This window comes from Vibrio sp. 10N.222.49.A3 (assembly GCF_041475145.1).
Lineage (GTDB): Bacteria > Pseudomonadota > Gammaproteobacteria > Enterobacterales > Vibrionaceae > Vibrio > Vibrio tasmaniensis_A.
On record NZ_JBFRVM010000123.1, the window covers coordinates 1 to 57,440 of the forward strand.

The 57,440-nt window shown below is 44.1% G+C and carries 55 protein-coding genes, 2 pseudogenes and 1 riboswitch (1 of these 58 running past the window's edge); of the genes and pseudogenes, 38 read left to right on the forward strand and 19 right to left on the reverse strand.

Annotated elements, in window-relative coordinates; translation table 11 throughout:
* The first annotated feature begins 267 nt into the window (after window positions 1–267).
* From AB4589_RS19015 to AB4589_RS19050, 8 genes and pseudogenes are all read left to right on the forward strand, one after another.
* The gene (locus AB4589_RS19015; RefSeq protein WP_372048982.1) at window positions 268–1,461 is read left to right on the forward strand and encodes an acetate/propionate family kinase; all 1,194 of its coding nucleotides are present in this window, start codon (window positions 268–270) and stop codon (window positions 1,459–1,461) included.
* 640 nt (window positions 1,462–2,101) lie between these two features.
* Window positions 2,102–4,146: pseudogene (locus tag AB4589_RS19020) on the forward strand (TonB-dependent receptor).
* Window positions 4,147–4,371: 225 nt separating this feature from the next.
* Entirely contained in the window at window positions 4,372–6,495 is a 2,124-nt protein-coding gene (locus AB4589_RS19025; RefSeq protein WP_372101504.1) for a TonB-dependent receptor family protein, read from the forward strand.
* An 87-nt stretch (window positions 6,496–6,582) separates the two neighbouring features.
* Window positions 6,583–7,560, forward strand: a complete 978-nt coding sequence (locus AB4589_RS19030; protein ID WP_009844802.1) for a Fe(3+) dicitrate ABC transporter substrate-binding protein — start codon at window positions 6,583–6,585, stop codon at window positions 7,558–7,560.
* Entirely contained in the window at window positions 7,557–8,612 is a 1,056-nt protein-coding gene (locus AB4589_RS19035) for an iron ABC transporter permease (protein WP_029225348.1), read from the forward strand. The genes AB4589_RS19030 and AB4589_RS19035 overlap by 4 nt, the downstream gene beginning before the upstream one ends.
* A complete protein-coding gene (locus AB4589_RS19040) occupies window positions 8,612–9,583 on the forward strand; it encodes an iron chelate uptake ABC transporter family permease subunit (RefSeq protein WP_372101505.1) in 972 nt (323 codons plus the stop codon). Before AB4589_RS19035 ends, AB4589_RS19040 begins: the two co-directional genes overlap by 1 nt.
* A gap of 2 nt (window positions 9,584–9,585) precedes the next feature.
* The gene (gene fecE / locus AB4589_RS19045) at window positions 9,586–10,350 is read left to right on the forward strand and encodes a Fe(3+) dicitrate ABC transporter ATP-binding protein FecE (RefSeq protein WP_020477206.1); all 765 of its coding nucleotides are present in this window, start codon (window positions 9,586–9,588) and stop codon (window positions 10,348–10,350) included.
* A 152-nt stretch (window positions 10,351–10,502) separates the two neighbouring features.
* A complete protein-coding gene (locus AB4589_RS19050) occupies window positions 10,503–10,889 on the forward strand; it encodes a hypothetical protein (RefSeq protein WP_009844806.1) in 387 nt (128 codons plus the stop codon).
* A 137-nt stretch (window positions 10,890–11,026) separates the two neighbouring features.
* On the opposite strand, the gene AB4589_RS19055 is transcribed toward AB4589_RS19050, so the two are convergent.
* On the reverse strand, window positions 11,027–11,965 hold the full coding sequence (locus AB4589_RS19055) for a LysR family transcriptional regulator (protein WP_372101506.1): 939 nt from the start codon (window positions 11,963–11,965) through the stop codon (window positions 11,027–11,029).
* 206 nt (window positions 11,966–12,171) lie between these two features.
* On the opposite strand from AB4589_RS19055, the gene AB4589_RS19060 reads away from it, so the two are divergent.
* Complete coding sequence (locus AB4589_RS19060; RefSeq protein ID WP_372101507.1) at window positions 12,172–13,197, forward strand: zinc-binding alcohol dehydrogenase family protein; 1,026 nt, start codon at window positions 12,172–12,174, stop codon at window positions 13,195–13,197.
* Window positions 13,198–13,348: 151 nt separating this feature from the next.
* On the opposite strand, the gene AB4589_RS19065 is transcribed toward AB4589_RS19060, so the two are convergent.
* Together AB4589_RS19065 and AB4589_RS19070 are read right to left on the reverse strand one after the other, a co-directional pair.
* Window positions 13,349–13,969, reverse strand: coding sequence for a CIA30 family protein (locus AB4589_RS19065; RefSeq protein ID WP_372101508.1), 621 nt, complete (start codon window positions 13,967–13,969; stop codon window positions 13,349–13,351).
* A gap of 30 nt (window positions 13,970–13,999) precedes the next feature.
* Window positions 14,000–14,266 carry a DUF3081 domain-containing protein gene (locus AB4589_RS19070; RefSeq protein ID WP_086051208.1) on the reverse strand — a complete coding sequence of 89 codons (267 nt, stop codon included), beginning with the start codon at window positions 14,264–14,266 and terminating at the stop codon, window positions 14,000–14,002.
* Between the two features lie 379 nt (window positions 14,267–14,645).
* Between AB4589_RS19070 and AB4589_RS19075 the strand changes: the two genes are divergently transcribed.
* Window positions 14,646–15,062, forward strand: coding sequence for a VOC family protein (locus tag AB4589_RS19075; protein ID WP_009844811.1), 417 nt, complete (start codon window positions 14,646–14,648; stop codon window positions 15,060–15,062).
* Window positions 15,063–15,244: 182 nt separating this feature from the next.
* Here the strand turns inward: AB4589_RS19075 and AB4589_RS19080 are convergent, their stop codons facing one another.
* Window positions 15,245–16,144, reverse strand: coding sequence for a DMT family transporter (locus tag AB4589_RS19080; RefSeq protein ID WP_371727491.1), 900 nt, complete (start codon window positions 16,142–16,144; stop codon window positions 15,245–15,247).
* A 42-nt stretch (window positions 16,145–16,186) separates the two neighbouring features.
* Window positions 16,187–17,197 carry a LysR family transcriptional regulator gene (locus AB4589_RS19085; RefSeq protein ID WP_372101509.1) on the reverse strand — a complete coding sequence of 337 codons (1,011 nt, stop codon included), beginning with the start codon at window positions 17,195–17,197 and terminating at the stop codon, window positions 16,187–16,189.
* A 100-nt stretch (window positions 17,198–17,297) separates the two neighbouring features.
* On the opposite strand from AB4589_RS19085, the gene AB4589_RS19090 reads away from it, so the two are divergent.
* Together AB4589_RS19090 and AB4589_RS19095 are read left to right on the forward strand one after the other, a co-directional pair.
* A complete protein-coding gene (locus AB4589_RS19090) occupies window positions 17,298–18,650 on the forward strand; it encodes an MATE family efflux transporter (RefSeq protein WP_135385761.1) in 1,353 nt (450 codons plus the stop codon).
* 249 nt (window positions 18,651–18,899) lie between these two features.
* Window positions 18,900–19,145: a hypothetical protein gene (locus AB4589_RS19095; RefSeq protein WP_004731665.1), complete on the forward strand. Its 246-nt coding sequence runs from the start codon at window positions 18,900–18,902 to the stop codon at window positions 19,143–19,145.
* Between the two features lie 27 nt (window positions 19,146–19,172).
* Here AB4589_RS19095 and AB4589_RS19100 read toward each other — a convergent pair whose 3' ends face one another.
* The gene (locus AB4589_RS19100) at window positions 19,173–19,370 is read right to left on the reverse strand and encodes a hypothetical protein (protein ID WP_065677727.1); all 198 of its coding nucleotides are present in this window, start codon (window positions 19,368–19,370) and stop codon (window positions 19,173–19,175) included.
* A 102-nt stretch (window positions 19,371–19,472) separates the two neighbouring features.
* On the opposite strand from AB4589_RS19100, the gene AB4589_RS19105 reads away from it, so the two are divergent.
* From AB4589_RS19105 to AB4589_RS19120, 4 genes are all read left to right on the forward strand, one after another.
* Window positions 19,473–20,477: a response regulator gene (locus AB4589_RS19105; protein WP_102457406.1), complete on the forward strand. Its 1,005-nt coding sequence runs from the start codon at window positions 19,473–19,475 to the stop codon at window positions 20,475–20,477.
* 1 nt (window position 20,478) lies between these two features.
* A complete protein-coding gene (locus tag AB4589_RS19110) occupies window positions 20,479–20,916 on the forward strand; it encodes a PAS domain-containing protein (protein ID WP_004731659.1) in 438 nt (145 codons plus the stop codon).
* An 866-nt stretch (window positions 20,917–21,782) separates the two neighbouring features.
* Window positions 21,783–22,826, forward strand: coding sequence for a GMP reductase (locus AB4589_RS19115; protein WP_372101510.1), 1,044 nt, complete (start codon window positions 21,783–21,785; stop codon window positions 22,824–22,826).
* A gap of 250 nt (window positions 22,827–23,076) precedes the next feature.
* On the forward strand, window positions 23,077–23,790 hold the full coding sequence (locus tag AB4589_RS19120; RefSeq protein ID WP_280611675.1) for a spondin domain-containing protein: 714 nt from the start codon (window positions 23,077–23,079) through the stop codon (window positions 23,788–23,790).
* Between the two features lie 151 nt (window positions 23,791–23,941).
* Here AB4589_RS19120 and AB4589_RS19125 read toward each other — a convergent pair whose 3' ends face one another.
* Entirely contained in the window at window positions 23,942–24,616 is a 675-nt protein-coding gene (locus AB4589_RS19125; protein WP_372101511.1) for a glutathione S-transferase family protein, read from the reverse strand.
* A gap of 481 nt (window positions 24,617–25,097) precedes the next feature.
* Between AB4589_RS19125 and AB4589_RS19130 the strand changes: the two genes are divergently transcribed.
* The 11 genes from AB4589_RS19130 to thiM all read left to right on the forward strand — a co-directional run bounded on the left by AB4589_RS19130 (window position 25,098) and on the right by thiM (window position 35,265).
* A complete protein-coding gene (locus AB4589_RS19130) occupies window positions 25,098–26,195 on the forward strand; it encodes a YdcF family protein (RefSeq protein WP_017077471.1) in 1,098 nt (365 codons plus the stop codon).
* A gap of 130 nt (window positions 26,196–26,325) precedes the next feature.
* Complete coding sequence (locus AB4589_RS19135) at window positions 26,326–26,577, forward strand: DUF2999 family protein (protein WP_009844829.1); 252 nt, start codon at window positions 26,326–26,328, stop codon at window positions 26,575–26,577.
* 421 nt (window positions 26,578–26,998) lie between these two features.
* Window positions 26,999–28,027: a DUF4382 domain-containing protein gene (locus AB4589_RS19140; protein WP_372101512.1), complete on the forward strand. Its 1,029-nt coding sequence runs from the start codon at window positions 26,999–27,001 to the stop codon at window positions 28,025–28,027.
* Window positions 28,028–28,202: 175 nt separating this feature from the next.
* On the forward strand, window positions 28,203–28,931 hold the full coding sequence (locus AB4589_RS19145; protein WP_372101513.1) for a helix-turn-helix domain-containing protein: 729 nt from the start codon (window positions 28,203–28,205) through the stop codon (window positions 28,929–28,931).
* Window positions 28,932–29,016: 85 nt separating this feature from the next.
* Window positions 29,017–29,934 (forward strand): DMT family transporter, encoded by a 918-nt coding sequence (locus AB4589_RS19150; protein ID WP_372101514.1) that lies wholly within the window; start codon window positions 29,017–29,019, stop codon window positions 29,932–29,934.
* Window positions 29,935–30,032: 98 nt separating this feature from the next.
* A riboswitch (TPP riboswitch) is annotated at window positions 30,033–30,144 on the forward strand.
* A gap of 96 nt (window positions 30,145–30,240) precedes the next feature.
* Complete coding sequence (gene thiD / locus AB4589_RS19155; RefSeq protein ID WP_198594787.1) at window positions 30,241–31,134, forward strand: bifunctional hydroxymethylpyrimidine kinase/phosphomethylpyrimidine kinase; 894 nt, start codon at window positions 30,241–30,243, stop codon at window positions 31,132–31,134.
* Window positions 31,124–31,882 carry an ABC transporter ATP-binding protein gene (locus tag AB4589_RS19160; RefSeq protein WP_372101515.1) on the forward strand — a complete coding sequence of 253 codons (759 nt, stop codon included), beginning with the start codon at window positions 31,124–31,126 and terminating at the stop codon, window positions 31,880–31,882. The genes thiD and AB4589_RS19160 overlap by 11 nt, the downstream gene beginning before the upstream one ends.
* Window positions 31,875–32,690, forward strand: coding sequence for an ABC transporter permease (locus AB4589_RS19165; RefSeq protein ID WP_372101516.1), 816 nt, complete (start codon window positions 31,875–31,877; stop codon window positions 32,688–32,690). Before AB4589_RS19160 ends, AB4589_RS19165 begins: the two co-directional genes overlap by 8 nt.
* 114 nt (window positions 32,691–32,804) lie before the next feature.
* On the forward strand, window positions 32,805–33,761 hold the full coding sequence (locus tag AB4589_RS19170; protein WP_017068449.1) for an ABC transporter substrate-binding protein: 957 nt from the start codon (window positions 32,805–32,807) through the stop codon (window positions 33,759–33,761).
* 8 nt (window positions 33,762–33,769) lie between these two features.
* Complete coding sequence (gene tenA, locus AB4589_RS19175) at window positions 33,770–34,450, forward strand: thiaminase II (RefSeq protein WP_017077477.1); 681 nt, start codon at window positions 33,770–33,772, stop codon at window positions 34,448–34,450.
* Window positions 34,451–34,479: 29 nt separating this feature from the next.
* Entirely contained in the window at window positions 34,480–35,265 is a 786-nt protein-coding gene (gene thiM / locus AB4589_RS19180) for a hydroxyethylthiazole kinase (protein WP_102497306.1), read from the forward strand.
* A 135-nt stretch (window positions 35,266–35,400) separates the two neighbouring features.
* Here the strand turns inward: thiM and AB4589_RS19185 are convergent, their stop codons facing one another.
* A complete protein-coding gene (locus AB4589_RS19185) occupies window positions 35,401–37,344 on the reverse strand; it encodes a methyl-accepting chemotaxis protein (protein WP_102456570.1) in 1,944 nt (647 codons plus the stop codon).
* 262 nt (window positions 37,345–37,606) lie between these two features.
* On the opposite strand from AB4589_RS19185, the gene thiE reads away from it, so the two are divergent.
* Window positions 37,607–38,224 carry a thiamine phosphate synthase gene (gene thiE / locus AB4589_RS19190; RefSeq protein ID WP_102534997.1) on the forward strand — a complete coding sequence of 206 codons (618 nt, stop codon included), beginning with the start codon at window positions 37,607–37,609 and terminating at the stop codon, window positions 38,222–38,224.
* A gap of 128 nt (window positions 38,225–38,352) precedes the next feature.
* Here the strand turns inward: thiE and AB4589_RS19195 are convergent, their stop codons facing one another.
* Both AB4589_RS19195 and AB4589_RS19200 read right to left on the reverse strand, forming a co-directional pair.
* Window positions 38,353–38,697, reverse strand: coding sequence for a thiamine-phosphate diphosphorylase (locus AB4589_RS19195; RefSeq protein ID WP_372101527.1), 345 nt, complete (start codon window positions 38,695–38,697; stop codon window positions 38,353–38,355).
* A 419-nt stretch (window positions 38,698–39,116) separates the two neighbouring features.
* Window positions 39,117–40,019: a LysR family transcriptional regulator gene (locus AB4589_RS19200; protein WP_372101517.1), complete on the reverse strand. Its 903-nt coding sequence runs from the start codon at window positions 40,017–40,019 to the stop codon at window positions 39,117–39,119.
* A gap of 138 nt (window positions 40,020–40,157) precedes the next feature.
* Between AB4589_RS19200 and AB4589_RS19205 the strand changes: the two genes are divergently transcribed.
* Window positions 40,158–40,595 (forward strand): PACE efflux transporter, encoded by a 438-nt coding sequence (locus tag AB4589_RS19205; RefSeq protein ID WP_372101518.1) that lies wholly within the window; start codon window positions 40,158–40,160, stop codon window positions 40,593–40,595.
* Between the two features lie 195 nt (window positions 40,596–40,790).
* Here the strand turns inward: AB4589_RS19205 and AB4589_RS19210 are convergent, their stop codons facing one another.
* The gene (locus AB4589_RS19210) at window positions 40,791–41,258 is read right to left on the reverse strand and encodes a hypothetical protein (protein ID WP_012600934.1); all 468 of its coding nucleotides are present in this window, start codon (window positions 41,256–41,258) and stop codon (window positions 40,791–40,793) included.
* Window positions 41,259–41,564: 306 nt separating this feature from the next.
* Complete coding sequence (locus AB4589_RS19215) at window positions 41,565–42,560, reverse strand: helix-turn-helix domain-containing protein (protein ID WP_372101519.1); 996 nt, start codon at window positions 42,558–42,560, stop codon at window positions 41,565–41,567.
* A 159-nt stretch (window positions 42,561–42,719) separates the two neighbouring features.
* On the opposite strand from AB4589_RS19215, the gene AB4589_RS19220 reads away from it, so the two are divergent.
* The 4 genes from AB4589_RS19220 to AB4589_RS19235 are packed head-to-tail and all read left to right on the forward strand — an operon-like array spanning window position 42,720 to window position 46,633.
* Complete coding sequence (locus AB4589_RS19220; protein WP_372101520.1) at window positions 42,720–43,841, forward strand: HlyD family secretion protein; 1,122 nt, start codon at window positions 42,720–42,722, stop codon at window positions 43,839–43,841.
* Entirely contained in the window at window positions 43,831–44,850 is a 1,020-nt protein-coding gene (locus AB4589_RS19225; RefSeq protein ID WP_372101521.1) for a DUF2955 domain-containing protein, read from the forward strand. The genes AB4589_RS19220 and AB4589_RS19225 overlap by 11 nt, the downstream gene beginning before the upstream one ends.
* 22 nt (window positions 44,851–44,872) lie before the next feature.
* Window positions 44,873–45,973, forward strand: a complete 1,101-nt coding sequence (locus AB4589_RS19230) for an AI-2E family transporter (RefSeq protein WP_017096361.1) — start codon at window positions 44,873–44,875, stop codon at window positions 45,971–45,973.
* The gene (locus tag AB4589_RS19235; RefSeq protein ID WP_017101524.1) at window positions 45,974–46,633 is read left to right on the forward strand and encodes a potassium channel family protein; all 660 of its coding nucleotides are present in this window, start codon (window positions 45,974–45,976) and stop codon (window positions 46,631–46,633) included. It begins immediately after the preceding gene.
* 121 nt (window positions 46,634–46,754) lie between these two features.
* Here AB4589_RS19235 and AB4589_RS19240 read toward each other — a convergent pair whose 3' ends face one another.
* The gene (locus AB4589_RS19240; RefSeq protein ID WP_371726598.1) at window positions 46,755–47,294 is read right to left on the reverse strand and encodes a DUF3332 family protein; all 540 of its coding nucleotides are present in this window, start codon (window positions 47,292–47,294) and stop codon (window positions 46,755–46,757) included.
* A gap of 237 nt (window positions 47,295–47,531) precedes the next feature.
* On the opposite strand from AB4589_RS19240, the gene AB4589_RS19245 reads away from it, so the two are divergent.
* The gene (locus AB4589_RS19245) at window positions 47,532–48,125 is read left to right on the forward strand and encodes a hypothetical protein (RefSeq protein ID WP_371710522.1); all 594 of its coding nucleotides are present in this window, start codon (window positions 47,532–47,534) and stop codon (window positions 48,123–48,125) included.
* A 239-nt stretch (window positions 48,126–48,364) separates the two neighbouring features.
* Here AB4589_RS19245 and AB4589_RS19250 read toward each other — a convergent pair whose 3' ends face one another.
* Window positions 48,365–48,574: a hypothetical protein gene (locus AB4589_RS19250; RefSeq protein ID WP_004731601.1), complete on the reverse strand. Its 210-nt coding sequence runs from the start codon at window positions 48,572–48,574 to the stop codon at window positions 48,365–48,367.
* A 947-nt stretch (window positions 48,575–49,521) separates the two neighbouring features.
* Here AB4589_RS19250 and AB4589_RS19255 point away from each other — a divergent pair.
* The 4 genes and pseudogenes from AB4589_RS19255 to AB4589_RS19270 all read left to right on the forward strand — a co-directional run bounded on the left by AB4589_RS19255 (window position 49,522) and on the right by AB4589_RS19270 (window position 53,225).
* Window positions 49,522–50,452 (forward strand): annotated as a pseudogene (locus AB4589_RS19255) (siderophore ABC transporter substrate-binding protein).
* 99 nt (window positions 50,453–50,551) lie between these two features.
* A complete protein-coding gene (locus AB4589_RS19260) occupies window positions 50,552–51,505 on the forward strand; it encodes an ABC transporter permease (RefSeq protein WP_269335065.1) in 954 nt (317 codons plus the stop codon).
* Window positions 51,498–52,448 carry an iron chelate uptake ABC transporter family permease subunit gene (locus AB4589_RS19265; protein WP_371703862.1) on the forward strand — a complete coding sequence of 317 codons (951 nt, stop codon included), beginning with the start codon at window positions 51,498–51,500 and terminating at the stop codon, window positions 52,446–52,448. The genes AB4589_RS19260 and AB4589_RS19265 overlap by 8 nt, the downstream gene beginning before the upstream one ends.
* Window positions 52,449–52,460: 12 nt before the next feature.
* Window positions 52,461–53,225: an ABC transporter ATP-binding protein gene (locus tag AB4589_RS19270; protein ID WP_102257601.1), complete on the forward strand. Its 765-nt coding sequence runs from the start codon at window positions 52,461–52,463 to the stop codon at window positions 53,223–53,225.
* A 209-nt stretch (window positions 53,226–53,434) separates the two neighbouring features.
* Here the strand turns inward: AB4589_RS19270 and AB4589_RS19275 are convergent, their stop codons facing one another.
* The 5 genes in view from AB4589_RS19275 to AB4589_RS19295 are tightly spaced (at most 21 nt apart) and all read right to left on the reverse strand, a layout consistent with a single transcriptional unit that may run on beyond the window.
* Entirely contained in the window at window positions 53,435–54,253 is an 819-nt protein-coding gene (locus AB4589_RS19275; protein ID WP_371710524.1) for an ETEC_3214 domain-containing protein, read from the reverse strand.
* 9 nt (window positions 54,254–54,262) lie between these two features.
* The gene (locus AB4589_RS19280) at window positions 54,263–54,715 is read right to left on the reverse strand and encodes a hypothetical protein (RefSeq protein WP_017101531.1); all 453 of its coding nucleotides are present in this window, start codon (window positions 54,713–54,715) and stop codon (window positions 54,263–54,265) included.
* Between the two features lie 9 nt (window positions 54,716–54,724).
* Window positions 54,725–55,948, reverse strand: a complete 1,224-nt coding sequence (locus AB4589_RS19285; protein WP_372101522.1) for a murein transglycosylase domain-containing protein — start codon at window positions 55,946–55,948, stop codon at window positions 54,725–54,727.
* A gap of 21 nt (window positions 55,949–55,969) precedes the next feature.
* Entirely contained in the window at window positions 55,970–56,944 is a 975-nt protein-coding gene (locus tag AB4589_RS19290) for a hypothetical protein (protein ID WP_372101523.1), read from the reverse strand.
* Window positions 56,944–57,440, reverse strand: the 3' portion of a protein-coding gene (locus AB4589_RS19295; RefSeq protein WP_372101524.1) for a hypothetical protein. 151 nt of this gene lie beyond the right edge of the window; 497 of the gene's 648 nt are visible here — the last part of the coding sequence; the start codon falls outside the window, past its right edge — the gene reads right to left on this strand; the stop codon is at window positions 56,944–56,946. The genes AB4589_RS19290 and AB4589_RS19295 overlap by 1 nt, the downstream gene beginning before the upstream one ends.

Sequence of the window (57,440 nt, forward strand, 5' to 3'; positions counted from 1 at the left end):
TCTCGAACAAAATTTAACCTCGAAAGGTCAACACGCCCTAGTGTGAGCAGTCCTTTACTTCGTTTATTAACCAACTGTCATATTCAACTATTTTTTAATTTCGCTCTCGAAATAAATAAAATAATGACTCAGATCAACTTAATTGTGTTCATTTGGTGCTTTTTGCAAAACAAAAGTTGAAAGATTCAAAAATTATTGAATAATGGGCTTAACTAAAATTGAAGTAAACACTTCATCCAATTCGTACTGAAACAGGATCCATATCCAATGTCTAATTCGTTTGTTCTGGTTATTAACTCGGGTAGTTCATCCCTAAAATTTGCTGTTATTGATTCTGTTTCTGGTGAAGCCGTATTGAGTGGCTTAGGGGAGTGTTTTGGTCTTGAAGATGCTCGTATGAGCTGGAAGTATCAAGGTCAGAAAACAGAAATTGCTATTCAAGGTGAGGGTAACCACCACAAAATTGCCATTGGCAAGTTGGTAGGCTTGATGGAAGATCTAGGCTTCACTGCTGATATAGTGGCTATTGGTCACCGTATCGTTCACGGTGGCGAGAAGTTCACTCAAACGGTTCGAATTACTGAAGAAGTAACGAGTGAGATTGAGAGCCTATCTGACCTAGCTCCACTTCATAACCCTGCAGGTGCTATTGGTATCCGCGCTGCGATTGAAGCTTTCCCTTCTTTACCTCAATTTGCTGTATTTGATACGGCTTTCCACCAAACAATGCCACAACGTGCATTTACTGGTGCAATCGCAAAAGAACTATACACAGACTTCGGTGTTCGTCGTTACGGTTTCCACGGTACGAGCCACTACTTCGTTAGCCGTGAAGCTGCCAAAATGGTCAACAAGCCAGTTGAACAAGCTAGCTTCATCTCTGTTCACCTAGGTAACGGTGCATCTGTATGTGCTATCAAAGACGGTAACAGTGTTGATACGTCAATGGGCTTCACACCGCTTTCTGGCCTTATGATGGGCACACGTTGTGGTGACTTAGACCCTGGTATCATCGAGTACCTACTAAAGAAAGGTTGGTCACAAGAGCAAGTATTTAACTCTCTAAACAAGGAGTCTGGTTTTCTTGGCGTGTCTGGTCTAACGAGCGATGCTCGTGGCATTCTAGAAGCGATGGAAGAGGGCCACGAAGGCGCTAAGCTTGCTTTCGAGGTGTTTACTTACCGCGTTGCTAAATACGTTGCTTCTTACCTTGCAACGCTAGACTCTTTAGACGGCATCATCTTCACTGGTGGTATCGGTGAGAACTCTCTACCAATTCGCCGTGAGATCCTAAGCAACCTTAAGATTCTTGGTTTTGTTGAAGACGTAGCAGGCAATGAAGCCGCTCGCTTTGGCGCAGAAGGTATCATCGCTAAATCAGAGATGTTAGACGCAGTAGCAATGGTTATTCCAACCAACGAAGAGTTCGTAATTGCTCAACAGTCGGTAGAGCTTCTGTAATTTAAGTAACTGTTTAAGTAAATATAGACGATTTGAAAGCGAGCCCTGGTGGCTCGCTTTTTTGTTTCTTGTTCGGGGTCCCTTACATGAAACTACACGCTAATCATCATCTCTATTCAGGTAGACCTTCGTTAATTTAATTACCGTTTCTGCGAGAACGCAAAATTATGAGAATATGGAATTGTTTCTTTGCTAGTCATACTTGTTAGTCAACATAAGCCACTAAGCTAGGTTCTTTGTAGATGCAATAACTCCAGTCGCATTTCCGTTGTTGTCTTGAATTATTGAACCTTATTTTGAGGTGTGACCAGTTAATAGGCACACCGTACTAAAGGGTATTAATCCCATCCGTTACCTGGCTCAAACCTTTATTTATTTGCTGTCTTTCTCCCTATCGAAAAGTCCTTTTTCTGAGTATTCCCAACCGTCGAACCTCGTTTTTACCTACTTTTATACGACATTATCCAATGTCTTAAGAGGCTTGTTCTTTTTATGATTTTGTTTTTATTGATTATTTTGTAAATAGCAATGTTGCATATCGTGCTGGAGGGGTAGGCGGTAAAATATATATTGCAAATATAAATGATATTTGTTCTTATTCGCGTCCGTTGTGATTTATAAACTAAACCGGAATTAGAATATGAACGTTAGATTGGCTTTCACCCCTCTCGCCTTGGCAATTGGAGGTGCATTAACCACAGTGGCTACCGTGTCGAATGCAATGGCTTCAGAAGAAGTAACGGTGGATGAAACCGTGCAAGTTATTGGTCATCAGTACGAAGGCTACGCGGAGCACATGCCGCAATCGGGTACCAAAACGGATGTCGAATGGCTCGATGTCCCACAAGCCGTATCAGTGGTCACTAAAACAGAGATGGAAGACCGTGGTGCGGTCCGTTTAGTGATGCTCTTGATGGTGTTGCTGGTGTCAATAATACCTTAGGTGAAGGCAGTCGAGATCAGTTCGTTATTCGTGGTTTTGATGCGCTGAATGACATGTATCGCGATGGCATGCGTGATGATGGAACTTTACAGTCGTATCGAAGCCTATCCAATATTGAGCGTGTTGAAGTGGTAAAAGGCCCAGCAGGAGCTCTGTATGGTAGAGGCTCTGCCGGCGGTATCATTAACTTAGTCACCAAGCGAGCGAATGGTGACACATTTACCAATGTGAATGGCAGTGTTGGCAGTGTTGGCAGTAACAGCCAATTTGTAGGGCAGGTGGATAGCTCAATGGCGTTTTCAGATAAGGTCAATGGACGTATTAACCTGAAACACCGACAGGCTGATTCGTATGTTAACCATGTCGATTCGAATGATTTCTTTATCGCACCAACCATTCGAGTGCTGCCAGCTGAAGGGCATACCGTTGACTTAGATGTCGAATATGCACACCAAGAGCTGGTGCCATATCGTGGTGTTCCATCCAAAAATGGCAAGCCTGTCGATGTCTCTGAGAGTTCTTTCTACGGTGGCATTAACGATTATCAAGAGTCCGATAGCCTGCGTGTTGGCATTAATTATGAGTGGCGCTTGAATAGCGAGTGGGTATGGACAAACCGAGCGGCATACAATCATATCGAACTTGAGCAAAAGGGCACGCGTCAAGGTACTGTGGCGGGAGATAAAGTTTCTCAAACCGTGAACAATTTCGGTTATGACCCTCGAACCACAACGACGATGCAATCCGAATTAGTGTGGGAAACCGATTCTAACCAAATGATGATTGGTGCGGATTATAACCAGATCAATATCGATTTAACGCTAGCAAGCGATAAAACCTTACCTCCGAAACACATCTATAATCCCGTCGTAGGAGCAACGCCTGATCCGGGTTTCAAGCCTTTCCGTGATAACACAACGACGACGACGGGTATCTACCTTCAAGACGTTTACACCTTGGGTGATCTATCGGTGATAGGTAACGTGCGCTATGACTCTATGGAACTTGAGCAGCAAAAAGCCGGGAAAGCCCAAGAGAAGCTAGATGATAACAAAGTGAGCTACCGTGGTGGCTTGGTCTATCGTATCAACAACGATATGTCGGTATACGCAAGCTTAGCTCGTTCGTGGCAATTGCCTTACTCCGGTATTTATATCAACCCTAAACTGGCTGAATTCTTCCATACCGATCTAAAAGAAGTGGGTGCGAAAGCTTACTTACTCGATAACGCTTTGATGCTCAATGCCGCTATTTTCCAAATTGATCAAGAACAACCACAAACCAATATTAATGGCGACGTTATCAATAAGCTTGAAGCACGTCACCAAGGTATTGAACTGGAAGCTCGCGGTCAGATTACAGAGTTGTGGGATATTTCAGTTGGTTATAGCTACTTAGATGCAGAAGATAAAGATACAGGTAAAAAGCCGAATGATGTATCCGATCATCTGTTCTCACTCTGGAGTACTTACCAATTATACGAAAACTGGCGTTTGGGCGGTGGTGTGAAATACGTAGGTGACCGCTACGCAGGCAACAATGAAGCCGTCGCATTAGGTGATTACACTACTGTTGATTTGATGGCTGCGTACACCACGGGTCGTCACAAAGTTCAAGCGAACGCTTATAACGTACTTGGCGAGAAATACATTCTCGGGGCAACCAGTGGTAAGTCGGGTACTAACCAGATTGGTTACGGAGCGCCAGCTGAATTCATGCTCAGCTACGGCTATCAGTTCTAAAAGCGAGTTCTGCTCGAAGATTTAGTTTATTTCTAAGCGTTATTACGTTTCTAAGAGCTAGTACGTGATTAAAAGCTATTTCAACTGAAAAAACTATTGATTTGTTCGCTACGAGTGAGTGAACAGTTGGCCTCATTTTGAGGTCGTTTAGCCCAATGGGTCAAAGCGTTGGCATAACTTAAAAGCACAGCCTTTGACCCTAATTTGCCTACTTAGGAGATTTTCATGCCTTACCAGAATTTGGATGGTAAACCCCACGCGCAACATAAACTGCGCTTGACCGTACTTGCAACAGCCATCGCTTCAGTGACTTCCATGAGTGCATTCGCTGCGTCTGATCCGCAAACGACGACCATGGAAACGGTTGTCGTGACGGGCAGCTTGATCGGTAATTCAGAATTAGAAGATGTGAAAGAGTATCCGGGAGCGCGTACCGTTCTAACTAACGAACAAATTAAAAAGACTGGCGCACTCTCTATTGATTCAGCATTTCAAAGTGTACCGGGCATTAAGGTTCAAGACGAAACGGGCACGGGTGTATTGCCTAACATCTCGGTGCGCGGCTTGAAAGCGAGCCGCAGTGGTCATGCTCAATTTCTAATGGATGGTGTACCACTGACTCTTGCGCCTTATGGTCATACCGGACAATCTATTTTCCCAGCAACGCTATCTATGCTTGACCGAATTGATATCGTACGTGGTGGCGCTGCTGTGCAGTACGGGCCAAACAATGTGGGTGGTGTGATCAACTTGGTGACTAAGCCTATTCCACACCAATGGCAAACTGAAATCAGTAATCGCTTTACGGTATTTGAAGATGGTAATACACCACTGAATGACTTTTACCTACGTACCGGTGGTTGGTTAACCGATACGCTGGCACTTCAAGTGGAAGGTAACTTCCTAAAAGGTGAAAGCTTCCGTGATCATTCAGATACGGATGTAAAAAACTTCCAAGCGAAGTTGCAATGGTTACTCAGTGATACCCAGGAGCTACAAGCATTCGTTCAGCGTTACGATGCCGACACCCAAATGCCGGGCGCTTTATCGCCAAAAGATTACCAGCAAGATCGTACTCAATCGAAGCGACCATATGACGAATACAAAGGCACATCAACGCGTTGGAGCCTGAAGTATTTGCATGATTTGAATATTGCGGATGGCGCAGAATTGGAAGTGCTAACATTTGGTCACCACTCTGAGCGTTTCTTCCAATGGGGCTTTAATAGCGCAGGCGGTCACTGGGCGGATCCAGCATTACCATCAACAGATATTCGTACCTCACCACGTGAATTCGCTGTTTATGGTGTGGAACCTAAGTTAGCGATGTACTTTGACGGTAATACGGTGACGCAAAACTTGATTGTGGGTGCTCGCTATGTAAATGAAGATATCGATTACAAGCTAACGCAAACGCCAATTGCTGGTGGGGTAACAAAAGTACCACGTGATTGGAACTTGAATACCGATGCTTTCGCAGGTTACATCAGCAATGAAGTTGGCCTGTTTAACGACGTGCTAAAGGTTACTCCGGGTATTCGTTACGAATCGATTGATATGACCTTTAATGATTTAGGTAAAGTACAGAGTACAGACAACAAAGTGACCGAGTGGTTGCCGGGCTTAACCGTGGCATACCATTTAACTGAGCAATGGGTTGGGTACACCAATGCGCAGAAATCTTTGCGCGCACCACAAATCGCTTACATCCGAGGCAAGGGTGAAGAGGGCAGTGAGCTAGCATGGAACTACGAGTTGGGTGCTCGTTACAATCAAGATTCAACTAGCTTTAATGTTGCGCTCTACCGCATTGATTTTGAAGACCAACTCCAATGGCAAAGCGGAACACAGACCTTTGATAATATTGGTAAAACGCTTCATCAAGGTATTGAGCTCTCAGGTCGTTATGTTCCGCAGGCTATGCAAGCTCTGAGTTTAGGCGCGGGTTATAACTATTTGGATGCGACGATAGAGGCAGAAGGTGCAAACAAAGGTAAGCAACTTCCTTACACATCCGAGCATCAGCTTAGCTGGGATGCGACTTACGCCTTTAGCCGGGTAGATACGACCTTATCAGGTTACTATTTCAGTGAGTCTTATTCTGACAATGCCAATACCAGTGCTGAAGATGCATCGGGTGCGAAAGGCAAAGTACCTGCTTACATGGTATGGAACTTAAACCTAGGCTCAGACTTGTATAAAGATGAAAACAGTAAGTTACGCATGAATGTTGCAGTGAACAATTTGTTTGCTGAGGACTACTACTTCCGCGGTATTGATACCAGTCCGGTTGGCCGCTATCCAGCGCCAGGGCGTTCATACACTTTGGATCTGAACTATCAGTTCTAATCGGTAATTGATTAAAAATAATAACGAATATAAGTCGCCAATATTATTGGCGACTTTCACGGTTCTAGTGTTTAAGGAAAAGTAAATATGGAAAACAGTTCTCGACTTTTATTTTCGAATCAATGGCTGCTGCCGAACGGACTGCTGTCATTCAAAAGGCATTTTTTATTCAGCAGGATAGCGATAACCTTAGCTTTGTTGGCTTTAAGCTTGTTCTCATTCTCCAGTTCAGCAAAAACGAGGATCATTCAAGATGAGCAAGGTCAGTTTGAGATAGCGACTACCCCGCAACGCGTTGTGGTGTTGGAGTTCTCATTTGTCGATGCGTTAGCTGCGGTAGGCGTGTCTCCGGTTGGTGTTGCCGATGACAATGATACTTCGCGAGTGATTCCGGCGGTGCGTGAATTAGTGCAACCATGGGAATCGGTTGGGATGCGTTCGCAGCCTAGTCTAGAAGCCATTGCGGTATTAAAGCCCGACCTGATCATTGCCGATGCAGAGCGTCATCGTACGGTTTATCAAGATCTACAGCGAATCGCACCAACTCTGCTGCTCAAAAGCCGTGGAGAGACTTATCAAGAGAACTTGGAATCTGCGCTTAAGGTCGGTATCGCCCTCGACAAGCAATCGGCAATGGAACAAAGAATTCACCAACATCAACAAGCCATGGTGGAATTTAAAAGTCATTTCTCGCTTAAACAAACTGTCCAATTTGCTGTTGTGTCGGAAAAAGGAATGTGGCTACATAGCCCTGCTTCGTATGCAGGAGGTGTACTCACCACATTAGGTATTGCTAGCCCAATAGTGGATCCGACAGACAAGGCGTACTTACCAACCAGCTTTGAGTTGTTGTTGAAAACAAATCCTGACTGGTTGCTCCTTGGTGCTTACTCAGATCCAAATATCGTTGATGATTGGCAGAAAAACCCACTGTTTAATGTATTAACATCCGCGAAGAATCAACAAGTGGTGGAAGTGTCACCAGCACTATGGTCATTGAATCGAGGCATGTTGGCCGCAGAACAAATGGCGAAAAATCTAGAGCAGATCTTGGATCGTTCATGAGTTCGATGTTGCTCTCTAGAGGTAAGCGACGTTCGCTTATAGTGTCGTGGCTTACGGTATTAGTGTCGTGGCGAGTCACGTTATTTACGGCTTTAGTGTCGTGTTTGGCGATGTCTGGTTACGTGGCCTCGATGCTAGGTTGGTCGAATTTCTCCCTAACATTGAGTGACTTAGTTCACTATTGGTTTGCGTTTGATGAGAGCAATATGACTCATCAAATATTGGCGACACTTAGAGCTCCAAGGGCTCACGCTGGGTTATTGATTGGTGCAAGCTTAGCCGTCGCCGGACTGTTGATGCAGGGATTAACACGTAACCCACTTGCGTCTCCATCAATTTTAGGTATTAACGCTGGCGCAGCCTGTTTTATGGCTTTAGCTGCGATAGGCATACCTGTGGTGAGTGATTTAAACCCGATCCTTAATGCTGTTCTTGGTGCATTGCTAGGCGGTGGTGCTGTGATGCTCCTCGGTGGCTTCTTCTCCGAACGTTCTCATCCGTTACGTTTGGTTTTAGCGGGTATCGCCATTACTGCTTTATTGATTGGGTTAACTCGAGCAGCGTTGATTCTAGCTGATGATATGGCTTATAGCGTGCTGCATTGGCTTACCGGTTCATTGTCTAGCGTGGATGAGGGACAGTGGCAACAGCTTTGGCCGCCAGCAGTGATTGGTTTGGTGTTGGCTGTTAGCCTTGCTCGTAACCTCAACTTATTGGCGCTTGGTGAAGAAGTGGCTGTGGGGTTGGGCAGTAATATCCGGCTTACTCGCCTCATGAGTGGATTGGCTATCGTGTTGCTTGCGGGTGCCAGTGTCGCTATCGCTGGTCCCATTGGCTTTGTAGGATTGTTGGTTCCTCATTTGGTTCGGCCCATGGTTGGGCACAATTACCATCTACTGATTCCTATCTCCGCAATGGCAGGTGCAGCATTAGTGTCTTGGTCAGATGCGTTGTCACGATCGATTGCTTTCCCGACTGAAACGCCCGTTGGTGTTATTACAGCCCTACTTGGGACACCTTGTTTTATTTTGATTGCGACGAGGAGATCTTAATGCACCATCACACTAAGATAGTTTTGTTATCAGGGATTCTCATATTAGTGGCATCTGCGGGCTTGTTTGTCGGTGCTGCGTCACTTTCTATTCCTCAAGTCATCGAACATTTGGTCGCCTTTTCCAGTGACGACTTTGTTATCCATCAGTATCGGCTACCACGTATGTTACTCGCGATAAGCGTGGGCGCAGGGTTGGGGCTATCCGGCGTATTAGTGCAAGGTGTGATACGTAACCCGTTAGCATCGCCTGATCTTATGGGCATTAGCGCCGGGGCAGGGCCTGCTGCGACTGCGAGTTTAGTGTGGTTCCCTAATGCGGCAGTTAGCGTACTGCCTGTGGTGGCGATGTTCGGTGGGGTATTGGCTGCTGGGCTGATTGCGCTATTGGCATGGTGGTCAAGGCCAACACCCGCCAAGTTGGCCTTGATTGGTATTGCAGTGAGTGCGTTTCTGGCGAGTTGCATCGACTTCTTGCTTGTCACTAACCCCATCGAGATCAACACGGCGATGGTATGGCTAACCGGCAGCCTTTGGGGGCGAAATTGGCAGCAAGTTCCCTTTATTTGGGGAGCATTGCTCTTGTTGTTGCCAATGGCATTTTGGCTTGCTTGGCGATTGGATGTGATGGGGCTTGGTGAGGAAAGTGCCACCACATTGGGTACTAAGCCCAAGCAGATACAAGCTCTTGCGCTATTGGCCGCTGTGTTGCTTGCCAGCGTCAGCGTTTCAGTGGCTGGAACGATCAGTTTTGTGGGTTTATTAGCACCTCACTTAGCGCGCTTGTTGTTTGGGCATAATCATAAGTTGTTAATCCCGGCGTCTGCTCTGGTGGGCGCGATTCTGGTTACTTGTGCCGACGGCTTGGCAAGAGGTCTACAACCACCGATTGAATTACCTGCAGGGGTACTTACTTCTGTCATTGGCGCGCCTTATTTCATCTTTCTTCTCTATCGCTATCGAGGTTGGTAACCATGCTAAAAACGCAGAATCTTTCCGTCGCGTACGGCAAACAAACGATCATACCGAACCTTTCGGTGTCCATCCCAAAGGGAAAAATCACAGCCTTAATTGGACCCAATGGATGTGGTAAATCTACCTTGTTAAAGACGTTAGTCAGGATCAATAAGCCGGTGACAGGAGAGGTGTTATTTGAAGACAAACCGTTGTCGAGCTATGGCGATAAAGTGCTCGCGCGTTCGTTGTCGCTTCTGCCGCAAATATTGGTCAGCCCTGAAGGCATTTCGGTCAGAAAACTGGTTGAATATGGCCGTTCTCCTTATGTGTCCCATTGGGGAAGGTTAGGGCAAGAAGACCAAGCGATTGTCGAACAAGCAATGCGTGATACCGGCGTACTTGAGTTTGCTGATAAACCGATTGAGTCACTGTCGGGTGGGCAGCGTCAAAGAGCATGGATAGCGATGATAATAGCGCAAGACACAGATGTCGTGATGTTGGATGAACCGACCACTTATCTTGATATGTCTCACCAAGTTGAATTAATGAACTTGATGCAGCAGATGAATGACAAGGGAAAAACGGTGGTGGTTGTGCTCCATGATCTGAACCAAGCGAGCCGTTACTGCGATCATTTGATCGTTTTAGAAAGAGGAGGTTTAGTGGCTGAAGGCACCCCCGATGAGGTGATGACCGAGACATTGCTGAATGATGTTTTTGATCTCAAAGCGAGCGTATTTCGTGACCCTATATCCAATACGCCGATGTGTGTGGCGATTTAAGCAAATAGCCGATGATTAAAGTTGTCAGTATGGCTTGCTGTGCATCTGGTTAAAATAATCAGAGCGAATCAATTTTTGGTGTTGATTGAGATAGTATTTTGCTATAAAACGCGCATAATCTCGCTATACAACACTTAAAGAAGAAATTACCTATGACGACCTTTCAATACTACTTTCACCAACTGCCTTGCTTCGACTGTAAAAAAACGACAGTAAGTACTGATCTTGGTTGGTTAACGCCTGCGATGAAAGATACTGCTCTAGAGCAAGTGACAAAGACACTTGCGGAAGGTGAAGTTACGCCTGATCTTTCAGCAAATGTGGTTTGTACCAAAGACGAAGCTCGCGAGTATCTATTACTGAATTTCTTCGGTTATTCAGAAGAAGAGTTAGCGAGCGGAATTGAAGCTGATGATGAGCAAGAAGTCGCGGATGAAATTGCAGAACTTCTAGAAGAAGGCCAAGATACAATCACCTTCGAACATGAAATTGCTCTTCAGTGCTGTGCTGATTGTGATGTAGAAGAAGAGTCAAACTAAGTACTCGCATTTAAGTATTAGTATTAATGTAGATACATCCATTAATACAGGGTGATGTTCAAATGAAGAAAGGCGTTAGTGGCTTCAAAGTTCACTAACGCCTTTTTTGTATCTCTGCGTCTTATCTCTAAGCAGCATTAGATCCTATGATGCTTATTTTCTAGAATACCTTGGTCTCCCAATTGAGAAAGGATCTCTGCGGTTTTCTCGCGGAATAAATCTCTTAATAAGCGAACCGTTGGTGTGATGGATTGACGACTAGGGCAGACTAACCACAACTCGGTTGGGGTTGGTTTAAATTCAGGCATAACTTTAATCACTTCGCCAGAAAGCAAATGTTTCGACATATCTAAACAAGACTTTATCGCCACGCCTTTACCGGCAACACACCAACGTCTAACAAGGTCAGCATCGTTCGATGCACGATTCCCTTTCAGCTTCACTTTGTGCTCCTGCTTACCATCGTTAAATACCCATTCGTCTTGCAACATATCATGCAGCTGATAAAGCAAACCATTATGTTGAGCTAAGTCACTCGGGTGTTTTGGTGTTCCCATTTCAGCCAAATATTCAGGAGCCGCACACAATATTCTCGGCACATCGCAGATCTTGAAACCATACATGTTGGCGTCAGTAGGGGAGCCATAGCGAAGCGCCATATCAACGGAGTCACGGTAAAAATCGATATTACTGTCACTGATGCTCGTTCTAAGTGATGCTTTAGGGTATTCAAGCAAGAACTCATCTAACCAAGGTGTGATGAGGTTGCGGCCTAGATCCGATGAAAGCGCAATGCGGATTTCTCCATCGAGAATACCAAGCTCTTCGCGCATGCTGAGCTTGGCTTGCTCTAATATTTTCAAGGCCTGCTCACACTCAGGTAAATAGCGTTCGCCTGCTGAAGAGAGCCTTAAATGGCGAGTGGTTCTTACAAACAGTTCAGCGCCTAGTGCGGCTTCAACTCGTTTGACGGCAGCACTCGCGGTTGCAGTACGCATGTCTAGGTTGGTGGCTGCTGCGGTGATGCTGCGAAACTCCGCCACTTTTAAAATGACCTGTAAGTCTTCAAGAAGCATCTTATCTACCTGTGTTTGATAATGTTCTAAACATTGTATTGAAATCTTTGCTAATCACAAAGCGGGTTAACCCTTATTTACCTCTTCTAAGCTAACTTTATACGCTTAATTATCAAAATATATTTGAAAATCATTCAAATGTTAGACGGTTTATCTAGAGTGAGAATTGACTAAGATTAACTCGTCTAATTCAAGGAGAAAGCACAATGTCAGTACCATCAAAAATGAAAGCTATTGGATTTACTCAGTCATTTGCGATTACAGAGCAAGACAGTTTATTTGAGTTTGAAACGAGTCTGCCAGAACTAAAAAATAATGACTTGCTTGTAAAAGTGAGCGCGACTTCTATCAACCCTGCTGACGCAAAAATTCGTATTCGTAATGCTAAGGATAAAACACTCGAACAACCTAAAGTGCTGGGCTCTGACGCAGTCGGTGAAGTTGTTGGCAAAGGTTCTGACGTTGAAGGTTTTGAATTAGGTGACCGTGTTTACTACGCTGGTGACGTCACTCGCATGGGAGCTAACGCGGAATACCAAGCCGTTGATTACCGTATTGCGGCGAAAGCACCAAAGAGCCTTTCTGATGAAGCTGCTGCTGTGATGCCGCTAGCGACACTCACTGCGTGGGAAGCGTTGTTTGACCGCTTGCGTGTTCGTCCTGAAGAGCAAAAGTCGATTCTGATTATTGGTGGTGCTGGTGGCGTAGGTTCAATCACTATTCAATTGGCGAGCCAACTGACTAACCTGACTGTCATTGCGACGGCTTCAAGACCTGAAACCGAGCAGTGGGTAAGGGATATGGGTGCAGACCATGTGGTGAATCACCGTAACTTGGTTGAGTCTGTGCGCGAGCAAGGCATCCAGTATGTCGATTACATTTTTAATGTTGCGGATACCAAAGGGCACTGGGAATCGATGGTGGAGCTGATTGCACCACAAGGCATGATCAGTTCGATTGTGGAATTCGATGGTGGAATTGATTTGTCGGCGCTTCAAGGTAAGTCTGTCGGTTTTGTGTGGGAGCTGATGTTTACACGTTCATTATTCAACACAGACGATATCCAGAAGCAACAAGACATCTTATTCCAAGCTGCGAACTTGATTGATGCAGGCCGCATTAAATCGACACTAACGACGACGTTGAATGGTTTTAGTGTTGAGACTCTGAAAGATGCGCACCAACGTATTGAAAGCAGTACGTCGATTGGAAAAACAGCCATTAATTACTAATAGTTAATGATTTAGATCTTTGACGGTTTGAAGCATTGATCTTTTGAACGCTTGAATGGAAAGCCCCTGATATCTATCGCGAATCGGTAAGATATCAGGGGCTTTTGTTCGTCTGTGGTTTATTCAGGCTTTACCTTATTCCAACAAAGCGTTACTCCGTTTCTTGCGAGGTTTTGAATTGAATCTGAAGTAAGTTTAGCTCGAAGGGCAGAGGCTGTTTGTCTGCAATCAAAAAGCCGATCTGTTTAATGTCTTGAGCTTTAAGCCCCGGAGCTCCGTTGAGTAACCGACCTCTAAACACCGCTTGAAAGTCGTTTAGTCGGAAAATTTTCTTGAGTTGTTCACCTTTAATTGTCTCAAAGTTGTGCTTGTAATTGGTCCTGTTTCCATCTATCCACGTTGTGAACCTTAATTGGTAAGTACGACCATCACCCACAAACGTCAACTCTACGCTGTCCGTTTCAGAGCTTAGTGTTTTAACAGAGCGATTGATTGAACTGAAGCCACCATTGTTCTCTAACGATAGTTCGCCCTTAAATTGACTCGTCTCGCCATCATGAATAAGACCGCCTGTTGAGATGCCGCCCATCACATTGTCGTTGGTCGCTGTCCAATTCTTCTGTTCGTTCGCTTGTGTAAAATCAATCATATCTATTCCTGCTACAGATACTTGAGACCATAAAAAAGAAAGGCTGAGTATTAGCCACAAAGAAGCGCTTCGTTTACGCAGTAAGTGCGTTTTAAAGTCAGTTTCGTGCATGATTTTATCCATTAGTTGCTAGGGCGTGTTGACCTTTCGTACTTACGGAGAAGGCTCTGTAGCAAGCATAGCCAGACAATGGTTGATGAAGTCTTCATAGTTCGACGCTTTGTCGTATTCGATTTTTAATGAACCGTGGAACATCAGGGTTACCGTAACGTCTCTGTAGCTTAGCCAACAGGTGTAACCGTCGTAATCGTGCCAAGCAAACATCTCACCTAATTGATATTTATTGTCCAGCTGTTCGCCCGTTGAACGAAGGTAATCGAACACTCTGAGAAATTCTTTGATGGTAATTCTGCTGTCCATGTATCACTCCCGCTACGCAGTCGACTAAAAAATACCAAGTGCTTGTATTTCAATTAACTACGGTTTGGTTCTGCATTGCGATCACTGAGGGGAGGCCTGTATACAACATCCATTTCATCGGCTCGCTTTGTGGAAGGTGTGGTTTGGATAGAACACTTACTTACTGTGACTGGTATTAAGTACAAAGAACATAATACGAGGCAAGAGAGTCACATTGGATTAGGTCGTCTAAACTCAAAGTTTGTATTTAGTCATGCATAGAACAACTTGGGCTCTAAAGACGTTCTCGAAATAAATGCAAATTAGCCCTTTACCTCAACTTAACTTGAGGTATTAGGATATGCAACGTTGCTTAAGAGAATACTTTAAGGAGAGAAGAATGATCCAACTTGAACATGTAAATTTAGTGGTTAAAGATATCCCAGAGATGCTGACTTTCTATAAAGCAGCTTTCCCTCACTGGTATGTGCGTGATGAAGGGCAAGGCGAATGGTCTGGCAAGCCACGTAACTGGCTACATTTTGGTGATGAATATCAATACATCGCGTTGAGCGATCACGGCGAAGGAGAAAACAGAGATTTGGCTGGGCATTCTGTCGGTCTCGCGCATTTTGCTTATGTAACCAACAATATCGAGAGCGTGATTGAGCGCCTTATTGATGCGGGTTTCCCTATTGCCAAACCTGGGGCTGAAGAACCTTATCGCAAAAACGTTTACTTTGTTGATCCTGCGGGCTTTGAAATCGAGTTTGTAGAATATCTGAGTGATGATCCCAAGCTGCGCAATGCCACGTAGTAGAACTCGTAATCGAGTTGGTGTACTAGAGCAAGATTGTTCGAAATAAAACGTCTAAGAAAGGGTGCTAGGAAGACTCACAGAAAAGGGCATTATGGAATATTCCGCAATGCCCTTTTTATATCTATTAGCTGATTGGCTAGCTGATATTTACTCTGCTAGTCGCTTAGTCGCTTACTTAGCTACTTAGCCTTAAACGGTACTAACAGCTGTTTGCCAAACACATTGATCAAGGCTCCTGTTACGATCAGGCCACCACCTAGGTAAGTCCAAACGGATGGAATCTCATTGAAGATCCACACGCCTAACAACGCTGAGAATACGATTTGAACGTATGAGTAAGCCGAAGCTTTACCGGCAGCTTGAGTTTGCATCGCCTTGGTTAAACCGTATTGGCCTATCTGAGTGAAAATCCCGACCAGAACCAACATAATGGTTAAGAATAAGCTCGGCCATACAAAGTCGTTCCAGATCAGGGCTGTTGAGATTGGAAGAGCAACCAGCGGGAAATAGAAGATGATCACCGAGCTATCTTCAGTTTGGCTAAGCTTTCTCACAATTACATAAGCAATTGAGCTACCAAACGCGCCCAATAACGCTACCATAATGCTGAACATGGGTAACTCGCTGTTTACGCCGCTGTTCATGCTCGGTTGTACCATCACTAGTAATCCCGCGAGGCAGAATGCAATGCAGATCATGGTCGACTTTTGCACGCGCTCTTTTAAGAACAACACGCCAAGCAACGCAGTAAACACGGGATGTACGTATTGTAGAATGGTTGCTTCTGCTAATGGCAAGGTAGTGACAGCGTAGTAAACACACATCAACGCCGCAGTACCGACAGCACCACGAACAAACAACAAAGGTTTGTTATTGCCCCAGATCGAAATGCCTTTTCGTTTTACGTCGATGTAGCTGATGATCAAAGAGACCAAAGCCCTTGCTGCAACGATTTCAAAGACAGGTATCCCGTAGTTGCTGATGTATTTCACACAAGCAGACATCAGTGCGAACCCAAAAGCGGAGAGGATCATGAACCTAACCCCAACAGGGATCATTGAAACAGAGAAAGAAGGCATAAAAATATCAATCGGGTGAGGGAAGGGGAATCATAGCTTAATTTAAGAGAGTCGACCAAAGCCTTTGTCTTGCTCTATTACACCAAACCATTGATATTGCTGTGCGAGTGATTTCAGCAACTCGATCTCTTTTGCTGTCTCTTCCCTCAGCCATTCAATAAGGTCATTGATGATAGGCGTGTGTGTACGCTGGTGCATGAAGTAAGTCCAAGCACTGTGTTGAATCTTTGCATCTTTAGGGCAGTACAAGAAGCCTCGTTGTAGATCCTGCAAAACCAACAGCAAATCCGTCACCGTGACGCCTTCACCTGATAAGCAAGCACTGAGTGCCATATCCAAAGACAAGAAGCTGGTATTTCTAACGGGCTTTTTCGGCGGGAACTCGACATCAGCAAGCCACACTTTCCAGTCGTGATGATCTAAGGTTGGGTGGAGCCTTGGTAAGGTTAGTATTGAATCGAGGTCAGTATCTTTGTTCGTTAAGTTGGTAGAATTACCTAAGCTAGCAGAATTCGTTAAACTAGTAGAACAGACCGGCGCCATAAACTCTTCACGCAAGAAGGTGATGTTAGGTGCCTTGTCATAGCGTTTTTTGAAGCGCGTGTGAAAGATCAGCAGGTCATATTCGCTGCTGTTGATCGATTCGTCTTCCTCAATCACAGGCACAATGACGATTTCATAATCTTGATAACGCTCGTTTAATTCCCGTACTTTAGAGATCAATACGCGCGTCGCGAAACTCAAAGTCGCTTTGATCACAATACGTTTCTGCTTTGGCTCGCCCCAAGAAGCAATAACCGTTTCGACATTGGCATAGCTTTCACGTAAAGCCACATACAAATCGTGACCTTGTTCTGTTAGTTCAATCGCTCGATGCTTACGAATAACCAATGATGCGTTTAACTCATCTTCAAGCTGTTTAATCTGACGGCTGATCGCACTTTGTGTCACATGCAGTTCATCGGCGGCCAACGTAAAGCTCATCAGCCTTGCAGCAGCTTCGAAGGCTTTTAAGCCATTATGGGATGATGGCAAGCTAGGATATGGGGTCATAATTCGTTCGCATGAGTTTATGGAATGTTAGAGTCGCAAATTTATCAATTGAACGCCAGCTTCATCGATCGTATTTTGGGCGAAATTACCTGAGGCGCTCATGAAAAAAATACTCACTCTTGCATTCCCTTTGATCATTTCACAGCTGATCTCTATGGCGTTAGTCCTTACTGATGTTTGGATGATGTCGCGTATCAGTGTGTCAGCCCTTGCGGCTGGTGGCTTAGGCGCCTCTATCTACTTTTTCATCTTTATTATTGCGAGCAGCACCGTGGGGTGTGTCGCGAACTTGATTGCGATCGCTTACGGTCAGCGCGTAGCTCGCCCTGAGTTTGGTAATACACAAATCAGATTGGCGGTGAAAGGCGCAACTATGTTGGCATTCGTGCTCAGCGTGACCTTAATGGCCAGCTTCTGGTTTGCTCCGTTGGTATTAGAAGCAGCCAAACAGCCACCAGAAGTGATCACTTTAGCAATGGAATATGTGCATGCCTTGAAATGGGTGATGCTGCCTTCGCTTATTTTGTTGGTACTGCGTGGATTAACCAGTGCGTTTGGTAATGTGCGCTCTATTCTGGTGATGTCTATCATCACCGTAATTCTGAATGTGCCAGTGAGCTACTTCTTAACTTTCCAATTAGACATGGGTTTAACCGGTTTAGGGCTAGGTACGGCTATCGCGGCCTTTATCGTGATGGTTGGATACACGGTTTGGGTATTTAAGCGTGACGAGTTTAAGCAGTTCGCCCCTTGGTTAAACACAGAAGAGTATTCAATCAAATTAATGAGCCCTTTATTGATGATGGGTTTGCCTATTGGGCTCGCTGCATTACTTGAACATGGCTTGATATACGGCGGAACTCTGATGGCGGGGACGATCAGTATTGCTTCTCTAGCACTGCACCAAATCCTACTGCAATGCTTAAGCTTTACTTGGAACTTCAATTTCGGTTTCTCACAAGCTGCGGCGATTTTGGTTGGCCGTGATTTCGGTGCGGGTAACTACGAAGGCATCAAAAGAACCTCGATTCTAAGCTTTATATTGGTGTCGGTGTTGAGCGTAGCCTTATCTGCCGTGTTCATTATCTGGCCAGAAATGATCGCGTCTATCTTCAAGTTAGACGATGGTACGGGCGCAATGACTTCGCTATTGGCCTCTGTTATTTGGGTGGTTGCGTTGTGCTTTATTGTAGACGCTTGGCAGTTATTGGCGATTAACCTGTTGAGAGGGATGAAGATTGTCTCAATGCCAACCGTAATGACAGCCATTGGTTACTGGGTATTTGGTTTGCCAGCGGCTTGGTATTTGATGTCTAAGTTTGAATTGGCAGGAATCTGGGGCGGAATCGGTGTTGGTTTAGGTGTGACAGGTATTCTGCTGCTTATCCAGCTGATGCGTGTCATTCAAAAGAACAGTAAGTCTCCGGATCTCTCGACTCATGCTTATTCGTGATCTGCTTGTGATGCTCGCTTTTACCACGGAACCTTGAACGATAAACTTTGTAATGCTGACCAAGAACTATCAATGACCAGTTACCAGTTTCTAATTACCAACAATGGGCTATCAGCTATCAGCTATCAGCTATCAGGTAAAAGCCCTGAATTGCGTACTTCGTAATTTAGACCTTGGTCTTACAGAAACCGAGCTAAAACGTGACTAGAATGATTTGAGTTGCTCACCGTTTTATCAAGGAATACACAAATGGAAGTTGGATTGTTCTGGGCTGAAAAAGGAATGTTAGTGCTTGGCGCACTGTTTGTTTTGACGAGCATGATGCAGTACGGAAGGCGCAGTAGCGATTGGAAGGGCGTGATTACGATGTTTTATAAGCGTATCCCAATGAGTATCGCGGAATACAAATGGTATCGTTTAGGTATCGCTTTATTGGTGTTTGCTGTGGTTATACGTTTCGCATTACTGATCCTATGGCCTTCATACCAGTTCTAGTTCTTCACATTACGTCTCTTATCATGGCTACATAAAGCCGATAAATGAATGAGCAAACCGAGCCTTAATAAACTCACTTATTAAGGCTGTCATTTCATAAATTAGCTCTATTGCTCTATCAAAAAGTGCTATTACTCTATAATGATCAACGGTTATTACCTTTGTAGCATATTGTTTTTCATGAAGAATAATGCCAGATAATAGCTCACCTGCTTGTTCCATCATTCTTACTAATAATCTACACATAAATTCATTCACCCCGTACCTGATACTATAATGTTCTGTTACACTCGTTCGAATTAGCTTTAATTTGTCAGTGGTGCATTTATGTCGTTCCCAGTTCTTATATGTGATGATTCTGCGTTAGCAAGGAAGCAGATGGCTCGGTCACTGCCTAGTTCTCTAAATGCAGATATAACTTTTGCTGTTCATGGGCTTAATGCACTTGAAGAGCTCGCTAAAAACCAGTTCAAATTGATGTTCCTCGACCTAACCATGCCGGAATTAGACGGCTATGGCACATTGGAAGAGATGAAACGTTTAGGCGATACCACGCCAGTTGTCGTTGTTTCTGGTGACATACAACCACAAGCACAACAGAAGGTGCTGGATCTTGGCGCCAAAGCATTTTTGCAAAAGCCGATCGATAAAGAAGCGCTAAAAGCCATTTTACGTGAGCATGTCGAGCCGCCAAAACAACCTCAAATCATTACCCCAACCGCTTTAGAACTGCCAATACTTCGCAGACGCGATATCTATATGGAAGTCGCGAACGTAGCGATAGGCCGTGCAGCTGATGCACTGGCTCGTCACTTTAATGTGTTTGTTCACCTACCGCTGCCGAACGTTAACATCTTCGAAGTGAGTGAATTGCACATGGCACTTCGTGACCTAGCCGACAACGACCAAGTGTCGGGTGTTTGCCAAGGCTTCAGCGGAGAAGGCATTGCAGGTGAAGCACTAGTTTTGTTGAGCGATTCCAGTGTGAGCGATCTTAAGAAGCTTATGAAGGTGCCAACAGAAAGCGAGCAGCTAGAAGAATTAGAGTTGTTGATGGATGTATCGAACATCTTAGTCGGCTCTTTCTTGAATGGGTTAGGGGAGCAATCAGAAGTTCGTTTCTTCCAGAGCTCTCCTGTGCTGCTAGGTCAACACATCTCGATTGATTCGGTGATTGAAAATACCAGCGGCTCGTTCAAAAAGACCATGACCTTCGAAGTCAGCTACAACATAGACGGCACGTCCATCCGTTGTGACCTTCTATTTATGTTTGTTGATGAGTCTCTGCCTCTTCTAGACAACAAATTGGCCTACCTAATGGAGGAGTTTTAATATGCTGAATCTTCCTGCTGAATTTGAACAGTTCCACTGGATGGTGGATATGGTTCAAAACGTCGATATGGGGCTGGTGGTTATTAACCGTGATTTTCAGGTACAAGTCTGGAATGGTTTCATGACGCACCATAGTGGTAAGCAATCACATGATGCGATCGGTAAGTCGATCTTTGAACTGTTCCCTGAGATCCCTGAAGAGTGGTTTAGGCTCAAAACCAAGCCAGTCTACGATCTAGGCTGCCGTAGCTTCATTACATGGCAACAAAGGCCTTATCTGTTTAAGTGTCGTAACGTTAGGCCAGTAACCCAACAAGCTGATTTCATGTATCAGAACGTGACGCTGAACCCGATGCGCTCACCAACAGGACAAGTCAGCTCATTGTTCTTGTCTATTCAAGATGCAACTGCAGAAGCGTTAGTCTCTCAAAAGAACTAACACTGCTCTATTCACTAAATAGTACTTTTCTATGTGCGTATTAGCATCAGTCTAATCAGCGAATAAAAATGGCTAAGGTTAACCACCTTAGCCATTTTTTTGCTTTCTATTCTTCAAATCTTATCTTTTCCCCAGTTTTTCACGTCAACCAATCGTCTTTTTCTATGCGCTTTGCAGAGTCTTCCAGGTTAAATGAACGAAAGGGCAACCACGAAACGTGCTTTTGGAACGGTAATGCTATGGGTGAATAGAAATTGGATTTATAAAGTCTAAGCTTGAAAGCTTCATTTAATGGAGTGCGAGGGCTCGACTCTCAAACCCAAGTGAATATTGGTCTCTAGATTTAGCCCTTTTTACTCTACTTTTCCAAGTGACCGCAAAACAGAAACGTCACGAGATTGGCCAATTTGGTCAAAAACAGATAAAAATTGGAAAATAATCGAATTTATTTAAGAAAAAAGGCATTTTTTTGTTGGAGAAAAGTGTGGTTTTTATGTGATTTCGAGGCACTTTCTTCACATATTTGCATTATGAGGGCGATATTGCGTGAAATATGAAAGAAAACGATTGCGCAATAAACCAACAGCGTTTGCGCGAATGGTTCGCTAAGTTATTAATTAATAAGAATTTAGTTGGAAAGTGTAACTGAGGAAGTTCTAGCGGATATGGAATCTTTGAGAGGATAGCATAAAAAAAAGTGAAATATCAGACTTGCTGTTACTAAATCACGACCTATAATGCTGAAAACCGGAGCGTCTGCCAACGCTCCGGTTTTTTTGTGTCCGAAGAAAAGTAAACCCGTCTGCCAACGGTTTTACTACGCATTTCGCGAGAGACACATAATTTTATGAATCAAGGAAAACACCATGCGTATCGAACAAGAACTTAAGTTAGGTTTCAAAGATGTACTCTTCCGTCCGAAGCGTTCTACCCTTAAAAGCCGTTCTCAAGTTGAATTAACCCGCGATTTTACATTCAAGCATAGCGGTCGTCAATGGTCTGGTACTCCAGTAATTGCAGCGAACATGGATTCGGTAGCAAGCTTTGAAATGGCAGCTGCTCTAGCAGAGCACGGTGTTATGACTGCAGTACACAAGCACTACACAGTAGAGCAGTGGGCTGAGTTCGCTAAAACAGCAGACAAGAAAACACTGAACAACGTTTTTGTATCAACGGGTACATCTGAAGCTGAGTTCGAGAAAGTTAAGAAGATCATGGCTCTTAGCGAAGACTTCGTATTTATCTGTATTGATATCGCTAACGGCTACTCAGAGCACCTAGTTGAATACGTACAAAAAGTACGTGCTGAATTCCCGGACAAAGTTATCTCTGCTGGTAACGTTGTAACAGGTGACATGGTTGAAGAGCTAATTCTAGCTGGTGCAGACATTGTTAAGGTTGGTATCGGCCCTGGTTCTGTTTGTACTACACGTGTTAAAACAGGCGTAGGTTACCCTCAACTTTCTGCAATCATCGAGTGTGGTGACGCAGCACACGGCCTTGGCGGCATGATCATCGGTGACGGTGGTTGTTCATGTGCGGGTGACGTATCTAAAGCGTTCGGCGGCGGTGCTGACTTCGTAATGCTAGGCGGTATGCTAGCAGGTCACTCTGAGTCAGGCGGTGAAGTTGTAGAGCAAGACGGTAAGCAATACATGAAATTTTACGGCATGTCATCTCAGTCGGCTATGGACAAGCACTCAGGTGGTGTTGCTAAGTACCGAGCTGCGGAAGGTAAAACTGTTTTACTTCCATACCGTGGTTCAGTTCATTACACGATTTCTGACATCCTTGGTGGTGTACGTTCAACTTGTACATACGTAGGCGCAGCAAAGCTTAAAGAGCTAACTAAGCGTACGACTTTCATCCGTGTACAAGAGCAAGAGAACAACGTATTCGGTAAAGAGTAATCTGAACGGATTCGAATAGTTTGAAAATCAAGAGCCGCTTTTTAGCGGCTCTTTTTTGTTTAAGCGGTGAACCAATTTATTTAGAACCATATTTGAGATCTGAATCATCACCAATTCATTGATACTTAAGGGTTACAGCGACTTATTTGGGTAATATTGTTTTTTTTATTTGTATTGTGAATGTTTGTTGAAATTTTAATCACTGTTCTTAGGTCTATATTAATTGTATCTAAGGAATAGGAACTAACTTATGAAATGCAATCAACTAAACTGGAGAGTCGCTCTCTTATTGGCATCAAGTATTATAATTACTGCTTGCGGTGGTGGCTCAAGTGATTCTACGAATTCTTCTATTCCTGAAAGTGCAGTATCGTATAAAGTCACATTTTCGAGTAATTGGACTTCGACCAGCTTCCCGACAAATTACCCTTCAAACTCTCACTTCTCACCACTTATAGGAATGACACATAATACATCAGCAAGATTATTTCAAAGAGGTAGTCAATCAAGCCCTGGTGTTGAAGAAGTAGCTGAGACTGGCAGCACTAATGTCATCAAATCAGAAATTGGGGATATTCAAAATTTAGGTAACAGCCAATCCTTAATTGAAGGAGGTGGACTTCCTAATGGACAGAGTCAATTAGAATTAACATTCGATATCGATGAAGATTTCCCTTTAGTTAGCATAATTACTATGGTTGCTCCCAGTCCGGATTGGTTTGTCGGTGTTGATAGCTTGAACCTTTACCAAAATGGAACGTGGGTAGATCAAGTTCAAGTAGACCTTAAGGTGTATGACTCGGGGACTGATAGTGGAGTTACTTTTGGGTCTGCTAATTCAGATAGTTCCCCGAAAATGAATATAGAGCTTCTTACATCCAATATTTCTGATACCGATTTTGTTGATGGAATTCATCGAACTACGGGGGCGTATATCGGTACATTTACCTTTAAGCGTCAGTGATGGTTCCTTTTTCGTGTAACTTTTCTGTTTGACGAGAGATGTATATTTTGTCCATGTACGATTGGTATAAAGATCAAAGAGCCGATTTCATCGGCTCTTTTTGTTTGAGGTTTAGCTGTCACTTAGGAGAGTACTGAATCCCTAGCATCTTCTACTTCGCATAATTCGAAGGAAACAGTGCTCGTTTTGCTTCTTCATCACGTTCGGTTTTAAACTCGACGTCTTTGCCGATTTCGCGGGCACGTAGTGCGGCAGGGCGGGCGTTGATTGCATCGAACCAGCGCTTCAAATTCGGGTAAGGTTCTAAGCCTTCTTCACCAAGCACGAAAGGTGCTTTATCAATCCAACCCCATGCAGCGACATCGACAATGGTGTACTCATTTCCGACGATAAACTCACGATCTTCCATGTGCTTTTCTAACACTTCGTAATGACGTTGTGCTTCACGTAGGTAACGGTTCACAGCGTAGTCTAGGCCTGCTGGCGCAGCATGACGGAAGTGTACCGATTGACCGGAATAAGGGCCAAGTCCGCTGGCGATAAACATCATCCAAGAGAGTAGTTCAGCTCTGTCTTCTGGCTGACCAGCTAGCTTGCCTGTTTTCTCAGATAGGTACAGCAGGATAGCGTTAGAGTCGAATACACGTTGTCCTTCGTCTTCAATCGCAGGCGTTTTGCCATTTGGATTGATTAAACGATATTCCGGTGAATGCTGCTCGCCCTTTAAGGTATCGACAGGAACAAGTTCAAAATCTAGGCCTGTCTCTTCTAGAAACAGAGCGATCTTCATTGGATTGGGTGTTTGGTGAAAATAGAACTTAAGCATGAGGTAACTCCTTGTATTGGTCATTCATTAAAGCACCACTTGAACGATCGTTCAATGATGATTTTGAGTTTTCTGTGAATTGACTGATTTGATATCACACTCTGTGCTTTTTGAACTTGGTTGAGCAAACGTGAATGAGCGTGGACTGAAAGGGAGATGGCGTTTAAGTTGCTGAAATAATGAACATAAAACGCTCATTTAGAAATAAGACAGAGCTTCGAAACTTACGGATTTAGATAAAATAGGCAGGTGGGATTCGAAGTTAAATATTCCAAAGACATCGAGGGAGCTCCTCATAATTCGAAGCTATCTGGATATTTGAGCTTACTCTGGCGCATAAAATCGTGATCTGCAGCCACATCTTATGCAACAAATGATTATTAACCTTGGAGAGTAAGGTTTGGTTCACGGTTTTTTAATCTTGGCGGCTTACATTGGTGAGCAAATCTGATGTGAACACTTAACGACACAGGATCTTTCCATGAAAAAGAACATTATCGCCCTCGCTCTTGGTGGCATGCTCGCTTTTGGCGCAACACCTTATTCTTTTGCTGCTAACGATGGCGCAGTACAGGCTTCAGCGGATTACGCGCAGTTGGTGACTAAGCGACAAGTTGTCGACCAATTACTTCTTGATGCGTTGCAGGCGTTTAAGTCTCCGGCAAGAATTTCACACGCGGGCTTCACGGCTAAAATGCCAAGCAACATGGAAATTGTGACTAACCGATTGTTAGAAGCGTACCAACTAGAACCTTACCGTACTGACTTGTTGATCTCGGCAGCGAACGCTCAGATCTACAACAAGAACGCAGAACGCGCTATTGAGTTGTTTGAACAAGCACTGACGGTTGCGCCAGACGATGTCGACCTTCATGCGTATCTAGCGGTTTGGCAGCGATTTGAAGGCAATGAAAGTGAATCGAATAAGCACATGGAGAAGCTGGAAAGCCTGAACAAAGGTAAAGCAGAAGACATCAAACGTATTTTTGCAACGGTCGACCGCGTGTTAGAAACACCTCTTAAAGAGTCTGCGGATAAGGGACTGTTGAGCGACCACGGTGCCATCGTCACTTTGGGTTACGCGCTTAACCCTGATGGTTCTATGCATGAGATCTTGATTGAACGTCTTGAAACGACATTAGCAATGTCGAAAGCGAACCCAGACGCGATGATCGTGTTAACCGGCGGCGTGCCTAAGAACCATAAGACAGAAGGTAAGTTAATGGCGGATTGGCTTATCTCAAAAGGGGTAAGCAAAGACCGCATCATTGAAGAGAACTACGCGACCAGCACGGTAGGCAATGCCTTGTTCAGTAGCTATGCGCTTGCTCGTCATGATATTAAACATGCGACCATTATCAGCTCGGCAAGCCATGTTCGTCGTGGTCAAACTCTGTTTGAAATTGCTAGCTGGCAAACTGGCCCTCAGGGCATCACCTTTGATACGGTTTCTTACCCAGATAAGCCATTAGAAGATCTTAAGAAAGCGAGCAGTGGTGAGCTTCTAGGCATCTACCGTGACGCACTGAGAACGTATGGTATGTGGAGCTACCGCTCTTACCCATTAGAGTCTCGCTAAGCCCAAGCATTATTTGCGTTTGGGAAAAGCACAGTTCGTGTTAAACCAAAGCTTCACTTGCTAGTACAATCGAGCACAGCTAGATGGTATGCTGTGCTCCTATTTAATTTAGTGTTTCAAAGGCAAAAAAATGAACCCGATTTTAGCAATGTTGAAAGAGAACAATATCAGCGACGAGCAGATCAGCGAGATATTCAAGACGTTGACAGAGAACCCTCTTGCAGCAATGGCGACAATCAGCCAACTTGGTTTACCACAAGATAAGCTTCAAATGCTGATGGGTCAGGTAATGCAAAATCCTGCGCTAATCAAAGAAGCAGTTGAAGAGCTTGGCCTAGATTTTTCTAAGGTTGAAGCCGCTAAAGAGCAACTTCAAAAATAAGTGAATTTGAATGAGCTAATACCGATTTAGCTTAATCCACATTCAATAAAAAGGTCGTTTAAGTTCAGCAATAGGCTGTCTTAACGGCCTTTTTTGATCTTGGGGGCGATTTTTTACCTTGATTTGATTACATCCAATCATCCTCTCCGACCCTATACATACCGACTATTTCAACACAATTGACAGCAACCTTGCCAAATACGTGCGACTACTGACAATTTACTTACTAGACTTAATTAACCTATGTGCGACCTGATATGTGCACCTTGATGAACAGAGTTTTTGGATGAAGAAAGCCTTGAATAATAGGGCTAACCGATTTGGCCATAAGCGCGGTTTATCTATGAGTCACATTAAGGAAAAGAATAAGAGGGCAACAAACTAAGCCCTCTATTAAGCAGTGATTTATAGGACATGAGTTATGAAGTATTTAAAGGAAATCGCTTTAGCGAGCCTTGTGCTGGCTGGGCTTGTTGGTTGTGGCGGTGATTCAGGTTCATCAAGCAGCACGACACCCATTACCTTGAGCGTGAGTGATGCGCCCATTGATGATGTTAAAGACGTCACCGTGACATTCAGTAAGGTCGCTTTGCTTCCTCAAGAGGGAGGTTCGCCACTGATTTATGATGTGTATAAAACGGACGAAAACGGCGATTACGTTGATGAAAATGGCGATCCATTGCCAGATGGTGAGGATCCGATTCCATTAAGTGTGAATTTGTTGGATTACCAAGGCAGCGAGGCGCTTCCTTTGATTGAAAATGAGGTCATTCCGGTAGGCAGTTATAAGTTGTGTGTGTTCGCAAATGACGGCGATCATCCAACAGATCCATCTTACGTGATAGAAAACGATGGTATGACTCGTGAGTTAACAGTGAAAGGTGAAGGCGCGTGCCCGCAAGGCGTGGGTAAAGAAGATAGCGCTGGCGTGCTTTTCTTTAACAACTCATTTAATGTGAACCAACAAAGTAACGACTTTGTTGTCGAGTTCGATCTTCGACGTGGGCTAAAGAACAGTTCAAGTCTCCCTGATTACACCATTCAAAGAACGTCTGTGAGCCTTATCAATACGGTTGAGACAGGAAACATTGAAGGGACTGTTGCGAGTACAACTTTTGAAGCTTGTAACCCTACAAATGACAATACATTCGTTCAGTCGGTGTACTTGTATGAAGGTGATGTTGATAAAGCTGACATGGCTCCGATTGGCGGCAGTGATGAAGTGAAACCGATCACTTCAGCGTCAGTGACAATGAATCAAGCACAGACTAACTATAAGTTCTCTCTGGGCTTCATTGATCCAGGTACTTACTCATTGGGTTATACCTGTACTGCGCAGTACGACAGTGATGAAGACAATGCAGATCCGGTTGCTGATGGTTTTGAAATCTATGATGTTCAAAATAGTGTTCAGGTATTGGTTGGTCAGGATAACCAAGTATCGTTTTAAATCTTTGACGTGATTTAGCATTCGAATAAAAACGGCCTCTTATTTGGAGGCCGTTTTTGATCATGTCACCTAGTTAAGCATGAATTTGATGTGCATTGAGTGTGACTCTAGGGAAGTGATAATGTAACGTTGTATCTCTTACTTGAACCTAGCGAAATGTACTCCGGTGTTGCTCATGAAATCTAGCTTAAGCATTCGATCTTACACCAAGCAATTTAATACCCATGCTCATGATGATCATCATCAACTGGTATTGCCGATCCAAGGCAGTATCAATATCGAGATGGTGGGGTATGTCGGCAAAGTGGCCGTGGGAGAATGTGTGGTGATTCCGGTAACCACAGCGCATGCGTTTAAGGCGGATGAAGCCGCGCGGTTTATTGTCGCGGATATGGCGGAGTTGCCGCAGCACTTGTTGGAGCATGAGCTCTCGGTTTTCACGATAACGCCACCTTTGATGAGCTTCTTGTTGTTTGTTGAGAAGCAGCTGGAATATCAGGTCGATAGTGGTATTGAGTCATCAATCGTGGAGGTGTTCTCACTGCTGTTAGAGCAACAACAAGTGAGCAAGAGCATCGACCCAAGAATCCGTGCCGTACAAAGGCTGATCGCGGATAACTACACCCAGCCGTTGTCCATTTCACAACTTGCTGAAACGGCCTGTTTGAGCCCTACTCAATTCAAAAAATGCTTCAAAGAGTGCCTGGGTATCAGTGCGCTTAAATACATCACTCGATATCGTATGGAGAAAGCTCAAGCCTTGTTAACCCACACCGATTTACCGGTTCAATTGATTGCCGAAAATGTGGGTTATAGTGATGTATCTGCTTTCAGTCGTCGTTTCTCTCAGCACTTTGGAATGTCACCAAGGGCGTTTCTAGGCTCCATGAAAGAGAGTCTTTAGAAACAACAATAGCGTCCTTTCGGCAAACTAACTTTTATCAATCTTCACTATTATCTATTTCAGAACTGAAAATTGGGTAATAGAAATGAATCTTGCCATCAATCGCGTTAACGAATTCCAAACGGGCACTTTAGCCATCTTGTTTGCTTCTATTTTATGGGGCACGACAGGCACCGCTGCAAGCTTTGCTCCCGATCTAAGTCCATTAGCAATTGGTGCTTTCTCTATGGGCGTCGGTGGCCTAATGCAAGCCGGCTTGGCGTATCGAAAAATCCTATTCGCTTTCGACAAACTTTTGCAGAACAAGAAGCTGTTGGCAGTGAGCGCTTTGGCTTTGGCGATCTATCCTTTAGCTTTCTATTCTTCAATGAAATTATCAGGCGTGGCGATTGGTACCGTGGTTTCGATTGCAACCGCACCTTTCTTTTCGGCTCTGTTAGAGTGTCTGATTAGCAAAAAGAATAATATCAACAAACGTTGGCTCACTAGCTTTGCGATTGGTGTGGTGGGTATTGGGTTGTTGGTGTTTTCAGAATCTTCATCGACGAATGAATCCGGTGATGATCTCAAGCTGTTAGGTATTGCTTTAGGTCTGGTCGCTGGGTTGTGTTACGCCATTTATTCTTGGGCGACCAAAGCACTGATCGACAAAGGGATTAAGTCACAAGCGGCGATGGGCAGTATTTTTGGCCTTGGTGCGATGCTGTTGCTGCCAACGCTCTGGTTTACGGGTGAGAACCTGTTTTCCTCGCAGATTAACGTATTAGTCATCAGTTATCTGACGTTAATTCCACAATGCTTGGGCTATATCGCGTTCAGTTTTGGTTTACGCCACGTGACCGCGAGCAGTGCCAATCTGCTGACCCTGTTTGAACCAGTAGTTGCAGCGGTGCTTGCCGTCTGCGTTGTCGGTGAGCTGATTCCTTTTATAGGTTGGCTAGGTATGTTTCTGATTGTGCTGTGCTTGTTGATACAGTCGAAGCCAGCTAAAGGAACGCTATAAGTATTTGTTTTGTAGTGCCTAATTGAAATTCATTCATGCGTAATTCTTATAATTGAATAAAATCAGTATCTCAGTTGTGAGAGTGCTGTTACTATCGCTATCAATAGTCGGGGGGCATATACCTTATTTGGTGTTTGCTGAGATCGTTAGTCGAGACCCGTTGAACCTGATTCAGTTAACACTGGCGTAGGGAACTATAAGCACTCGATCTACGTCTGCACCCATGAAAGCTTTCATGAGCCTATTGCGACTTCTCCTTCGATCGGTGTTCGTTCTCCTACGTCTTGTAAGATAGTAGGAGCGACAATGACACACAGTTCTATTTCAAAAGATTTAACGCCAAAAGCCTCAGTTTCACAGCACTCTGCTGATGGTTCGATTCGCACGAACACTCCGATTGTATTGACGATCGCTGGCTCAGACAGTGGCGGCGGTGCCGGTATCCAAGCTGATATTAAAGCCATGTCTGCTACAGGTAGTTTCGCTTGTTCGGTAATTACCGCTATCACTTCCCAGAACACGCAAGGCGTTTCCGCCATTTTTCCTATTCCACTCGACCATGTTGCTAGCCAGTTAGATGCGGTTTTTACTGATCTGAATATCGTGGCAGTAAAAGTCGGCATGTTGGCTGATTCGCAAATCATCAAAGTCGTCGCTGACAAAATTAAGCAGTACCAACCTAAGCATCTTGTGATTGACCCTGTAATGGTCGCGACAAGTGGCGATCTTCTCTTAGAAAACTCTGCCATTACAACGCTGAAACAAGAACTGATTCCACTGGCAGACATCATTACTCCTAACTTGCCAGAAGGTGCGGCGCTAACAGGCAAGCCGGTACCTGAAAGCGAAGCTGAAATGCAGGGCATGATTGAAGATTTACGCGCACTAGGTGCTAAAGCCGTTCTTCTCAAAGGCGGTCATTTAGAGAAAGATGAAAACAGTAACGATCTACTGATTCTCCCGACGACGTCTGCCTTAATTAGCGCGAAGCGTTTCCCGACTAAAAACACCCACGGCACGGGCTGTACGCTTTCATCTGCCATTGCTTCTTTCTTGGCTCAGGGCAACACGCTGGCAGAAGCTGTTGACCTAGGCAAACAATACATTTCTCGCGCGATTGCTCATGCTGATGAGTTGCAAGTTGGTCAAGGTCATGGCCCGGTAAATCACTTCTTCGCTGGACACGGTAATGTCCGTTAATACGGTTGGCGTTCAACTCAGCAACGCGACGTTACGTTACCGAGACAGCGAGTACGCGACCTTGTCTGGGTTGTCGCTTAGCTTAAACGCAGGTAAGTGGACAGTATTGCTGGGTAGAAGTGGCTGCGGAAAAACTACGGTATTGCGTTATCTGGCAGGCTTGCTGGACGACAAGGTGGAGTGGCAGGGCACATTGGCAACGTCTGATGAATTGCCTTTAACCGATCGCATCGCTTACATGGCGCAGAAAGATTTGTTACTGCCATGGCTATCGGTCATCGACAATGTTTGCCTGAGTCATCGTTTTCAGAATCCAGTTTCTGATAAAGCACTGCAAACCAATCAAGCACTAGAGTTGTTAGCTGCGGTTGGTTTGGCTGATCAGGCGTCTACTATGCCGGATCAATTGTCTGGTGGTATGCGCCAGCGTGTTGCTTTGGCTCGAACCTTAATGCAAGACAAGCCAGTGGTGCTGATGGATGAACCGTTCTCTGCGCTGGATGCGGTAACAAGACACAAACTACAGAGCTTAGCGTGTGAGCTGTTAAGAGATAAAACCGTTGTGTTGATCACCCATGATCCACAAGAAGCGGTGCGCTTGGCGGATAATTTGTATGTGTTGCAAGGCACACCTGCGAATGCTCAGTCATTGTCTGTGCCTAACACAGCGACACCAAGAGTGTTAGATGGTGAATGTGCTGAGTTACAACAAGCGATCTTAGATCAGTTGGAGCGTGATTATGAATGATCTAACGCGAAGCGAAGCTGTGGCTCGTTCAACTAACACACAGATCACAACTACACGTCCTCGTCAGATGAATCCCGTTATGCGTTTGCTTATCAGCAGTGCTGTGATTCTCGGTTTATGGCAAATGGTGGTCGTTATCTTCGAGATGCCGAGCTTCATTCTTCCCGCTCCGGCAGAAGTCTTTTTAAAGCTGATTGAACGTTACGATGTGTTACTCAAACACACTTGGGTGACTGCGCAGGAGATCTTACTTGGCTTGATACTCGGTTTGTCGATGGGGCTGTTTTTCGCCCTGCAGATGTTGATGTTTGATCCGTTGAAACGTTGGCTATTGCCTATCTTAATCGCTAGCCAAGCGATCCCTGTGTTTGCGATTGCGCCAGTATTGATGTTGTGGCTTGGTTATGGCATCGCCTCAAAAGTGGTGATGGCAGCGATCATTATCTTCTTCCCCGTGACCACTTGTTGTTATGACGGCTTACGTAATACACCGACAGGTTATCTCGATCTTGCCAAGACGATGGGTGCATCGAAATGGCAATTGCTGCGTTATATCCAACTGCCTGCTGCGCTGCCAACATTAGCGTCTGGCATTCGTGTGGCGGTGGTTATTGCCCCAATTGGCGCGGTCGTCGGGGAGTGGGTGGGCTCGAGTGAAGGGCTGGGTTACCTAATGCTACAGGCCAACGCGCGCATGATCATTGATGAGATGTTTGCGGCCTTGTTTATCTTGGCGGTGCTGTCTATCTCGCTCTACTTCATCACAGACAAGTTACTCAAAAAAGCTATCCCTTGGGAGAACCAGTAATGGTTCGATAACACTTGTTTAATAAAGCTTCGCTCACGCTATTTATCTAAACAAAACTTCGTTAAAAATTAGCTCTATAAACACAATAATAATATTCAAAAGGAAAGGTTAACCGTGAAAAATACAAAATTGATAGGTGCAGTGGCACTGCTTGCTTCATTGGTTTCAGGTCATGCTCTAGCGGACTCTGAACAAAAGAAACTGACACTGATGTTGGATTGGTTTGTGAACCCGAACCATGGCCCAATTGTGATCGCTCAAGAGCGTGGCTACTTTGCTGACCAAGGCTTAGACATTGAAATTCAAGAACCAGCTGACCCAAGCACGCCAGCAAAATTGGTTGCGGCAGGTAAGGTCGATTTAGCGGTAACTTACCAACCAAGTTTAACTATGGATGTGGCAGCGGGTCTTCCTTTGGTTCGTGCATCAACCCTTATCGCGACGCCACTGAACACACTAATGGTACTGGATAATGGCAAGAACGATTCACTAGCGGATCTGAAAGGCAAAAAGATCGGTATTGCGATTGCGGGTAACGAAGAAGCGACCATCGGCACCATGCTAGCTCAAGAAAATGTTGCATTTACAGACGTGCAAACCATCAATGTCGGTTGGGCACTTTCATCTTCATTGGCATCGGGAAAGGTAGATGCAATCTGGGGTGGCCTACGTAACTTCGAAACTAACCAGCTAGCCCTTGAAGGTTTTAAAGCAAAAGCATTCTTCCCAGAAGAGCACGGTGTGCCAGCTTACGATGAGCTTATCTTTGTTGCGAACGCAAAGCAGCACGATGATGAAGCGATCAAAGCGTTCAACAAAGCATTGGAGCAAGCAACAACTTACATCGTGAACCACCCACAAGAGTCATGGAGCGAGTTTGTTGCGTATTCACCAGATACGTTGAACAACGAGCTTAATCAACGCGCATGGAACGACACACTGACTCGTTTTGCACTTCGCCCTTCAGCGGTTGATCTAAAACGTTACGACGATTACGCGCAGTTTATGTTCGACAAAGGCATTATCAAATCACTACCAAAAGCGGCTGACTACGTACCGACTTTTGACTAAGGAATCTCATGAAATACCAAGACTTAATCCAAGCCTGTCAACAAGATTGGCAAGACTACACAGAGCATGATTTTGTTAAAACGTTGGCAAACGGCACACTCGCTCAGCCTTGTTTTCTGCATTATTTGAAACAAGATTTTCTGTTTTTGAAGCAGTATGCACGTGCTTATGCATTGGCAATTTACAAGGCTAAAACCTTGGCTGATATGCGTCGTGCACTGCCTAGTGTTCATGCTCTGCTTGATTCTGAAATCTCTCACCACGTGACTTACTGTGGTCAATGGGGTTTAACCGAATCTGACTTAGAAAACGAACCGGAAGATTTCGGCACAGTCGCTTACACGCGCTACGTTCTGGATGCAGGCATGACGGGTGATCTTGTTGACTTATATGCGGCACTGGCTCCGTGTTCAATTGGTTACGCTGTGATTGGTAAAGCGCTGTTAGAAAGCAGCGATACTGTATTAGAAGGCAACCCATACGCAAGCTGGCTGCAACTGTATGGCGGTGAAGAGTTCCAATCTGGCGTGGCAACGGGCGCAGAATACTTCAATCAGCTGCTTGCTGAAATTGATATCAACAGCGAGCGCGGTCAGAACATCGTTCATATCTTCAAAACCGCAACGCGTATGGAAGTGGCTTTTTGGCAGCAAGGGCTGAACGCTCTCAATGATTCAACCTCGGCTTAAAAGCGACTTTTACGAATAAGGATTTATCCATGCTAACTGAACAAATCATCCAATCGTTGCGCGCAGTACGAGAGCAAAAGCCACTGGTTGTGAACATCACTAACTACGTTGTGATGAACAACACGGCCAATGCGTTATTGGCGATTGGCGCTTCGCCTATCATGGCGCACTCGCAGCAAGAACTGGCTGAGATGATGTCTTTCTCTGGCGCGCTTGTGATCAACATCGGCACGCTCGACAGTGTTTGGACGCCAAGAATGTGTTTTGCTGTTGAGCAAGCGAACGCGAACAACAAGGTTGTGGTTCTTGACCCTGTGGGTTGTGGCGCAAGTACACTGCGTACCGAGACTTCTCGAGAAATTGCACGCTTAGCGGATAAGCTAATCATTCGTGGCAACGCGTCTGAGATCATTGCGCTAGCGGGTGAGCAAGCACAGAGCAAAGGCGTTGATGCGCTGGATAGCAGTGATGCTGCATTAGGCGCAGCGCAATGCTTAGTCGCTGAATACGGCGCGAATGTGGTGATTTCTGGTGAGACGGATTACGTTGTCACCAAAGACAGTGTTGTGACGTTAAACAATGGTCATCCAATGATGCCGTATGTGACGGGCATGGGTTGTACTCTTACTGCATTAACGGGAGCTTTCGCTGCAGTCGGTGATGACAGTGGCTTGGCTGCCGCAGCGGTGTTGGGTGTGGTTGGTGAAATCGCAGCTGAGAACTCACGCGGCCCGGGTAGCTTGCAGATGAACTTACTCGATGAGCTGTATCAATTAGATGAAGAGACACTGATTCAACGTTTAAAGATTCAGTAGCCTCAATCTGGCTATAAGTATTTAGCTCACTAAAAAGCCCCCAACACGAATGTGCTGGGGGCTTTCTTATTATATAAACCGTGTTCGCCATATTTTCAATAAACGAGGCTCGAAATAACAGAGACTTAAAGTCAGCTAGGTTCTAAATCGATTTACTTGGCTCTCTAGATGATGAGCAACCTCGGTTAAGTCACTCGCGGCACCAGAAATGCTGCTGACCGACTCTTGGTTGCTTTGTGCGATGGTGTTTGCACCTTGCGCGTTTTCACCCAACGACTTGGTTAAGCAATCTTGTTCGTCAACAGATACTGCGATCTGGCTGTTGGCCTGATTCAAATCTTGGATGTGTTGGTTAATCACATGCAGGTTCTGAGAGGCTTGTTGTGCCTGAGTCGAAGCATCTGAAACCGTGCTGTGACTCTCTTTGATCGACTCTAACGCATCTTTAGCGCCACGCTGTAACGAGGTGATGAGTTCGTCAATCTGGCTCGCAGAATCTTGAGTACGCTTAGCGAGCGTTCTCACTTCATCGGCTACCACGGCAAACCCACGGCCTTGCTCACCCGCACGAGCGGCTTCAATGGCAGCGTTCAATGCCAGTAGGTTGGTTTGTTCAGAAACGCCTTTAATTACTTCAAGAATGGCACCAATGTTCATTGACTCTTTGTGTAGGTCAGTCACTTTTTGGCTGCTGACCTGCATGCTTTCATCGGCGCTGCCAATTTCATGCAGTGTTTTGTCTACTTCTTTGAGTCCCATTGCCACATTCTCGGTTGCTTGGTTAGCAACTTGAGACGCGTGGTTAGCACTTGCAGCAATTTCTGAAGTGCTGGAAGCCAATTGATCAACGGCAGAAGAGATATTGATCATTTCACTGTTCAATTGTGTTGCGTTGGTCGAGCTGTTGTTTGTCACTTGATTGAGTGACTCCGACATCTCACCAATACGCACGCTAGAGCGGTTCACTTGGCCAACAATATCGCGCAGAGATTCAATCGTAATCTCCATGTTGGTCAGCAGTTCGCCAATCTCGTTTTTGCTCTCAATGTTCACTTCAACATTCAGGTTGCCCTGAGAAAGCTCATTGGTGATCTGTTTAACCTGTGCGATGCCTTTGGTAATAGAACGAGTCACCAACACAGCGCTCGTCATGCCAATCACCAAAGCCACACCCGTCAGCAAGAAGATGATTTGAACTGAACGTTTTTCACTGGCTTGCAGTTCTGGCGTTAATGCTTGTTTCTGTTGCTCTAGAATACTTTGAGCATCGGCTACCGCGATAGCCAAGCTGTCACCAATCGAGGCAAGAGTCGCAGTTCTTTGCGTGTTCTCGATCATTTGTTGATGAACTTGCTCAAAGCCTTTTGCATACGCTTCGCGCTGGTTAGAGAAATCTTCAATCAGTTCACTTTGGTAAGGGGATGATTTAAGAGATTCAATGTCGCCTTCAATACCTGGTAGCGCGTATTCAAAGATATCTTTACCCGCCTCATAGGTTTTGAGGTCGTTGTTGTTTGAGTAACTCAGTACAGTGATCTTGGCTGCGAGGAAATTCTCCATCAACATGCCCGCGTATAAGCTCGCGTTTGGATCATTGTTATTGTAAGACTCATACAACAAGCTCTGAGCCGCTTTCAGTGCGTTGGTTTCTCGTTGGACCATCTCAACGTTGACCAGTTGGTCTATCAGAAGCTCACTCTGTTTCATTGAACCATAAGCCACATCAAACGCCGCCACACTGTCTTGCACTAATTGCAGGCTAGCTAGGCTATCGGTTTTGGTGGTGGATTGGATTAAGTTGTTGAGCAGTTCATCAATCGCAAGTTTGCTTGATTGATAATTCGTTTCGTACTGTTCATCCAATGACTCTAAGTAACGTTCAGAAGCTAAACGCATCTGAAGAAAGTGCACTTGAATGTTGCTAGATAATGTCGCTTTTTGGCTGAGCTCACTGTATTGGCTAAAGCCGTTCGACAAGGTTTGGATACCTTTGTAACTCACAAAGCCTGAAATGACGAAAAAGAGCAAGCAGATGGCATAACCCAGCTTGATCTTGAGCGCTATAGAAAGGTGGCGCATAACTATCCCTATATTTACCTGATTCCTTCACTGTGGAGTATTTCATAAAACAGCGTTCTGGGCATGCTTGAAGTGAATTCTTTGTGTAATAAGTAACGCTTTAGTTAAAAAGTTCAGGTTTTTCGTTATGCTTTCAACGAGTTGCGTATTCGATGGTGCGTGTGTAATTGAGCTAATTTAGTATTAACTTCCATGCACATGATGCGATTTGTCGGTAAAATAGTGCAACGCCAATTTTAGACATCGACTCCAAAGGTACGAAATGAACCCTTATAAGCTCTACTTAGTAACGGATGACCAACAAGATTTAGAAACGCTTAAGTTCGTGGTTGAACAAGCGGTTGCGGGTGGCGTCACTATGGTTCAAGTAAGAGAGAAACATGGGGACGTAAGAGCCTTCATTGAACGAGCACAAGCCGTAAAGTCGATTTTGGCAGGTTCTGGTGTACCGCTGATCATTAACGATCGGGTAGACGTTGCATTGGCTGTCGACGCCGATGGTTTGCATTTGGGGCAATCGGATATGCCTGCAGAGTTAGCACGCCAGTTGATTGGTCCAGATAAGATTCTTGGGTTATCAATTGAAACTGAACAGCAGCTACAACAAGCCGATAGTTTGCCGATTGATTACATTGGCCTCAGTGCGCTTTTTGCCACACCAACCAAGACGAATCTAAAGAAACATTGGGGTTATGAAGGCATTCAAATGGCTTTGGAGACAACGAAGTTGCCGATTGTGGGTATCGGTGGAATTAACGAGTCGAACATTCCGCAGTTGGTCAAGACAGGTATTCATGGGTTGGCTTTGGTGTCAGCGATATGTCACGCTGAAAACCCAAAACAAGCGACGCGGGATCTGTTGTCTCTGATGGGAGAGTGAAAGGGTTATAGACTAGAAAACAAATGAGGTTAACCATTTGTTTTCTAGTTAAAGAACAGGCTAATAGAAAGGCTAAATTGGCCTATCGCTTGAGCTTTTAAGACAATTTATTTAATACACAGTTTGGTTTACTGAGCGTATAAAGCAACAGTACCGATGATCATAAGAACGATCGCGGCATACCAGCCGTATTGTGCGGTCTTATCAGCAACAAACACCTTAATATAGTTGAGCTCTTCATGCGCCATTGCGATGAAGTCTGTGTAGTTAATCGATAACTCACGGCTGGCTTCTTTCAAGTCTTGCTGAAGTTTGTTGAAAGCCTCATCGATGAAGCCTTTTGTTTCTGAAACAGACGGAGTAGCAGCCAAAGTTAGGCTATTCCAAACCGCCATACGCGATTCATATTCGCTTTCACTGACACAATTAAGTACGCGTAAATCATACTCTCGTTTGTTACGCTCTTTACCCATTTTCTCAGGGCAAATATTTCTTAAAACGTTCACGACAAATTTTCCAAAAGGTTCATTTAGATATAAAAAAGCACTCGAAGAGGGCTCATAAACTGGGTGCGAATCAATATTCAAAAGTGATCTATTTGAAGCTTTCACAAGTGGTTGCAGGGCAGGGGCACTTATGTGGGAGATTTGAAGTTGGGTCAGTGGTGTTAAAGAGCGATTTGGGTCTGTCTACATTCGTTTGAAAAGACACACCCGGTTGGGATCGCAGTGTAGTTAGGTCACTTTTGGACATCAACTAAGGTGTTTTATCCACACGACAAAGAAAATTATCGGCACGAAAGCCGGAAATGAGGCAGTGCTGGAGAAAACACCACAGTCATTGACTTAGGATTCAGTTGCTAAAATAGGCTGAACTCAAGAATTGAGGGAGATTAGTTGGCTTGCCATTGATTGTTCTCTAATGAGTGGCCTTTTAGTTTTTCAAGTAAACTTGTTAACACTGGGCCATTGATATGGCTGCGAGACACTAAGCAACCCACTGGAGTAATCCAACCACCATGCTCGTGTGCCACTGGCAGTGCTACAAGTTCGCCTTTTTGAATGCCTTCCATCACCATCATTTCAGGCACATTTGCCCACCCTACGTTCTGTTCAACGAGATCGATGATCGTTTTGTGGTTGTTGGCATACCAAATCATGGAGCTGATGCCATAGGTGAACCACAATTCGCGCTGCTTAGAACTACGATGCACACATTGGCGGTAGCGCTTTAGGTCTGAGTCTTGAACGACGGGCATTTGGCTCAGCTCGTGAGTGGCGGAGCTAACTGTAAGAAAACGTGCTTGACCCAGTAAGAAGAAGTCCATATCTACTTTAAGTTCACCATCCGCATAGATGATGCCAATCTGTGCTTTGCCGCGTCTGACTAAGTCTTCAACATCGAAGGTTGAGGTGGTAATAATATCGAAATGTGTGATTGGAAACTGATCGGCTAGTGAGCTGATTATCTTAATGAAATTCTTATCTATGATGCTCTCATCAATGGCAATGATCAGTTCGTGTTCATCTTCTTGTGTCAGCGATTCTACTTTTTGGTCGAAGTACTTTTGTTGGTCGAGAATCGACTTAGCGACAGGCAATAAGGCTTTACCTGTGTTGGTCAAAACAGGGATGTTTTTCTCGCGGTTAAACAGCTCTTGATCGATGGCTATTTCTAGGTTGGCGATCGATTGGCTGACACCAGACTGAGCGCGTTTCAGCTTGCGTGCTGCAGCAGAAAAAGAGCCACTTTCACACACGGTGACGAAGACTTTTAGTTGCTCAAAACTGTACATGTTACTTCTCGCTCAATACCAAATGGGATGATAATGCTCAGGCTATCACTAATCGTGATGGCTGTTAACTTTCTCTTATTATTTCCGATGACATAATAAGAGCTAATCCAACCCATACTAGATTATTTAGAGGAATGTATGAGTACGTTAGAAAGAGTGTTTCACTCAGTATTATTTGAAGTACTGGCCGTAACACTATCAATTATAGGCTTAGCGATATTTACTGATCATGATGTGAATGCCTTATCAGGAACCATGATAGTTGTTGCGACCATCGCCATGATTTGGAACTACTGTTTCAACCGCATTTTTGATCGCTACTTCACGGGTGAAAAATCAAAGCGTTCGCTCAAGTTACGTGTTTTTCATGTCGTGCTATTTGAGGCAGGCTTGCTGGTGGCGACGATCCCAGTGATGGCTTACTTACTTGATGTGGGGATTTGGCAGGCATTTTTAATGGATATCGGCGTGACCATTTTTATTACCATTTACGCGTTTGTGTTTAATCTGATTTACGATCACGTGAGAGCCTTCTTGGTGCACAGATCTTTCGCGGTTAAATTTAGAGCGAGCTAAAAATGGTCTTAATCGTGGCGAGGGAGAAGTAACCTCGTCATTCTAAGCTCATCTCCGTCAACACTCCCTCAAAAAAGCGCAAAACGCTTTTAACCGATCCTTCGGGAAGCGTTTTGCTTTTTAGTGATGCAACGTTATCGGCTTCCCGAGTAGCCCACTTATTGTTGGTAGTTCACTTGAAAATTGATAGAGCAGTTAGGCTTTTTCGGTTTTCTGCGTGTCATCCAATGCAAAGTAGATTTTAGAAACAATCACTTCGGCAACCAGAATGGTAAATACCACTGCAAAGAAGGCGACGACACCGTTCCAAGGCCCCGTGAAATCCACTTTGTCACCAAATAAGATATTGATGGCTTCTAGCATCACGAATTTTGAACCGACGAGAATCACATAGCTCGACAGGCCTCTGTAGATCTTAGGGGCAGTGCCGGGTTTCGACTTGAAGTAATCCGCGAGCTTATGTTCTAAGCCGATAGACAACTTGAGTAACAGCTGTAGCAAAATCGCAGCAGCAAATGAGATGGTGAAAGACTCGATATTGACGAAGTCCCAATATTCATCAAAAAAATTGAGAACGGTTAAATCAACGAGTACGGCGAGTGTGTAACCGACAAAGAGCCGTTGGGGCGTATTAAATCCATATACTTTTTCTATATTGCTTATCTACATCTTCCTGAGTAAAGGGTTATAAAAAACTTAGGAGATAAACTTATAACTTTCAAACGCTTATTATTTTATATGCGAAACAGCTCTTAAAGTGGGTGTGGCGCATTATGGTAAGTATCTCTGTCGAGATTGATCCAAGATAGTACTTCGACTTAAAGAGGAGTACGTATGATTATTTATTTTAGGGTACAAGACGTAGAAGAGCTTTGGGGCGCGATAGATCTAGCGACACTCTTACAAATGGAACTGAGAGGGAGGCCAGATTGTACTTAGTCCAAAATTGTATTCAGTCCAAAACTACACTTAGTCCAAAATTGAACGTTGGTAAATCTTCGGCGTAAGACCAGACACACGCTTAAACGCACGAGAGAAATGAGAGATGTTGGTGTAACCGAGTTGGCTAGAAATGTAGGTCAGCGTGTGGCCTTCTTCCATCAGTTCGCAAGCTACCGAAAACATCAGGTTCTCTTTGATTTTTCGATAAGTGGTGTTTTCGTTCTTGAGTTTGCGTTGGAACGTTCGCACCGAAAAGTTGAGTAACTCAGCGGCTTCTTCGAGAGAGAGATCTTGTTCTTTCATGTACGGCTTTAGAAGCTCATAAACGCTATCGGTAAAGCTAGTATGCCACTCAATAAGTGTCGGTTTAGCACTGAGTTCTTTAGAGGTTAGGCTAATTGGGAGTTGTAAGATTTCTTCAGGAATAAGTACAGCCGTCGACGACTGATCAACAAACAGTTGGCAGCTACTTGGCACCAGTGTTTTGACGACATCGATGTCATGTCCTTGTAGACGCACCTTATTAGGTAACCATGGCGATTGGTATAAAATGGTTATTAATTCAATGATATATGTAATCGCAAAAGCTTCTCCCCATTGAAACATAGGGGAATTGTCTTCCGGGGCGGTTCGACAAAACCAGCTCTGACCGTGTTCTTGAATAAACTCGACCTTGCTCCCTGGGGAGTCGTAGGCAAAGATTGAATTGATCTGTTTTAGTGCATCACCAATGGTTTCGAATTCGGTAAATTGATGCAAGACATTTGGGATGATTCGACGTCGAAATGCCAGTCCTAGAATATCGGTGAACCGAGATACGCCAAGTTGCGCCGATGTGAGATAAATCAAACGCTTAATGGATTCCGATGGCACAAAATCGCTTTCTGATTCGATAAGGTCAGGTGGTAAACCGGAATCTTTAAGCAACATATGTAAATCAAGACCATAGTCAGAAAAAACCTGAACCAGAATTTTAGCGTAGTTCGTCTGAATTACTGGGACTTGGTAGTGACTAGAGGTCATGAGAATACAATCCTGTATATATTGTTGCATTATTAGACGTGCATATCATTTGCAACGTTTTGTTTACTAAATCTAACCCTATTTACTTGAGTTTTCCATTGCTGGGTTTATTTTTAAAGTATTAATTTTGTTGATGTTAGTTATCTAGAAGGGAGCCCCATGTCAGAAGCTAAAGGGAATAAGCAAGAAGCCAATGAAGAAGTTGGCCAGCAAGAAAACGGAAAAGACAAAGTAAGAAAGGTCACAAACTACCTATTGTTGTTTGTTGCATTCATGTTGCTCTTCAGTGTCATTTCAGACCGCATCATCCCTATTACTGATAATGCTCGTGTAAAAGGTTATATCGTTCCAATCAAGCCAGAGGTGTCGGGTAAAGTACTCGATATACTGGTTCAACCAAACCAACTGGTTAGTCAAGGTGACAAGTTAGCCATTTTAGATGAGTCTGATTACAAAATTGCAGTACAACAAGCAGAGCAAAATTTAGAGATTGCAGGCCAAAATGTCGGTGCTCAAACCGCGAGTATTGCTTCAGCGCAAGCGAAACTCACTTCAGCGATTGTTGAAAGACAAAACACCAAGCTACAAGCCAAGCGTGTTTTAGAGATGGCTGATAAAGGTGTGGTTTCTAAATCAGATGCAGATAAAGCGAGAGCCGCATTAGCAACGTCTCGAGCGGCGGTTGTCAATGCAGAAGCTGACCTTGACCGTGCTAAGAAACAAATGGGTAAAGAAGGTCAAGAAAACAGCCAAGTGAAAGCAGCGTTGTTGGCACTTGAACAAGCACAGTTGAACCTAGAGCGCACCGTGATTACAGCACCGACACAAGGGGGCGTTTCTAACTTTAGCCTTTCTGAGGGTTTTTACGCATCAGCAGGTCAACCGATCATGACTTTTGTTTCAACGGAAGATATCTGGATTGAAGCTTATTATCGTGAAAATAGCCTAGGTAACGTAACCGTCGGTGATGAAGTGGAAGTGGCGTTGGATTTCGCTCCAGGACAAATCGTGAAAGGGCGAGTGAGTAGCATCGATTGGGGTGTTGATTGGGGACAAAATGATCAAGCAGGTAAGCTTGCTCAAGCTAGCCAACAAACGGGTTGGTTGCGTCAAACACAGATGCTCCCTATCACTATCGAATTTGAACGAGATGAGATGCAAGGCATGCTTCGAGTGGGCGGCCAAGCGGATGTGATTGTTTATAGCGGCGACAACTTTGTGTTCAACGCGATAGGCAAAGTATGGATTCGTCTGATTAGCGTATTGTCTTATGTCCGATAAGCCGATTCCTGACCAACAAACACAGCAACGGATCCTGCGGTTTACCGTAGGGGTCACGTTGGCTGTTTTCTTGGCGGCATGGATAAACTGGCCACTTGCGTTTGTGGCGCCAGTGTTCACTGCTAAGTTCTTAATTGATAAACCAAATCTCCATAAGGAAACGGTCTACGAATTGTTATTGGCTGTTGTTGTCACCATGGGGTTAGGTTTATTGCTGTCGCGAGGAATTACCCATTACCCGATCCCACTACTGATTTTAGTGGGGCTAATGATGCTTTGGGGTTACTACTTGTTTGTAGACCCTAAATGGAATCTGTTCGCCACCATACTGTTGATTGCTGTTTTGATGCTGCCTTTTATGGCGATTGATAACCCCGGAGTCTCTGTTTTGTTGGCATCAGGTTTAGCGACTTCTGGTGTAGTGTCGGTGACTATTTTTGCGCTGGTTCATGTCTTCTTCCCTGAACCTAAGTCGGAGTTCTCTGGCTTTGCGTCGGTACCTTTCAATAAGACAGAGCGCTGGTATGCGGCTTTCCGTGCGATGATTATCTCTTATCCCGTTGTGTGCTTTTTCTTTATTTTTCAGATATCTGAAGCATTGTTAACCATGATGTTTATTGCGTTGTTATCGTTAATAATCACTTCAGAAAAATCAGTCAAATTAAGTGCATTTCTGGTGATCAGTAATGGCATTGGTGGCTTGCTAGCGATAGCTGCTTTTTCAATCCTTTCGATTGTTCCGAATATTATCTTCTACTCTTTATTCATAGGCTTGGTCGCTATTGTGATTGCTAAGAAAATCTACACGGTTCCCGAAAAAGCACCGATTTTCGCCACTGCATTTAGTACCTTGCTAGTACTTGTCGGTAGCACATTGATGAGCTCCGGCGATATCGATAGCAACACTTTTATTCGCATATTCCAATTATTGCTAATTGGCATATATATGATTTTGGCCTCTTTATTCCTAGAAACTCGGAATTGGAAGTTTCTACAAAATCAGCATTAATTTTGTCTAACAAGGACGTCTCATGAAGTTAACCGACGATTTTTCAAAACAGGCGATAGACGCTGCCATCAAAATTGCAGCGATTGCTATGCTCGTCTACTGGTGTTTTGCGATTTTACGCCCATTCATTCTATTGGTTATTTGGGGGGCGATCATTGCGACTGCGCTCTATCCAGTTGCTGTCGCGATTTCAAATAAGACGGGAATGTCGAAAGGAAAAGCCAGCGCATTACTGAGCTTTATCGGAGTACTGTTACTGCTCATTCCTTTAGTTGCGCTCTCTTCCGGTATTTACACCAGTGCTTCGGACCTAATGACAGGGCTACAGGACGGAACCCTGTCTCTGCCGAAACCCAAAGAGTCTTTACAAGATATTCCATTCATTGGGGAGAAGGTATATTCAACCTTGGTAGCTGCCTCCAATAATATTGAAGGTACGTTCATAAAGTATGCTGACGAACTGAAACAGTTTGCGACTAAAGCTGCTTCTGTTTTAGGCTCTCTCGGCGGTGGGTTTATTCAGTTTATTATTTCTACCATCATTGCTGGCGCATTTATGAGTAACGCCGATAAGTGCCAAACGGGGGTCACTCACTTAGTGGCTCGCCTAACCGATGGTAAAGGTGAAGAGTTGGTACAGTTATCTAAATCAACGGTACGTAGTGTCGTGCAGGGTGTGATAGGTGTTGCTGTGATTCAATCCATTATGTCAGCAATTGGTTTAGTGATTGCAGGCGTTCCTGCGGCTGCGTTTTGGGCATTAGCTGTTCTGCTCATTGCAATTATTCAACTTCCGCCGATTCTTGCTTTATTACCTGCAATTATTTACATGTTCAGTGTTGAATCGACGCTAGCGGCGAGCCTGTTCTTAGTGTGGTGTATTTTGGTCAGTGGCAGTGACGCTATTTTGAAACCGATGCTATTGAGCCGCGGCTCTCATATCCCAATGTTGGTTATTCTACTGGGTGCGTTGGGCGGAATGGCGATGTCAGGCATCGTTGGTCTGTTTGTTGGTGCTGTGATACTGAGTTTAAGCTATGAGCTGATGATGGCATGGCTTGGACTTGAAGAGAAAAACCAAGAAGAAACTGAGAAAAAACCAGCAGAGGCAGAGGAAAAATAGATGAAGCCAGTCTCTAAAGACGACAACTTCTACTTCTTATTCTATGCACTGTTGGTGTTGTTTTTTGGTTGCGCGGTGATGCAGCAGTTTTATCCGCAAGGTCAAAAGACCATTCTGTTTTTGATCATTATTACTTTGGCTGTTTCGATAGTGGGAATACATAAAGAGCGAGCCTTGTATCGCTCTTGGTATGGTCTGCTATTGATAACCGCTACGGTGTCGGGGGTATTCTCGTTTTTGGAGGACTATAACCTTTCGATAGTGACGTTAACGGCATTGGCGGTGTTTCTGTTCTCACATATTTATTCCGCTCTCAAACAGGTAATGAAAGCAAAGACGGTGACGCCCAATCACATTATTGGTTCTATCTGTATTTACTTGTTGTTAGGGTTCGCTTGGTCGACTATCTACTTGTTGATTTTAGAAATCTTCCCTAATGCATTTAACGGGTTAGAAGAGCAAATCTGGCTGACCAACTTGTTCAATGCGATGTACTTTAGCTTTATCACCTTGACCACGGTTGGCTATGGCGACATATCACCGGCTTTGCCTATTGCTCAATTCTTTGTGTTCATGGAGTCCATTATCGGCAGTTTCTATTTAGCCATCATGGTCGCGAGCTTGGTGAGCATTCGACTTGCACAGTCTCAGTCCCAATAGATCATTTACAAATAATAGAACACATACAAAGAAGCCCAGCAGTAGCCGGGCTTCTTTTTTGCTTTACGCGTTTCAAAGTCAAACGAAGCTTTCAGGTTGAACTCCCTATGAGCTACGAATCTTAAGCTTCAGAGCTTTGAATCTTCTCTAATTCAGCGATAGTCGTTTGCGATACAAGCTGACCATCCATGTAATAGGTAACGTTTTGACCGTTTTTGATGCCTGTTAGAGTCGCGGTTTCACCAGACGTATAGACGATGTCCATTTGAATCGTGTTTTCGTCGATCTTAATCATCTCACCTGTCTCAATGGCACGATTGTTTGAAATCGGTCCTACAGGCGCTTCTTTCAAGCTTGGGTCTAGCTCATCGTTCACTTTGAAGTGGGTATCTGTTTTTGTATCAAATACGTGCGGTGCGCCGCTGATAGGGTTTTTCCCCGTCCAGAACTCCAATGAGTTGAATACCACATAATCGGCCGCGGTAGTAATACCGTATACAGGCGCTAATAAGAAGTTTACACCAGCACGAGCATAACGGTTGTCGACAACTTCGACGTTAAATTTCATCACTTTCCCTGTTACGGCGTTACTGCCGATACAACCAGTTAGCGCAGAAGCCAAAACCGTTAGTCCTACAATTTTAAGTGCAATCTTTTTCATTTTAGTACCTGTATAAGTTAGAAGTCTGTTTTGTTGGAACAGGTGTAGTATGGATTTTAATCGATGATCAGTTTTACCATTTAACGCCATATGGATTAATAAGTAACCAAAAGATAACGTATTGAGAGAATTTAAGTACGCACCTAGATATAACCTATCAAGTTACCGAAAAAACGAGGTTATATAGTGGTATGATCGCGGGCTCAGCACTATAAGTGATAAAGAATAGGAAACAGAATGACTCACCTTACCGATCAGCAAGAAGCTGCAATGGCGACGTTTAAGGAAAACTTACACCTTCCAAATGGTGGTTTTCATAAACTGATTATCGATCTAAGTAAGGAATATCAGCTGCCTTTTCAAAAGGTGCGTGCGGTTTTAAAGAAAGCTCAAAAAGGTGTTGAACGACAGATACGAGAAGACTTTAACAGTGTTGATGACACAGTACTGAGCCAAGAGAATTGGGTGAACATTATTAAGTCGAAGCTTGTTGAGTTAGCGGAAGAAAACCAAACGGTGATGGATAAGCTGCAACAAAACCTGAAGTATCAAAAAGTGTTGTCGGCAACCGAAGGTTCAATCGCAAGTGAAGACGAACGTGACGAGTTGATTGAAGAGTTGATTCAAGCTTATGAGAAAGAGGTGTTCAAACCTTTACTGGCGATGCTGCATACAACAAAGCTGTATTGGAAGTTAATGCTGGTGGATGAGACATGTAAGATGAATGAGGAGAATCGTGAGAAATTCAGCGATTACCCTCAACACATGCAAGCTGCAGAACACTTATATACTCTTGATCAAAAGTTAAGGTCGATGCCGTTAACTTATTAGTCCATGAATGCAATGATAATGACTCATTGGTGATTCAGAGTTTGATATAAGTTGGTTTCAATAGAAGCACGATAACCTAGCTAGCGTTAGCCGCGTGTGAAATGCAAAAAGGGCTAGGTTTCTGATCTGTTTTACTTCTACTCTATTTTGTTCTGCTAGAGCGAATTGAGGGTGACATCTTTGACTTTTTTATATCTGTCGAACTAGACGGTGCTTCTTTCTGTAGCCGATGGGAAATGCTATAGGAGTGTGAAATGTCCTAGGGTGTTTCCGTTGCCTGAAACGATAGTTCCGATGCTTTCTCGTTCATTAAATTCAAAGTCGATGAGATAACTATGATGTTGTAGCTTGGGCAATATGTGGCGGTGGAGTATATCGCTATTGAGCTGTCGAATCTCGGTGACCCATGAAATCTCTTCTTTGTGTAAGTCTATTTTAATCTTGAGCATTTATTACCTTTTAGTTTATTGACTGTTTTTTCGCGTGATAGTTGGTACCAATGGGTTTGTCGTGTTGTTCTGCGTGACATAACTGTGCCTTGTGTTTATTACATTTGTATTTAAGTGATCGATCTATTCTGACTTCGCTGATAAAAGAGCGAATGACGAGAGATCGGTAGTAGGATCGAATTTAAAAGCTATTGAATGACTATCTGGGTGAAAGCTGACGCAGAGATGGTGTAACGAGGGAATCGAGAACTGTCTATGTGGAACTTGGACTTACTTTAGCATTAACAGCTCTATAGGTTAGAGCCAGGTGGCGAACTATACGCCTAGTTTTTTAAATTACAACCCTATTTCTAATTAAATTTAAAAATATTTTTGAATGATTTGCCGTCGCTTGTTGATAGTTAAATGAACGAAGGACAGGGGATTGACCATAGTATCTGACTGAGGCTCGGTTTTGCACCGCTTCGTATTCTTTGTCATTGGTGGTTTTAATTGAGTTATTAACTTGGTGGTAGTTAAGCGTCTGTTATACTTGGCCTTTACATTGTAAATCACAATTCGTGACACTGAGGTTTAGCGTTGTAATTAGGGGTTTAGCGTTGTAATTACAGGGTTTTCGGGCACTTTTCCCCATCAGTTTTTTCTTCAGATTGATGATCATTTTCCTCTTCGCGCTTTTTGCTATTTTTGATTCCTAATATCTCTCCCGACTACGCAAAACATGAATACTCACTTTTACATTTCTGAATAATAAAGTTGTTGTGTCGCTAGTTTAACGCAAATATAATTGATAATAGTTCTCACTTGCGTTACAAGTTTGTTGTCAAAGCAATGACAGACTTTAAATTATCGTTATTTAGCCGTTGTGTACGCCCCATGCTCATCTATGAGTAATGTGACTTTTATTGTCATGAGTGGTGGTTTGTATCCATGGCAAAGGAAGACACATGAAGAAAACAATCAATTCAGTTCGTCAGTTATTGGGTGGGCTTGCTATCGCTCTTGCATCATCATTGATAATGACCGCTCAAGCGGAAACAATCACTATTGAACACGTAAAGGGCACGGTGCAGTTTACCGAAGTACCACAGCGCGTTGTAGTACTTGGCTTTGGTAGCTTGGATGTGCTTGATCAGATTGGTATACAGCCAGTTGGCGCGCCTCACAGCCTAATGCCTGACTATCTAGCTTCGTACAAAGATACGACGGCAAATACGGGCTCATTGAGTGAACCTGATTTTGAAGCTATCTACATGCTGAAGCCTGACATCATCATTGCCGAAAACCGTATGCTTAAGGTTTACGATCAACTAGCAAAAATAGCTCCGACCATCATGTTCTCTATTGAAGGTGACAAATACTGGGCTGATGCTCAGCAAAACTGGCGCGCTAGGGGAGCTCTTTGGTAAGCAAGCTAAAGTAGAAGCGCTCATTAAAGAGACTCAAGCTTCTATCACGGCGGTTAACGACAAAGTCGCGTCTGACGAAACGTCAGCAATGATGCTAATGAACAACGGCAACAACATTGCGATGTTCAATAAGGGCAGTCGCTTCTCAATCATCTTTGACGACTTTGGCTTTGTGGAGTCAAAGAGTGCGACAGTAGCTCCGATTAAAGGGAATCACGGTAATCTAATCTCGTTTGAATATATTGCTGACGCAAAACCTGAAGTGCTTTACGTACTTGACCGCGAAAAAGCGATCGGTAAGTCAGAAGGGCGCGCACAACAGCTGTTTGACAACCCACTGGTTGCGGCAACACCTGCAGCGCAGCAAGGCAACATTGTTTACCTTGATTCAAGTGCTTGGTATCTGGTAGGTGGCGGCGTAACAGCGATTCACAGAATGTTGGGTGACATTGAACGTACGATTCAATAGTTACTAGTCATCAGATTCTCGGGCTTATAAGAGTGTTCTTATAAGCCCTTTTTCACTTTTTTATACGGTCTCCCCGATCCTACCTTTAGTATTACTTCTATGTTGAAACCCATTGCAGCTGCTGTATTTCTTGTTGTGTTATGCGTTGCGTCATTAATGATTGGAGTCGCTGAGATCAGTTTTAGCGATTTTTTCAATGGCAACCAACACGCCAACTCTATTTATGTTGTTAGTCGGATCCCTCGACTGTTCGCGATTGTGCTTGCCGGTGCTGGCTTGAGTGTTGCTGGCTTGATAATGCAACAGATTGTTCAGAATAAGTTTGCTGCACCTTCGACTATGGGCACGATTGATTGTGCCATGTTGGGGTACATCGTCGGTATTTTGGTGCTGGGTAATGCCGCTCAATGGAGCTACTTAGGCTTTATCTTTGCGTTTGCGGTGTTAGGCACCATGCTATTGGTCCGCTTTCTACAACACTTGAAGTTCAAGAATGCGGTGTTGGTACCTTTGATTGGCATCATGTATGGCAACGTTGTCTCATCTCTAACAACCTTTATCGCTTACAAATACGATTTAGTACAAACCATGTCGGCATGGACGATGGCGAACTTTGCGAGTGTATTGCAAGGCAGCTATGAAATCCTTTACCTCGCGGTTCCTGCATGTGTGTTGGCTTATTACTTTGCGAGTCAGTTCAGTGCGGCAAGTATTGGTGAAAGCTTCGCAAAAAACATTGGCCTCAATTATCAGAAGATCGTCTTCATTGGTGTTGCATTGGTTGCTATCTGCGCCTCTTCTGTGGTGATGATCGTTGGTGTTATCCCATTTCTTGGCCTTATCGTGCCGAATATCGTGTCGTTGATGATGGGCGATAACATGAAGAAAATTCTGCCTTGGACAGCCTACTGGGGCGTGATCTTGGTATTGGCCTGCGACTTGTTAGCTCGAATCGTTATCTTCCCTTATGAGATTCCAATCTCAATGGTAATCAGTGTCTTTGGCGGCTTGATTTTTATCTACCTGATCATGAGAGACAAGTCGAATGCGTGATTCAGTAAAAATTGCGATTCTGGCTATCGCGTCTTTGGGTATGGCGGCAGTATTTGTGGGGCAGGGACTTACGTGGGATAACTACGAATTCTTCTTGTCTTTGCGACTACCCAAACTGCTGTCGATTGTGTTGGCGGCGGTGGCGATCTCTGCATCGTCATTGGTTTTTCAAACCATCACCAATAATCGAATTCTCACCCCTTCAATTTTGGGTTTTGACAGTTTATACATGCTGGTTCAAACGGTGCTTCTGTTTGTGTTTGGTGGTACTAGCTTTTGGGTAATTGATGCAATCGCAAACTTTTCATTGTCTGTGACTGTGATGATCTTGTTCTCGTTTGCGCTGTTCCATTTTTACTTCAAGAGCAAGCGAAACAACGTATTTACACTGTTGTTGATTGGTATTGTGTGCGGCAGCGTATTCTCAAGCTTGGCTAATTTCCTTGCGATGTTGATTGATCCGAACGAGTTTGCCGTGCTGCAAAATGTGATGTTCGCGAGCTTCAACAACGTGAAAGGTGAACTGGTTTACCTCAGCCTTATTCCATTGGGTTTGAGCTTGCTTGGCCTGTGGTTGTTGGCTCCCAAGCTTGATGTGCTTTGGCTTGGTGTTGATAACGCGACAAGCTTGGGCGTGAACACCAAGCGATTGACTCAGATTACCTTAGTGATTGTGTCAGTGATGGTCGCAGTATCGACTGCTTTGGTTGGCCCTGTGCTGTTCTTTGGTTTAATCACCGTGAGCTTAGTTCGTCAGATATTCAAATCTTATCAACATCGTGTGCTTATCATCGCGAGCAGTTTGTTAGCGGTCGTTCTATTGGTTTCAGGCCAATGGTTCATTGAAAAAGTAATGGCGTTTGAAACCACTGTGAGCGTGATCATTAACTTGGTCGGCGGTTTGTATTTTATGTTCTTGTTGTTACGCACCAGAATTCAGTAAAGGTAATAAGTAGTGATTAAATTAACAGGTTTGAGTAAGAAGTATGGCAAGACACTTGTGGTGGATGATGCCAGTGCCATGTTCCCTAAAGGGGAAGTGACTTCTATCATTGGCCCAAATGGTGCGGGTAAAAGTACTCTGCTTTCTATGGCGAGTCGCTTAACCGAAAGTGATGCGGGCGAGGTCGTTATTGGCGATAAATTACTGGCTGAATGGGATACCAAAGAGCTTGCGAAGCACCTTGCTGTGTTAAGACAATCAAACAACATCAATATGCGATTTACGATTCGTGAGTTGGTCTGTTTTGGGCGTTTTCCGCATTCTCAAGGTCGCTTGAAAGACGAAGATCATAAGATCGTCGATACAGCGCTAGAGCACCTTGGCATTACCGATATCCAAAACAGATACCTTGATGAATTGAGTGGTGGTCAGCGTCAAATGGCGTTTATCGCGATGGTTGTGGCGCAAGATACGGATTATGTGTTCTTGGATGAGCCACTAAACAACCTAGATATTAAACACTCGGTTGAAATCATGCAGACGCTACGTCGCCTAGCGCATGAGTTTAATAAGGCGGTCGTTATCGTGATTCACGACATCAACTTTGCTTCTTGTTACTCAGATAACATTGTCGCGATGAAGAGGGGCCAAGTGGTTAAGTCGGGCAAGGTCTCTGAAGTGGTTGAAAAGTCAGTGATGGAGTCGATCTACGAGATCCCATTTGAGATTCGTGAGTTCGATGGTGTTCGAATCTGTATGTATTATTCAGGTCGTTAGGTTGCTGGTTCTCTAGCCTGCTTAAATCCCTAGTTACCGAAATGAGAAGAGCTCCTACACTATGAGGAGCTCTTTTTTTCTCTATGTATAGCTGATTTTTAAGACTTGCTCAGTTTTAGCAAACTCAATGAGTTCATCAATGTACGTAGAGCTAACCGAATCAGATATACACATTACTGGATACCGATTATCAATGACCAACGCTGCTGTTAATCAGTGATCAATTCATATTCAAGTTTGGTAAGAATTGCAGGGGCGAGTGATTCTAAATCGACCGTCGTATACCCATAGAAGTTTGGCCTGATTTCACTACGTAGTTCAGTTAGAGAATCTTTTGTATTCTCTTCCATCATCAATTTGTCATTAAAATCAGCGAGTAACTTGAGTTGTTGCGCAGAGAGAGGGGATAGGTATTCGCTGTAACCACCGACAGAGCTGTATAACAGTTCATAGCGACCACCTTCTGCTTCTTCAATGTAATAATTCCCTGAACGCGCAATATTGGATATGGCAGCATGTTCTGTTGTCGAGTTAACGAAGTTGGTTTCCAAATAAGTGGCGCTGCCTGCGTGGTAGTTCACATCAGCGACAAACCCCGGTTTAGGGAAAATGAGAAAAGCATCTATTGTGTCGTTGGATGTTATTGCAGAAAGAATAAACTTACTGTCTTTGTAGTATTTTATCTGTACCTCACCATTCGACATCTTGGTATAAACCGGAGAGCCAAATGTCTCTTCTAAAATGCCACTGGAAGCACGAATATAGACTTTAGAAAGGCGCTCGTTAGATGGAGCATCTGAAAAGTTAGAAATTAAGAGGTCCCAACCTTTGCTTCCCATATCAATAGCATCGTTGAACTGACCACCTGCGATGATCAGCGCAATGATGGCAAGGATAGAGTTTGGTGTCTTCTCTCTCATTATTTCAAGAAAATCTTTTTGATCTTCATTGGGAGCTTGTTGAGTTAAAGACATGTCTTCTTCTGGTGCTGTTTTATCAACAGATGAAGGTAGAGCTTGTTCTGACATGATAAAACCTTATTCAGCAACAACTTGAGGTGCTCGTGCAACCACACGGGTACATAAATATTCTTCGACATCTTTTTCTACAGAAACGCTTTCTGTTACCCAGGTAAACTTCATTAACTGGTTGGTTAGTTGTTTTGTGGTCGATTTAGCGGTTACGGTTGTAGTCACAACATTGTCTTTACGATCGGCTGTTACAATCTTCTTTTTCTCCGAGGTTCGATTTGTATCGAGCTCTTTTTGCACCATGGCTTCGAGAGACGCAGCTAGCGATGCTCTCGCCTCCATTGAAGCGATGTCCATATCAAGCGTCATGTCCCCCATACTTTCAACACAAGCAACGCCTGCGATTAAGCCTTCAGGCAAATCAAATTGTGGGTTCATGCGCCAACTAGGAAATTCGGAGTTAGCGGCTGCTTGAAATGACAATGTAGTAATTGCAGCGATAATTAGAGTCTTTTTCATGTTTTATCCTTAAATCATATTCTTTTCGTAATTAACTTCTGCTTTACTTACTTTTTTCAAGTAGTTACGAGTTTCCGCAGCAGAATGCTTTCGTTGGATAGTTTGGAATACTTGTTGTGGTTCAAGCTGGTTAATATTCTTGATTGCAACTGAGCGTTTGCCACCGAAAATATGATAGATTGGCCCCATGCCTCCGTTGTAAGCCGCTGTTATGCAGTACTTTAAGCTCTCTTCATTGGTAACGCCTTTGAAGTAGCGAGAGCGCAGTAAGTGCAAATAAGCGGTACCGACCTCAATGTTTTTTTCGGGGTCGAATAAGTATTCTTTATTCAGTAACTGTTGTTCGCCAAATAGGAAGTTTGTCGCATCTAATCCTGCGGAACTTGGGACAATTTGCATCAGGCCAAAGGCAGGAACATGTGAGGTTGCTGTAGGATCGAAAGCGCTTTCTGTTTTGATGATAGACAGTATAAATTCAGGCTCAAGTTTGTATTTTTCTGCGTAAACTTCAACGGTATCAAAAAAGCGTTGTTCTTTACGATTAAGCCAACTTGGCGGAAAAGAAATAACGGCTTTGAGAACGGTATTGCCTTTACTGTCTTTGGCTTTGGTCACGGCCACAGTTTCAAGAGCCTTGTCTAACTCTTGAGTCTGAACCTTTGGTGTTTCGGAAACGGGTAAGAATGTCTTGTCACTGAGTTTCTCAACATTTGTTGCTTCAATCAGTTCAGAGGTATAAGCATCGGCTTGTTGGGCTTCGCCTATGGTCAGCTGAGACGTGCGCACGATCTCTTCTTTGAGTTCTTCTATTGAGGTTGTTTCACCTGCAATAGTGGTGACTTGAATCGTATTTTTCTCGAAGTTAACTTCACGCTTTATTTGTAGAGAGGGGCTGTAGCTGACCCACTTAAATTGGTCGCTAAAGGTAGGATTATCCCAAGACTCTGAAACTTTGGTTTTAAACTTATTAAACTCTTGTTGAGCTTGCGCCACATATTGATCGAATTCGCAGTTCTTTTGCACTTTGTAAAGATCAAATTGGGCTTCACTGCAGAGTTTGTATTTTTCAAACTCATCTTTAGCTTCAAAAGGTTGATTGACAAAATGTTCGACGCTAGGGCAACTTTGTTCGGTAATTGAAAGTTCACACGCTTGCTGAAGTGTATCAGCAGATGCCCATCCACTAGAGAGCAGTATTGCTAAAGGGGATAGCTGGCAAATTATTTTCTTCATATCTGTTCCTTGACCGAGGGATTAACCATTCTCTATCGAGAGTCGTTCCATGACAAAATCACAGTGCTCGAAATAGTTCAGGATCAATCCAAACCCTGGGGTGTCTGTTGATAAACGCGATTCATCCAATCGCTCAAATCGAGAGGTGTCAATTTTTGTAGGGCAGAGCAATGCTATGTTGGTATCGTAGGTCTCTTGTCCATTGTTTAGCAGTGCTTCGATGCCGTCATACTTGTTTCTATCTGGAAACTCGATAGAGTCGCCATCTGTGACTTGATGGTTTTCAACTAACACGCCTGTACTGCCATCTTCATAAACTTGAAACAAAGAGAGATAACCCGCTTGGTTTGAGTTGAGTTGAATAAAGTAATGGTCGCCAGCATTGAGTCTTCGCTTGGATGAGTGAATCTTTATACTTTCATCTGAATAGTTGAAAAATAGGTGGTTATACTTTGCTTCCGGTAGTATTAACTGGCCACTACTGTTGGAAAGCATCCAGCCTCCAGCAAACCGCTCGATATCTATATCCGGCAGACATTGGTGTTGTTCCACCCAGTTTTTTAGCATGGTCGTTGTTGACCAGTATGGGTGTAATTCACTGTGACATTGTGATTTCTTTAACCAAGCAGAGAGCTTTTGTGCAAATGACTCGGGGTCATATTGAACTTGAACATAAAACTGGTTTTGCGATTTTTCACTGTTGATAATGGTGACGTTGTTTCGAAAAACCACATTGGATATGGACTCTTTATGAGAAGCCGCAGATTTTTTCAACTCGCCATTTTCGAAGGTTTTAGTACTGGTGGTCTTACTGACTATTCGGTTTTCAACACCTTTAGCCAGATCATGATAAGCCGCGTCTTTGGCTTGTTGATAAGTGTTGCCTTTGCCGAACCCATAGCTCAAAGTTGAGTCCAATGGCACTTCCCCGTACCAAGACGGGGAAGCGAAAGCACAAGCACTCGACAGGGAGATGATTAGCGCTAGTATTTTCATTAGTCTTCCGGTTGTGGCTCGGGAGCTGAACGCAATGCCCAAGAAAGGCTCGGCTCTGCATTAGCATCATATCTAACAACTGTGATCATGTTCCCAGCTTGTCCAGCAGTTGCAACAAACCTACCGTTTAAAAGTCCATAGTTTAGACTTGTAGGTTTTTTGATAATTACCTTATACGCATCCATTTGAGAAATTAGCCCATTATCTTTTGCCGGACCGCTCATAACTTGTAGGCTCGCGGAACCATTACCGAAGCATCGATTGCTACATGATAAACTCCATACAAGTCTCCCGTCGGGGGCGGTAGAAGGGCCGTCAACGTACCAACTTTTCCCATCTTCATCGAGGTAATGTCCAGCTCTCATTTGATTCGCACTTGCAAAAGCTACGGATTTTACAGAGCTCATGTTTTTGAACACAAGATTACCGTTTTTGTCGGCTGCAAATTGAGCGCTCATGTCAAAGAACTGGGTTTGTCCTGTATCTTTGTTGGTTA

Coding starts and splice junctions, on each gene's coding strand:
- AB4589_RS19015 (WP_372048982.1), top strand. CDS start 268: ATGTCTAATTCGTTTGTTCTGGTTATTAACTCGGGTAGTTCATCCCTA.
- AB4589_RS19025 (WP_372101504.1), top strand. CDS start 4,372: ATGCCTTACCAGAATTTGGATGGTAAACCCCACGCGCAACATAAACTG.
- AB4589_RS19030 (WP_009844802.1), top strand. CDS start 6,583: ATGGAAAACAGTTCTCGACTTTTATTTTCGAATCAATGGCTGCTGCCG.
- AB4589_RS19035 (WP_029225348.1), top strand. CDS start 7,557: ATGAGTTCGATGTTGCTCTCTAGAGGTAAGCGACGTTCGCTTATAGTG.
- AB4589_RS19040 (WP_372101505.1), top strand. CDS start 8,612: ATGCACCATCACACTAAGATAGTTTTGTTATCAGGGATTCTCATATTA.
- fecE (WP_020477206.1), top strand. CDS start 9,586: ATGCTAAAAACGCAGAATCTTTCCGTCGCGTACGGCAAACAAACGATC.
- AB4589_RS19050 (WP_009844806.1), top strand. CDS start 10,503: ATGACGACCTTTCAATACTACTTTCACCAACTGCCTTGCTTCGACTGT.
- AB4589_RS19055 (WP_372101506.1), bottom strand. CDS start 11,965: ATGCTTCTTGAAGACTTACAGGTCATTTTAAAAGTGGCGGAGTTTCGC.
- AB4589_RS19060 (WP_372101507.1), top strand. CDS start 12,172: ATGTCAGTACCATCAAAAATGAAAGCTATTGGATTTACTCAGTCATTT.
- AB4589_RS19065 (WP_372101508.1), bottom strand. CDS start 13,969: ATGGATAAAATCATGCACGAAACTGACTTTAAAACGCACTTACTGCGT.
- AB4589_RS19070 (WP_086051208.1), bottom strand. CDS start 14,266: ATGGACAGCAGAATTACCATCAAAGAATTTCTCAGAGTGTTCGATTAC.
- AB4589_RS19075 (WP_009844811.1), top strand. CDS start 14,646: ATGATCCAACTTGAACATGTAAATTTAGTGGTTAAAGATATCCCAGAG.
- AB4589_RS19080 (WP_371727491.1), bottom strand. CDS start 16,144: ATGCCTTCTTTCTCTGTTTCAATGATCCCTGTTGGGGTTAGGTTCATG.
- AB4589_RS19085 (WP_372101509.1), bottom strand. CDS start 17,197: ATGACCCCATATCCTAGCTTGCCATCATCCCATAATGGCTTAAAAGCC.
- AB4589_RS19090 (WP_135385761.1), top strand. CDS start 17,298: ATGAAAAAAATACTCACTCTTGCATTCCCTTTGATCATTTCACAGCTG.
- AB4589_RS19095 (WP_004731665.1), top strand. CDS start 18,900: ATGGAAGTTGGATTGTTCTGGGCTGAAAAAGGAATGTTAGTGCTTGGC.
- AB4589_RS19100 (WP_065677727.1), bottom strand. CDS start 19,370: ATGATGGAACAAGCAGGTGAGCTATTATCTGGCATTATTCTTCATGAA.
- AB4589_RS19105 (WP_102457406.1), top strand. CDS start 19,473: ATGTCGTTCCCAGTTCTTATATGTGATGATTCTGCGTTAGCAAGGAAG.
- AB4589_RS19110 (WP_004731659.1), top strand. CDS start 20,479: ATGCTGAATCTTCCTGCTGAATTTGAACAGTTCCACTGGATGGTGGAT.
- AB4589_RS19115 (WP_372101510.1), top strand. CDS start 21,783: ATGCGTATCGAACAAGAACTTAAGTTAGGTTTCAAAGATGTACTCTTC.
- AB4589_RS19120 (WP_280611675.1), top strand. CDS start 23,077: ATGAAATGCAATCAACTAAACTGGAGAGTCGCTCTCTTATTGGCATCA.
- AB4589_RS19125 (WP_372101511.1), bottom strand. CDS start 24,616: ATGCTTAAGTTCTATTTTCACCAAACACCCAATCCAATGAAGATCGCT.
- AB4589_RS19130 (WP_017077471.1), top strand. CDS start 25,098: ATGAAAAAGAACATTATCGCCCTCGCTCTTGGTGGCATGCTCGCTTTT.
- AB4589_RS19135 (WP_009844829.1), top strand. CDS start 26,326: ATGAACCCGATTTTAGCAATGTTGAAAGAGAACAATATCAGCGACGAG.
- AB4589_RS19140 (WP_372101512.1), top strand. CDS start 26,999: ATGAAGTATTTAAAGGAAATCGCTTTAGCGAGCCTTGTGCTGGCTGGG.
- AB4589_RS19145 (WP_372101513.1), top strand. CDS start 28,203: ATGAAATCTAGCTTAAGCATTCGATCTTACACCAAGCAATTTAATACC.
- AB4589_RS19150 (WP_372101514.1), top strand. CDS start 29,017: ATGAATCTTGCCATCAATCGCGTTAACGAATTCCAAACGGGCACTTTA.
- thiD (WP_198594787.1), top strand. CDS start 30,241: ATGACACACAGTTCTATTTCAAAAGATTTAACGCCAAAAGCCTCAGTT.
- AB4589_RS19160 (WP_372101515.1), top strand. CDS start 31,124: ATGTCCGTTAATACGGTTGGCGTTCAACTCAGCAACGCGACGTTACGT.
- AB4589_RS19165 (WP_372101516.1), top strand. CDS start 31,875: ATGAATGATCTAACGCGAAGCGAAGCTGTGGCTCGTTCAACTAACACA.
- tenA (WP_017077477.1), top strand. CDS start 33,770: ATGAAATACCAAGACTTAATCCAAGCCTGTCAACAAGATTGGCAAGAC.
- thiM (WP_102497306.1), top strand. CDS start 34,480: ATGCTAACTGAACAAATCATCCAATCGTTGCGCGCAGTACGAGAGCAA.
- AB4589_RS19185 (WP_102456570.1), bottom strand. CDS start 37,344: ATGCGCCACCTTTCTATAGCGCTCAAGATCAAGCTGGGTTATGCCATC.
- thiE (WP_102534997.1), top strand. CDS start 37,607: ATGAACCCTTATAAGCTCTACTTAGTAACGGATGACCAACAAGATTTA.
- AB4589_RS19195 (WP_372101527.1), bottom strand. CDS start 38,697: ATGGGTAAAGAGCGTAACAAACGAGAGTATGATTTACGCGTACTTAAT.
- AB4589_RS19200 (WP_372101517.1), bottom strand. CDS start 40,019: ATGTACAGTTTTGAGCAACTAAAAGTCTTCGTCACCGTGTGTGAAAGT.
- AB4589_RS19205 (WP_372101518.1), top strand. CDS start 40,158: ATGAGTACGTTAGAAAGAGTGTTTCACTCAGTATTATTTGAAGTACTG.
- AB4589_RS19215 (WP_372101519.1), bottom strand. CDS start 42,560: ATGACCTCTAGTCACTACCAAGTCCCAGTAATTCAGACGAACTACGCT.
- AB4589_RS19220 (WP_372101520.1), top strand. CDS start 42,720: ATGTCAGAAGCTAAAGGGAATAAGCAAGAAGCCAATGAAGAAGTTGGC.
- AB4589_RS19225 (WP_372101521.1), top strand. CDS start 43,831: ATGTCCGATAAGCCGATTCCTGACCAACAAACACAGCAACGGATCCTG.
- AB4589_RS19230 (WP_017096361.1), top strand. CDS start 44,873: ATGAAGTTAACCGACGATTTTTCAAAACAGGCGATAGACGCTGCCATC.
- AB4589_RS19235 (WP_017101524.1), top strand. CDS start 45,974: ATGAAGCCAGTCTCTAAAGACGACAACTTCTACTTCTTATTCTATGCA.
- AB4589_RS19240 (WP_371726598.1), bottom strand. CDS start 47,294: ATGAAAAAGATTGCACTTAAAATTGTAGGACTAACGGTTTTGGCTTCT.
- AB4589_RS19245 (WP_371710522.1), top strand. CDS start 47,532: ATGACTCACCTTACCGATCAGCAAGAAGCTGCAATGGCGACGTTTAAG.
- AB4589_RS19250 (WP_004731601.1), bottom strand. CDS start 48,574: ATGCTCAAGATTAAAATAGACTTACACAAAGAAGAGATTTCATGGGTC.
- AB4589_RS19260 (WP_269335065.1), top strand. CDS start 50,552: ATGTTGAAACCCATTGCAGCTGCTGTATTTCTTGTTGTGTTATGCGTT.
- AB4589_RS19265 (WP_371703862.1), top strand. CDS start 51,498: ATGCGTGATTCAGTAAAAATTGCGATTCTGGCTATCGCGTCTTTGGGT.
- AB4589_RS19275 (WP_371710524.1), bottom strand. CDS start 54,253: ATGTCAGAACAAGCTCTACCTTCATCTGTTGATAAAACAGCACCAGAA.
- AB4589_RS19280 (WP_017101531.1), bottom strand. CDS start 54,715: ATGAAAAAGACTCTAATTATCGCTGCAATTACTACATTGTCATTTCAA.
- AB4589_RS19285 (WP_372101522.1), bottom strand. CDS start 55,948: ATGAAGAAAATAATTTGCCAGCTATCCCCTTTAGCAATACTGCTCTCT.
- AB4589_RS19290 (WP_372101523.1), bottom strand. CDS start 56,944: ATGAAAATACTAGCGCTAATCATCTCCCTGTCGAGTGCTTGTGCTTTC.